Genomic DNA, 55935 nt, shown 5'->3' with positions numbered 1-55935 from the left:
CAGCCGCCAGAATTCCAGCCCCTCCACCTGGGCCGCGCCGATCTCCGTAAAGCCGCCTTCCCGCGCGATCAGCGCTTCCAAGGGCAATTGCGGCGCCTTGCCCAGCCGCACCTCCTTGCCCGTTGGTGGCTGGCCGGTCTTGTAATCCAGCAGCACCACGCCGCCCGTGGGCGTGCGGTCGATACGGTCGGCCTTGGCGGTCAGGATGAAATCCCCGCCCGGCGGGGTCAGGCGGATGCTGCCCGTCACCTCAATGGCCAGCGGGCGGATGGTTTTGCGGCGTTCCGCCTCCACGCCCAAAAACCAGTCGGCCACCCGTTCAAAGCGCGGCCACCAGAAGGCCTGCACCCCCGGCTGGTCCAGCAGGTCGCCAAACGCCTCCCGCCCGCAGGCCAGCAGTTCAGAGCGCGCATTGCCCGGCAGTTGCGCCGGATAGCGGCGGATGAAATTTTCCAGCGCCTTGTGCAGAATCTCCCCGCGTTCTGCCGCACCGGGGTCGGCATCAATCGGCTCCAGCGCCTCCAGCTCCAGGATTTTCCGGGCATAGATGGCATAGGGGTCGCGCATCCAGGTTTCGATCTGGGTGACGGACAGTTTGCGCGGGCGGGCATCCAGCGGCGGGCAGGGGGCCGGGGCCGGGCAGGGCTTCACCTGGGCGGGCCGGTCGAGCGCTTGATACAGCGCGCGGTAATGCTCCACCGCATGGCCGATGGAGCCGCGCAGCCCCGCCTTGCCCAGCACCGTATCCAGCCGCAACAGCCAGCGCGACGGCACGGTGGGCGTGCCGTCCACCCGTTCGGAACGGGAGAGATAAAGCGTGTGCGCACCGCAGGCATGGGCGAAATCATGCGCCGCCTGCCCCACCTGCCGTTCCGGCGACGGCAGGCCGAATCGGCTGCGCATGGGGCGCGACATCCAGGGGTCTGGCGCAGGCGCGGGGGGCCATGTCCCCTCATTCAAGCCGGCCAGGATCACCGTATCGAACTGCTGCAGGCGCGCTTCCATCAGGCCCAGGATATGCAGGCGCGGATGCAGGCCGAAGGCCGGACGCACCGGCCGCCCGGAAATCAGCACCTCCATCAAACCGGCATAATCGCGCCCGCCCATGCTGGGATAGCCGGTGGCGGCATCGCGCAGTTCGTCGATGAAGGCGGCTGCCGCCTCCCCGTCCTTGTCGCGCCACAGCCGCTCATTGCCGGGCTCGGCCTCCAAAGCCGCCATCGCCTCTGCTGCCCCCACATGCAGGTGCAGCCAGTCGGTCAGGGGGCGTTCCTCCCCATCGCGCACGGCATTGATGAAATCCCCCATCCGTTCTTCCAGCCGGTCCACCAGGGTCAGCAGATCGGCCTTCAGCGCCGGGTTGCCCAGCCGGCGGCGATCGGCCCCGTTCAGCGCCTGGCGCAGCCCGTCCAGCCCGCCCGGCGGGCGCGGGCCGCGCAGCACCGCCTTTTCCAACTGGCGGCCCAGCCGGCGCAAATCACCGGCTTCCATCCCGCCACCGGCCAGCGGGTGTTTCAGCAGCGACAGCAGCGGGATGGGCGCGCCCTGTACCGCCAGATCGGCAATCACGCGCAGGAAGCTGCCCACAGGCGTCTGGGCCAGGGGGCGACCGGCACTGTCATCCACCTTGATGCCCCAGCGGGCCAGTTCGGTGGCCACACGTCGGGCCAGATTGCGATCCGGCGTCACCAGGGCTGCCGTCTTTTCCGGCACTTCCAGCGCTTCCCGCAGGATCAGCGCGATGATGCCCGCCTCCTCCTGCGGGGTGGTCGCGTCGATTCGGTGCAGCCGTTCCAGGGCGCTGGGGGCGATATCGGGCAGGTCGCGCCAGGCCTCCGTCGTGCCGGCGGGGCGCATGGCCTCTGCGATCAGGCGGATACGGGCCGGCGGGCAGGCGGGGCGGACGCTTGCTGCTACCTGCCAATCCTGTACCTCCTCCCGCGCGATACCCAGCCGGTTGATCAGGTGTTTCAGGGCGAATTGCGGGTGCGCCTCGTCCAAGGCTGCCCAGGTATCGGCGTCGATATCCTGGTCCAGGCCGGGCAGCACCACTTCGCCTTGCGGCAGCCTTGCAATGGTGGCCAGCAGGTCCGCCGATGCAGGGATGGTGCCGGTGGAACCGGCGGCGATGATCGGATGGGGGGGCGGGTTCAGTTCCAGCGCGCGGGCGAAGGCCGCCAGCCGGTTATTGCGTTCCTGGCCGGGGTCCACCACGCCCAGATCGGCCAGGATCGCCGGCCATTGATCAATGATGATGGACAGGAAGGAGAGCGTGACCTGCCAATGTTCGGCATAATCATCGGGCACCAGATTGCGCAACTGGTCGAAACTGAGCTGTTCGGTCTGCACCTGATCCAGCAACTTGGCCAGTTCCCGGCCCAGGCGGGCGGCCTGCGCCTTGGTCTTGGCGAAACTGTCCCCGGCGGCCAGCACGGCGCGGGATAGCAGCAATTGCCGGCGCAACGGGGCGATGGCGGGGGCCAGATCCAGCCCGCCCGCCTTCATCCCGTCCAGCATCAGGGTGATTTCGTCGCTATCGACATCGCCCAGCGGGGCCATGCGCGGCAACAGAATGGGCCGCCCGCCCGACAGGCGCAAAAACGCCTCCCGCAGCGACCGCACAGCACGCGCGGTGGGCAACAGCACGGTGATCCGGCTCAACGCCAGCGCGTCCCCCCCCACCCGCGCCCACAGGCCGGCGGCCAGCGCGTCAACAAAGGGCAGGTTGGGGGCAAGGGTATAGACGTTGGGCATGGGGACCGGGGGGTGCTAAACGGGTGAAGGGGAAGGCTGGCTATTTCGGTCATTCAACGGCACTTCCCGCTTCAATAACCATCGTTATCGCCTTTCACCACCGTCATTCCCGCGAAGGCGGGAATCCAAGCAACGGTGCCTCCCGGCACCCGACTTCTGGTGGAAGCGTCGTATGGGTTCCCGCCTTCGCGGGAATGACGGTTGAAAGGGCAGGAATAACGGTTGAAGCGAGAAGAATGACGGCGCTGAAGCAGAAGCAACGTTTGAGATCGCGCGGAATGCCCTCCCCTTACGGCACCACCTCCCGCCCCAGCGGTTCGCGCAGATGCGCGTCTACCAGGGGAACGGCATCGGGGGTGCCGACATGGTACCAGTTGCCATCATGGCGCACACCGTACAGCCGGCCTGCCGCCTCCACCTCCCGCCAGATCAGGCTCTGGCTGAAGGCCCCATCGGGGCGGTCCGCGAACAGGTCTGGCTTCATGATGGCGATGCCGGCCATCACGAAGGGGCTGACCTCCCCCTCCACGCGGCTGGTCAGCACGCCATCCGGGTCCATGTGGTAATCGCCGCGCCCGTGATAGCCGACGGCGGTGGCCGTGGGTGTCACCAGCAGCAGGCAATCCATCTTGTCGGCGTCCCAGGCCTGGGCCAGCCGCTTCAGCGCGGGCACCGGCCCATCCAGCCAGACAATATCGGCATTGATGGTGAAAAACGGCTCGTCGCCCAGCAGAGGCAGGGCATGGCGCACACCGCCGCCGGTTTCCAGCACGTCGGCTTCCCGCGACAGGGTGATGCGGGGGGCGGGCTGGCGGCGGGCGGCCAGATGGTCGGCGATCTTATCGGCCAGCCAATGGGCATTCACCACCGCCTCTTCCACGCCAGCATCGGCCAGCCGGTCCAGCGCATGGTCCAGCATCGGCTTGCCACCGACCGCGACCAGCGGTTTCGGCGTGGTCAGGGTGATCGGCCGCATCCGCATTCCCAATCCGGCGGCCAGCACCATGGCCCGCTTCGGCATGAACTCCATGAAAGAAACTCCCTTTACGCGGCCTGATCCAGAATATGCCCGACCGCCCCGTCAGCGGGCAGGTGGCTGGCGACAAAATCCGCCACCGGAGCCAATAACGGGTGGCGGATGGCATGGGCGAACTGGCCCCAGACGCGGGCCAGAAAGGCCAGTTGTTTACGGCTGCCACCCTGGGCGCAAAGCTGGGCCACCCGGCCCAGAATGCGCGCATGGCGCATCGCCCCCATCACGGCATAGCTGGCGTTGAACGCATCGGATTCAACCCCCGACCGGGCATTCAGGTAACGGGCGCGCATGGCCGCCTGGATATCAGGGGCCACATCCCGCCTTGCATCTTCCAGCAGGGAGAGCAGGTCATAGCTGACCGGGCCGATGCCGGCATCCTGTACATCCAGCAAGCCGCAGGCCTGCACGCCCTCGCGGGCCGGCAGCAGCATCAGATTGCCGGGATGGTAATCGCGCAGCAGCAGACTGACCGGCAGCAGGCCCAGCACGCTTTCCAGCACCACCTGCCACGCCGCATCCAGGGCGGCACGCGCTACGTCCCCCAACGGCTGGCCGGCGGCCTGGAAATAGGCATCGCCGAACAGGCGAACCTGGGCGCTGAACAGGGCCAGATCATAGCGGGGCAGGCCCGCCGCCCCCGGCTGATCCAGGCGGAAACGATCATGCAAATGGATCAGCACATCGGTGGCCAGCCGGTAGAGCGGTCCGGGATCGGCCCCGCCTTCCAGCAGCCGGGCAAAACTGTCATCGCCATAATCTTCCAGCAGCAGCAGGCCCTGGTCGGCGGCGGCGGCATAGGGCTCCGGGGCGGACAGGCCGCATTCCCGCAGCAAGGCACAAACCTGCATGAAGGGCGGCACCTGTGCTGCCCCGACGCCTTCCGCATCCATCAGGATGGCGCTGGGCGGTGCCGCACCCTGCCGGGTCAGCCGTTCATAACGGCGGGTGGACCAGTCGGCCCCCATGGGAAGGCGTACCGCCCCGCCCCAGCCGGCGCCCGCCAGCAAGGTCTTGATCTGGCTTTCGCGCATCACGCCATCCCCGCCAGCCGGCCTTCCCAGCGGCCCCGCCCGGTCAGCACGGCCCGGCGGCTGGTCGGACCGGTGATATTGATGTCAATATCCAGCCGGTCGGCCGGCAGCAGACGGCCCAGCCGGTCCGGCCATTCCACCAGGGCACAATCCTGCACCGCCTCCTCCCAACCCAGTTCCACCACCTCCGCCGGGTCGGTCAGCCGGTACAGGTCAAAATGCCAGAGCGGGGGGGAAAGGTGATCGTACTGCTGTACCAGGGTGAAGGTGGGGCTGGGCACCTCCTCTTCCGGGTTATCGGCCAGATGGCGGATCAGCGCCCGGCAGAAGGCGGTTTTGCCGGCCCCCAGATCACCCCGCAGGGCCAGCACATCGCCGCCGCGCAGCCACCCGGCCACGGTTGCGGCCAGGGCCGCCGTGGCATCTTCATCGGCAAGATCGAAAACAAGGCTGGTCATGGGGCCTGCAAATGAACCAAACGGATTGCGTGTTGAATGGGAGTCTATCCCAACTTCATGACGCTTTGGAATGGCTGGTTCCGTTTGCCATCCAGACAATGCGGGGCTTGCCAAGCTGGGGGAAACGGGGCACCTAAACCGGCGATCATTCACCGGTTGCCGGAAAGTTTACGCCCATGTCCGATACCCAGAATCGCCATTCCACCGATGTCGTCATCATTGGCGCCGGGCCTGTCGGCCTGTTCGCCGTGTTTGAATGCGGCATGTTGAAGATGCGTACCCATGTGGTGGACGCGCTGGATATGCTGGGCGGGCAATGCACGGCTTTGTACCCGGAAAAGCCGATCTATGACATTCCGGCCCACCCCTCCATCGACGGGGCCGACCTGATCGACCGGTTGGCTGAACAGGCCGCCCCCTTCAACCCCACCTACCATCTGGGCCAGCAGGTCACCACCCTGACCCGTGAAGGCGAGGGCTGGCTGGTCGGCACCGACAAGGGCACGTTGATTGAAGCCAAGGCGGTGATCATCGCCGCCGGTGTGGGTGCCTTTGGCCCCAACAAGCCGCCGCTGGACGGGTTGGAACAGTATGAAGGTTCCGGTGTCTTCTACATGGTGAAGCGCCGGGCCGATTATGCCGGCAAGCGCGTGGTGATTGCCGGCGGCGGCGACAGCGCGGTGGACTGGGCCAATTCCCTGTCGGAAGTGGCAGAAAAGGTGATGGTGGTGCATCGCCGCCCGAAATTCCGCGCAGCACCTGAAAGTGTGTCGCGCATGGATGCGCTGATCGCGTCGGGCAAGATCGAACTGGTGGTGCCCTATCAGCTTTCCGGGCTGGAAGGGGTGGAGGGCAAGCTGACCGGCGTGAAGGTGGCCGACCTGGACGATAAGGAAAAGGTGCTGGACGCCGATGTGCTGCTGCCCTTCTTCGGGCTGGCGATGAATCTGGGCCCGATCGCCGATTGGGGCCTGGAGATGGAAAAGGGCCATATCGCCGTGGACCAGCGCACGCTGGCGACATCAGCCCCCGGCATCCATGCCGTCGGCGATATCGCCAACTATCCCGGCAAGCTGAAGCTGATCCTGTGCGGTTTCGCCGAAGCGGCGATGGCCGCCCATGCCATCCATCCGTTGGTTCACCCGGATGTGGCCCTGCATTTTGAATATTCCACCAGCAAGGGCAAGCCGGGGGCCTGACACTGTTTACTGCCCCTCAAATCGCCGGTGGGCGCCTCCGCGCCCTCGGGCACACGGCACGGGCCGCGCGGCGGCGGTCGCAGCATTACCAACGGTCATCAGTGATGGCCGTTGGTAAAAAAGCCCGCGCGGGGCATTCCCTGCGCGGGCTTTTGGTCTTTGGGATCGGGCCTTGAAACGCCGTACCTGTCCGGTTTTATTGCCTATGATCAGGCGGTGATGTTCACGAAGCTGCCACGGGTGCGGCCGGACTGCACAGCCTCCTGCCGTTCATTATCCGTGGGAGCGGTGTTCTGCACGCTCTCCCGGCTTTCTTCCGCCGGGTTGCTGCTATTGTCCTGCTGGACGGCACCCACAGCCTGCACCCGGCTGCCACCGTCCGTGGAACGGACGGTCGGGCTTTGGGATACCGCTTGGGACGCATATGTAGAAATGCCGCTGATCGCCATCACACACCTCACTGGGGCTGTGGATAAGATACGGCCAACCCGGCTTCCCGTCAATCGCGCCGATAGGATAGGCGACCCCGCGCCTGGCGCATTGCTGGGGAACGCAGGCGGTGGTCCTTTGCCGGGGCGTCGCATTGGCCGTTTCTTCAGCCCCGATATCAGGCATGATGGCCATGTCCCTGATCAAGCAAGGAAAGCGGTGATGATTAACCTGTTGCTGAACGTGCTGTGGGTGTTCCTGTTCGGCTTTGCCGCGGCACTGGGCTGGCTGACAGCGGCGCTGTTCATGGTCATCACCATTGTCGGCATCCCCTGGGCGCGGGCGGCGGTGAATATCGGTATCTTCATGCTCTGGCCCTTTGGCCGGGTTGCGGTGGACCGGGCCGACCTGACGGGGCGGGAGGATTTGGGCACAGGGGCGCTGGGCGCCATCGGCAATATCATCTGGTTCATCTTCGCCGGCATCTGGCTGGCATTGGGGCATCTGCTGCTGGGGTTGGGTTTCTGCCTGACCATCATCGGCATTCCCTTCGGCTTCCAGCATTTCAAATTTGCCGGGCTGGCGCTGGCCCCCGTCGGCAAGACCATTGTTGACCGCGAAGTGGCCGACGCCATGTATGGGCGGCGGTAAGGCTATCAGATCAAGGAGCCGGGCCGATACCCGGTGGCGGCCGGCGACCGCCGGCCCCGCACCCCGTCAACATCGTCGCCCGGTGGGTGGGGCCCGGCGATGCACGGCTGATGCACGGGATCGTACGCCCCCTTGCCAAGGGCACGCTTCTACGCCAAATGACGGCCATCACAGAGTGTCCATGAATCGGCCCACCCCCACCGCATGGCAGATATGACTACGCCTTTCGATCCGCCCGACGATATTTGCACGAAAATGACCGAACGCTGCTGTGCTGCCACGGCGACCCGTCTGGTGGGTGCCGGGCTGCGACCAACGCGTCAGCGCTTGGCCCTGGCCAAGCTGCTGTTTGATGCTGGTCACCGCCATGTCACGGCCGAGCAGCTGCACGGGGAGGCGCTGGAGGCGCAGATGCAGGTCTCCCTGGCCACGGTCTATAATACGCTGAACCAGTTCCGCGAGGCCGGTTTGCTGCGGGAGGTGGTGGTGGAGGCCGGACGCGCCTATTTCGATACGAATATCGACGACCACCACCATTTTTTTCATGAAGGCAGCGGCCAGTTGCGGGATATTTGCGGACGTCAGTTGCAGGTGGCCGGCATTCCCGATCTGCCCGCCGGTGCGCGTATCGCCCGGATCGATGTCATCATCCGGCTCACCGACGTTGATTGATCTGTTTTTGGCGCTGTAAGTGGCATTGCCCTGGCGTCGATGCCGCCTGCATCATTGCGGAGCGTTACCCCGAAACGTAGAGTGTGGTTCATCATTGAACCTCACCGGCGCCGGCCGGGGCGGGAGACTTCATGCGGAAAGTCCTGATGGGCGGCCTTGCCATGCTGGCGGGCGTTCAGCTTGCCGGAACGGCCGTCGATCTGCGGGCCGGCTGGCGGGACTATGCTGCCGCGCGGGAGATTGCGGGACTGAAACAGGTCAGTCAGCATTTGCTGGTGGCCGCCCGTGCCCATGCGATTGAAGCCGGGCTGGTTAATCTGTTGCTGGAATCGTCCCATGTGGTGGATGTACCCCAACCGGATCTGCGCCAGCAGATTGCCCGGCACCGCCACGAGTCGGATATGGCGGTGGAAGCGGCGCTGGATGAACTGCGTCGGGTACATGTGGAAGAATCCCTGGGGGAGGATGTGGCCTCCCTTCGGGTTGCCACTACCCGGCTGCGGGAGGTACGCCCCCGCATGGAGCGCCGCTTGTCCGGTGAGGGGGATGCGGCGGAACGGGACAATCCGCTGTCGCTGACGGAGTGGCAGGATGCAACACAGAGCCAGTCGGCGGCCCTGTTGACCTTGCTGCGGGAGATCAATCGCCCATCCCTGTCGGTGGGCGGTACGGCCGGTGCCGCGGAGATGCTGGCCCGTGAAGCCATCAAGCTGCGCCAGGCCGTCGGTGCCGATATGGGGATGCTCTATCGGTTGACCATGCTGGGGGTGGCGACCGATCCGGACCTGGCCACCAGTCTGCTTGCCGGGTTGGAGCTTTCCTGGCGCAATCTGCGGGAGGCGACCAACGGTGTTGTCCTGCCAGACCCGGTGCGTCTGACCGTCGGCCAGACGGAGACTGCCCTGTTCCAGCGTTATATTCCGCTGCGGCGTGCCATTCTCGACGCGGCGGCCAAAAAAGAGGGGGCGGCGGCAGAACGGGTGCGCCTGCCGGAACTGATGCGTACAGGCACCAGCGTGCTGAACGTATCCGGTGACCTGATCGCCGCTGCCATCAGTGCTGCGACGGAAGCCACGACTGCTGCGAAGGCCGCCGCCCGCCAGCGGCTTTGGCTGAACGGGGGCGAACTGGTGCTGGCTCTGCTGGCCCTGATCGTTGCCATGCATCTGATCCGCCGGCGTGTGCTGCTGCCCATTCAGAAGATGACCAGTGCCATGCGCGCGGTGGCGGGCGGCGACCTGTCGGCCCCGCTGCCGGAAAAGCTGTTCAGCCGCGAATTGCGCGCCATGGCGGCGGCGGTGGCCGTGTTCAAGGAAAATGCCCGCCAGCTGCAGACAGAAAACCGCGAACGCCGCCGCATGGAGCGGCAATTGACGGTGGAACGCGGCATTCTGGAGATGGCGGCCGCCAGCGCCCCGCTGGAGGAGATACTGGTGGCTCTGTGCCGGGGTATGGAACAGCAGCTGGATGATGCGCTCTGTTCAGTTTTGCTGCTGCGCGAAGACGGGCTGCATGTAACGGTGGCGGCCGCACCCAACATGCCGGCGGAGATCGCGGTTGCCTATGAGGGGGTCGCCATCGGTCCGGAGGTGGGTTCCTGCGGCACCGCCATCTATCGCCGCGTGCCCGTCATCGTTACTGATGTGGAAAACGATCCGCGCTGGGCCAGATTCAAGGATATCGTCCTGCCCCATGGGTTGTGCTCCTGCTGGTCGCTGCCGATTCTGACGGCGGAGGGGGAGGCGCTGGGCGCCTTCGCCATCTATGGCCGGCAGGTGCGGGAACCCAAGGACTGGGAGATGGAACGGGCGCGCCGGGCGGTGCAGCTGGCCTCCCTGACCATTTCCAGCCGGCGGGCGGCCGAACAGCTGGAACAGGCCAAGGCGCAGGCCGAACTGGGCAGCCGCACCAAGACGGAATTCCTGGCCAATATGAGCCATGAGCTGCGTACCCCGCTGAACGCCATTATCGGTTTCGCCGAGGTGCTGGAAAGTGAGCTGCAAAGTGCGGAGGCGGTGGGCAAGCCTATGGCCACATCCGCCTATGCCGGCGATATCATCGCGTCGGGCCGCCATCTGCTGACCCTGATCAATGATATCCTGGATGTCTCCAAGATGGAGGCGGGGCGGGTGGAACTGCGGGAGCGCATCTGCGGGGTGGAAGAACTGGTGCGTGGCTGTGAGCGCATTGTGCGCGCCCGCGCCATGGAACGCCGCCTTAATCTGGTGGTGCAGGTGGCCGACGGGATGCCGCCCATCCTGGTGGATGATGTGAAGTTCAAGCAGATTGTGCTGAACCTGCTCTCCAACGCCGTGAAATTCACCGCCCCCGGCGGTACGGTGAAACTGGTCGCCGGGGTGGACCCGGCGCGGGGCGTCAGTGTGGCAGTCAGCGACACAGGTATCGGCATCAAGCCCGACGATCTGGCCAAGGTCTTCGTGCCCTTCCATCAGGTCGATAATGTCTATGCCCGCTCCAACCCCGGCACCGGGCTGGGGCTGACCCTGTCCAAGGGGTTGACGGAGCTGCATGGGGGGCGGCTGACCATTGACAGCGTGTTTGGCGAAGGCACCACCGTCACCGTCAACCTGCCGCCCGCCCGGATCGTCTGGACAGAAGCCGGCACCGGCCTGCCGCTTCCCCTGCCGATGCGGTGACAGGCCGTAAGGGGTAGTCCCCCTGGCGGCTGGCATCAGGGAAACCGGGGCGGCAAGGTGCAGGGGCCGCTGTCCATTTCAGGTTTTGTACCATCGCAGGGAAAACAGCATGATCGATCATTGCCGCGCGCTTATCTACGCCATGGTTCTGGCCTCGGCCGCCGATGGTGACATGACGGATGCTGAACTGATGACCATCGGGGAGAATGTACGCTCCCTGCCCGCTTTCCGGGGGTTTGCAGCGGATCATCTGCCCACGGTAGCGCGCGAATGTACCGAGTTTCTGGCCGGTGCCGACGGGCTGGATCACACCATCGACGCTATCCGGCAGGCCCTGAGCAAGCCGCTGCGGGAAACGGCCTATATGCTGGCCTGCGAGGTGGTGGCGTCCGACCGCACAGCCAGCCAGGAGGAATTGCGGATGCTGGAAATGCTGCGCCATCGGCTGGAGGTGGACCGGCTGACCGCCGCCGCCCTTGAACGTGGTGCCCGCGCCCGCCATACGGCGGCACCGGGCGCTTAGAGCGGAATCGCTTTGGAGCGTGAATCCGCTCGCTGAACAAGGAGTTAGAGCCGGGTGCGTTTCCGGTTAAACGCACCCGGCTCTAGGGCGGGTGGCATTCGTCGCCTTGGCTTGCTGCTGCGCCCGTGTCCGCGGGCCAGCGGCCGCTCATTCCTCTTCCTTGTTTACTTCGCTTCGCTGAACCACCAGACGGCCGAAGACAGGTTGGGCAGCAGGGGAAAGCAGGCGGTGGCGTTCTTTCTGCTTGGCACGGGCGGCGCTGGCATAAATCTGCTTGGATGCCTCAATCATATGCACACCAGCAAAGGCGCGGAACCAGCGGCGCCCCAATTCTTCCACCGCGCCGGCGCTGGCGAGCAGGAAACGCGATTCGGTGGGGGGCAGGAACAGGGCGTAATCCTCCCGCTCCGGCACAAACATATTGGCTTGCAGGGTCCGCTTCAACTGCGAGGGGGAGAACGGGCTGCCCATGCCGAAGGGCGTGCGGTCAGAACGGGCCCAGATGCCGCGCCGGTTGGGTGCCACGGTGATCAACCGTCCGCCCCCGGCCAGGATACGCCAGAGCTCCCGCATCAAAGGCCGCAATTCCTCGGTACATTCCAGCCCGTGGATCAACAGCACCCGGTCAATGCTCATATCCGGGAAGGGGAGTTCGGCCTCATCCGCCAGGGTCACCCGGCCCGGTCCCGCCGGCGGCCAGCCGATGACGCCCTGGCTAGCTGGCATCACCGCCATCACCCGTTCAGCCTCTTCCTTGAACATGCCGAGATAGGGGGTAGCGTAGCCGATACCCAAAACCCGCAGGCCGTTAACATCAGGCCACAGGGCGCGGATACGGCGGCGGATCAACCGGCGCACCATCTGGCCGGTGCTGCCCTGGTAGAAATCACGCAGGTCGAGGACATCGCTATACATTCCCCGATCTTAGAGCGGATCGCCAAAAGGTGAAATCACCTTTTGGCGCGAATCCGCTCGCAGGCAAAGCAGGGCTTCACAAAAGCCGCCGCCAACAAAATAATACCAACCCGCCTCAAGGCTGACCTTGAGGCGGGTTGGAGGCCGGCGATCGCCGGCCCGCGCCATATGGTGCGCAAGCCAAGGGCGCAGACGCGCCCGCCCGGCGACTGCGGGGAACGCAAAATCTCCCTGGATCGGTCACGGTCAAGGGAGATTGGTATAATAGCGAAAAAGAAAAAGCCGGCTGTGCCTGGCACGCCGGCTTCAGATGATCATCCCCGGATCGGCGAGACACGCCCGGGGTTCCATCCTGTTGTGGCGTCGATCGCCCGCCACAAGGCAAAACGGACAATACGCGAAACGATGTACGCCGCCAGAGGCAACCGACAGCCCGCTGGTGCATTTGCCCCAGGCGTCACATTTGCGCAACATGATGCCCGACAAAGGTAACGGTTTGGTATGATACCGGTTAAGACAGCACGCCACATGGCAAGAAATGAATAAACGGTAACGCACACAGGCTTTCATTATTCGCCGGTTTGTCTAAACTATTAGTCAAATGTCGGACATTCACGCGCGTGGGACCGACCGGCCAATGGGGGGCTGACTCGTGCGGAAACTGCGCCTGCTGTCGCTTAATCTCCTGCTTCTCCTGGCCTATGGGGCGATGGGATGGCTGGGGCGGACGGTTTCGCCGCCGGCAGAGTTGGCATTGCTGATGATCTGGCTGCCCACCGGTTTTGCCCTGCTGATCCTCCGTTATGGGGGCTTGCGCTTGCTGCCTGGCATTCTGGCCGGGACTGGGCTGATGCTCTCTCTGCTCCATGCCGGACCGGGGCTGGCGCTGACCGCCCTGATGGGTGTCGGCCTGTCCGTATTGTTGGTCCGGATGATGGCCACTCTGCGCCAGGTGATGCAAGGGGAGCGGGAGGCGCGCCGACAGGTGGAAGAGGCGCTGGCCTGCCTGCGTGGCACCCAGGATGAACTGATCCAGGCGGAAAAGATGGCCTCGCTGGGGCGGCTGGTGGCTGGCATAGCGCATGAGGTGGCAACACCGGTGGGCAACGCCCTTTCTGTGTCCTCCCGGTTGGTACAGGAGACGCGGCGTATCCAGGAAGAACTGACCAAGGCCACCCTGCGGCGGGAACATATGCAGGATTATATCGAAGCCACGGCGCTGGTCGCGCGAATCCTGCAATCCAACATGGAGCGCGCCGCCCGCCTGATCGAAAGCTTCAAGCATGTGGCGGTTGACCGTACCCGGCAGGACCGGCGGCGCTTCGATCTTGTCAGCTATATCGAAGAGGTGATGATCAGCCTGCGACCGCAGACCCGCAAGGCACCGCACAAGATCAGCCTGACCGGGGCAACCCAGCTGACCGTCGATCTTTACCCCGATGCGGTGGCGCAACTGGTGACCAATCTGCTGGTCAATTCCATCACCCACGCCTTCCCGGAAGGGCGGTCGGGAGAGATCGTGATTTCCCTGGGCCAGGATAATGAGGGTTGGGTGGAATTACGGGTGGCGGATAACGGGCTGGGCATCCAGCCCGAAGCCATACCACATATTTTCGAACCCTTCTTCACCACAAGACGGGCCCAGGGCGGCAGCGGGCTGGGGCTTTATCTGGCTTATTGCCAGGTGACGCAGCGGCTGGGGGGCAGCCTGACCGTCAGCCGGCCGGCGGAGGGCGGAACCCTGTTCCTGGCCCGCTTCCCCAGCCAATCCCCGGACTATCAGCCATTGCCGGTGCCAGCCGCTGAAACAGTGTCGGTGCCGGTCAATCTGGTGGAAAAACGCCTGTCGGCCTGAATCCCGGCGCGGCTTTAGTGCCTGATGCCCAGGATCATGTCCCGGACCCTGGGACTGTTTTGAACCGCAACAAGGGTGACTCGGGGCTGAGGGGGCATCGGTCCGCTGCTGAGAATCAGGGACAGAACGCAAAAAAACGACCCGGTTGGCCCCAACATTTTTGCTGCCACCGTGGTGACACCAAAAATTCCAACAGCGCGCTAAGTCAGCAAAATCATTGGGGAAATTGGCGGACCCGAATGGATTCGAACCATCGGCCTCTGCCTTCGGAGGGCAGCGCTCTATCCAGCTGAGCTACGGGTCCATGCCGGCCATCGACCAGGCTTCCTGGGCGGGCGGCGCGGACCATAGCGCATTGAAACCGGCTTGCAAATATTTTTCTCACGCTTTCGGGGGGAAAGTGCGCTCACCGGCCTTTCCCCCCGAAAGATCAGCCCAACATCACCCGCAAGGCCTGACGCGACAGATCCTTCAGCGCGTCGCGCATCCGCTGAATCTCGCCAGCAGCGGCCTCGTAATCCGCGATCAGACCGCCCACCAGGGTCGTTGGATCATCGGCATCATCCGGATAGCGGTCGCGCGCCCGGGCGGCGCGGCGCCGCAACCGGTCAACAATATCCTCATCCGCGCTGTCCATCGGCCTGTAAACCCCGTTAAACGTCATTCTGCCACGTCTTTAAGCATGGGGGCGGACAACAACAAAGCGATTTCCGGGGGTGATGGCTTCCCACGCCGGGGCGTCCATGACCAGGGGGCATGGTCCCCCTTCTATTAATTAATGTGGCTTGGCGGGCGGCTGGCCTTGCCCGATCTCGCTCAGCACCTCGGCCAGCCGGTGGCTGGCGCTGCCGCGCTTGGCCGGCTGTTGCTGCACGCTGGCGTCGGGGGCCCAGCCAGCCAGGAAAATCACCTGGAAGGTGGCGGGTACGCTGCCATCCTCTTCGGCGAACAGCTCCACATAGCGTTCCATGGCGCGTGCCAGCAGGGCGCTGGGCATGGGGCGGCGCAGGCGGGCCAGACCGGCATTGGTTTCCCCCATGCCGCGCAGGTCCGACAACAGGCGGAACGGGTTGGCATAGGAGACGGTCAGCGTATCCATATCCGCCACCGGCAGGGCAAAGCCGGCCCGTTGCAACAGGCCGGCAGCATCGCGCAAGCCCGCCATCGGGCTGATGCGGGGGCTGACCCCACCCAGAACTTCGCTTTCCGCCTCCATCAGGGCGCGGCGCAGTTCAAACAGCGTGTCGCCGCCGAACATGGCGGCCAGGAACAGCCCATCGGGCCGCAGGGCCTGGCGCGCCTGGATCAGGCTGCCCGGCAGGTCATTCACCCAATGCAGCGACAGGTTGGATACCACCATGTCAAAGCTGCCGGGGGCGAAGGGCAATAGTTCTTCATCCGCTGCCAGCACAGCCGTTCCATTGGCGGCACCGGCCACGCCGGCCATGCGGGGGGACAGGTCGGCTTGAAAAATAGTCTGGATGCCGGACAGCCCCTGCAGCAGCCCGGCCATTTCCCCGCCATGGCACCCCAGATCCAGCACGCGCGGGAAGCTGCGGCGGATCAGTTCCAGCCGCTCGGCCAGGCGGCTGCCCACCTCCCGCAGCAGGAAATCATGGTCGGCGATGGTCGCCGCCGCGCGGTCGCGGTGACGGCGGACCAGCTGGCGGTCGAAGACCTGCATCGTGTCGGCGTCGCTCATGCCCCTTGCCATATCCCGATGCGCCGTCCTTGGCAACCGCGCGAATGTGTGCATGGCGATGTATCGTGCCCGATGCTACCATGGCGGGATGAACCAGATTGTTGAAACGCTTCAGGGTTGGCGGGGGCCGCTGCAGGCTTTTCTGCGGTCGGCCTTGGATTTGCTGTTGCCGCCGCGCTGTCTGGGCTGTGGGGACAGGGTGGGCACGCCCGGCACCTTGTGCCCCGCCTGCTGGACGGCGATGCATTTCATTGATGCGCCCTTCTGCGCCTGCTGCGGTCTGCCATTTGATTATGATGCCGGGGCTTCGGCCCTCTGCGGGGCCTGCATCGCCGCACCGCCGCAATTTGGCCGGGCCCGCGCCGTGCTCTCCTATGATGATGCCAGCCGGCCGCTGATCCTGGGCTTCAAGCATGGCGACCGTACCGATGCCGCCCCCGGCTTTGCCCGCTGGATGGCGCGGTCAGGCGCGGCCTTGCTGGCGGAGTGCGATGTGATTGCCGCCGTACCGCTGCATCGCTGGCGGCTGCTGCGCCGGCGTTACAACCAGTCGGCCCTGCTGGCGCTGCATCTGGGAAAGATAGCGGGGAAACCCGTCGTGCCCGACCTGCTGGTTCGCCGCCGCGCCACACCCAGCCAGGGTGGGCTGACGGCCAAGGGCCGTGCGCGCAATGTCGCAGGGGCCTTCGCCCCCCATCCACGCCATGCCGACCGCGTCAAGGGTGCCAGGATATTGCTGGTGGATGATGTGCTGACCACCGGGGCCACGGCGGGGGAATGTGCCCGCGTGCTGCACCGGGCGGGGGCGTGCGGCGTGGATGTACTGACCCTGGCGCGGGTGCCAAAGCCGGTTCGGCTGGACCCCATTGAAGACCCGTGATGTGCTGCCCAAATTGTCCTGGATCAAATCAACGCAGGGCATTTGTGGGCCAGTGTGAAAACACCGTCGCCCATGCTACATAGGGCCATCATGCATCGCTTCGCCAATCCTGCCCGCTTCCTGCGCCTGGCCACCATCATTCTGCCCTGGGCGGCCCTGCTGTCCGTGGGGCTGTTCATTGCCGGCCTCTGGCTGGCCTTGTTCAACAGCCCCGGCGATTATCAGCAGGGGGACACGGTGCGCATCATGTATATCCATGTGCCCGCCGCCTGGATGAGCATGTTCACCTATTCCAGCATGGCCGTGGCGGCCGCCTGTGCCCTGGTCTGGCGCCACCCGCTGGCGGAGGTTTATGCCCGCGCCGCCGCGCCCATCGGGGCTGGCTTCACCCTGCTGTGCCTTGTCACCGGCAGCCTGTGGGGGGAACCGATGTGGGGCACCTGGTGGGTGTGGGATGCGCGGTTGACCAGCGTGCTGATCCTGTTCTTCCTTTATCTGGGTTTCATGGCCCTGGTGAATGCCTTTGATGATCCCGTGCGCGCCAACCGGGCCGGCAGCATCCTGCTGCTGGTGGGGGCGGTGAATGTGCCGATTATCAAATTTTCCGTGGATTGGTGGAATACCTTGCACCAACCGGCCAGCGTGTTCCGCATGGGCGGGCCCACCATCCACCCGGACATGCTGTGGCCGCTGTTGCTGATGGCGCTGGCCTTCCAGACCTATTTCGTGGCCGTGGTCATCCTGCGGATGCGGGCGGAACTGGCCGATGCCAAGATACAGACGTTGCGCATGGCCCGCGCATCGGCCCAGGGGTGAGTGACGGCGGACCATGTCTCAGACGATGAAAGAGTTTCTGGCGATGGGGGGCTATGCCCCCTATGTGTGGAGCAGCTATGGGCTGGCCCTGCTGCTGCTGCTGGTGCTGCTGGTGGCCAGCGTGGCCGGCCTGCGGTCGCGCGAACGCACCCTGGCCGCACTGGAGGCGGCGAACCCGCGCCGTCGCCGCCGTAAGGCGGATGCGGCGGGGGGTGATGGCGGGGAAGGGGCTGCCATGCTGCCCATGACCGGTGGTCGCGGCAAGGGCGGCCAGAATGATGCTACCGACGCTGATGCTGGTGGAGGCGAATGATGATGACGCGCAAGAAGCGCCGGCTTTACCTGCTGGGCATCGCCATGCTGGGCCTGGGCACCGCCACCGCGCTGACCCTCTCGGCGTTTGAGGAGAATGTGGCCTATTTCTTCTCGCCGTCGGACCTGCAGGCCAAGCCGCCGGGCGACCGGCTGATCCGCGTTGGCGGGCTGGTGGAGGCGGGTTCCGTTTCCAAGCAAGGCGATGGCATCACCACGGATTTCGTCATTGCCGACCATGCCGCCACCGTGCGCGTCACCTTCAGCGGGGCCCTGCCGGACCTGTTCCGCGAAGGCCAGGGCGTGCTGGCCGAAGGGCGGATGCGTCCCGATGGCGTGTTCCAGGCCCGCGAAATCCTGGCCAAGCATGATGAAAATTACATGCCCAAGGAAGTGGCTGACGCCTTGAAGAAATCCGGCCAGTTCCGGCCGGAGGCACCGGGCAGCAAGCCTGCCGCCGGCAATGGTGGCGTTTGAGGTAATGTCGCCAATGGCGGCATTCCCGTTCTGAATCTTTCCATCGACGGGTCGGTCTGATGACAGACCGGCCCCGGTCAAAGCCCTTTCCAGAAGAGAGAAGCGTCCCATGATCCCCGAGATCGGTCATTATGCGCTGGTGCTGGCGCTGCTGCTGGCCATCATTCAGGGGACGCTGCCCTTTGCGGGGGCGGCCCGGCGCAATGTCGCCTGGATGGAGGCGGGGCGCATGGCCGCCTATGGCCAGTTGGGCCTGATCACGCTCGCCTTCCTGGCCTTGATGTGGGCCTATGTCGTCTCCGATTTCTCGGTGCTGAATGTGGTGGAGAACAGCCACAGTCAGAAACCGATGCTCTATAAGGTGGCCGGCGTCTGGGGCAATCATGAAGGCTCCATGCTGCTCTGGATCTTCATGCTGTCGCTGTTCGGGGCGGCGGTGGCGGCCTTTGGGCGCAATATCCCGCCGACCTTGAAGGCCCGGGTGCTGGGCGTGCAGGGGCTGATCGGCGTGGGTTTCCTGCTTTTCATTCTCGCCACCAGCAACCCGTTCATCCGCATCATGCCGGCCCCGCCGGATGGCAATGATCTGAACCCGCTGCTGCAGGATCCGGGTCTGGCCTTCCATCCGCCCTTCCTTTATCTGGGCTATGTCGGCTTTTCCGTCGCGTTCAGCTTCGCCGTGGGGGCCTTGATCGAAGGCCGGGTTGATCCCGCCTGGGGGCGCTGGGTGCGGCCCTGGACGCTGGTGGCCTGGTCGTCGCTGACGCTGGGCATCGCCATGGGTTCCTGGTGGGCCTATTACGAATTGGGCTGGGGTGGCTGGTGGTTCTGGGACCCGGTGGAAAACGCCTCCCTGATGCCCTGGCTGGCCGGTACGGCACTGCTGCATTCCGCCATTGTGGTGGAAAAGCGCGACTCGCTGAAAACCTGGACCATCCTGCTGGCAGTGCTCACCTTCTCGCTCTCCCTGATGGGTACGTTCCTGGTGCGCTCGGGCGTGCTGACCTCCGTCCATGCTTTCGCGGTTGATCCGCGTCGCGGTGTCGCCATCCTGGCCCTGCTGGGGTTGGCCACGGGCGGTGGCTTGCTGCTGTTCGCCCTGCGGGCGCACACGCTGAAGGTGGGCGGCCTGTTCGCGCCGATCAGCCGGGAAGGGGCCTTGGTGCTGAACAATCTGCTGCTGTCGGTTTCCACCGCTGTGGTGCTGATCGGCACGCTGATGCCGCTGGTGCTGGATGTGTTCGGCCACAAGATTTCCGTTGGCGCCCCCTATTTCAACACCATCGTGCCCTTCCTGGCCGTGCCGCTGGTGCTGGCCATGGCGGTGGGGCCGTTCCTGCCGTGGAAGCGGGCCGATCTGGCCGGCATCATGGGCCGGCTCTGGGTGGCGGGCATCGTCACCGTGGCGGCGGTGATGGTGGCCCTGTGGGCGCATGGGGTGAAGCCGGTGATGGCCCTGGTGGGCATCGGGTTGGCCGCCTGGGCCTTTGCCGGGGCGCTGTGGGAGATTGCCGACCGGGTGAAGCTGTTCCGCATCCCGCTTTCCGACAGCCTGTCGCGCGCCGGCGGCCTGCCGCGCGGGGCCTGGGGCACGTCGGTGGCCCATGCCGGGATGGGCATTGCCATTGCCGGCATGGTCGGCACCTCCTTCTGGCTGACGGAGGATGTGCGGGTGATGGCGCTGGGAGACAAGGCCACGGTCGCCGGGTACGAACTGACGCTGGATAAGGTGGCACCGGACAAGGGCCCGAACTACACCACCGAAATGGGTTTCTTCACCGTGCGGGTGGATGGCCGCGTGATCGCCACCCTGACGCCGGAACGCCGCTGGTACCCGGTGGCGCGGATGCAGACGACGGAAGCCGCCATCCACACCACCTTGGTGTCTGATCTCTATGCCGTGCTGGGCGAACCCAGCCCGGATGGCAAGGGCTGGGTGGTGCGCCTCTATCACCATCCGCTGGTGCCGTGGATCTGGCTGGGGTCGGTGGTGATGGTGCTGGGCGGGTTGTTGTCTTTGTCCGACCGGCGCTTGCGCGTCGGCGTGCCGCAGCGCCGCGCCAACCCGGTTCCCCCCACCATGCAACCCGCCGAATAAGGGCCTGGCCGCACCATGTCGCCTGTTACCAAGCATCGTCTGCTGCTGCTGCTGCCCTTCACCATCTTCCTGGTGCTGCTGGCCTATTTCGCCATCGGCTTGACGCATGACCCGTCCAAGCTGCCTTCCACCATGATCGACAAGCCGGTGCCGGTGTTCGATCTGGCTGGCATCGATGGCGGGCCGGGGCTGGCCAGCACTGACCTGACGGGCAAGGTGCAACTGGTCAATGTCTTTGCCAGTTGGTGCGCCCCCTGCCGGGTGGAACATCCGCTGCTGGTGCGGCTGGCGCGGGAGGAAGGGATTGTCATCCGGGGCCTGAACTACAAGGACAAGCCCGAGGCGGCGCAGGCCTTCCTCAATATGCTGGGCAACCCCTATACCAGCGTTGGCGCTGATAAGGATGGCCGGGTCGGCATCAATTTCGGCGTCTATGGCGTGCCGGAAACCTATGTGATCGACAAGGCCGGACGCATCCGGTACCGCCATGTCGGCCCGCTGATGCCCCAGGATGTGGAAAACGTGATCCTGCCGATGCTGCGGGAGCTGGCGAAATGAAGAAGTTTTTCTGTTCCCTTAGCTTTTTCTGTTCCCTCAAGCGCCGGGCGGGCGCATCCGCGCCCTTGGCTTACGCGCCACGTGGCGCGGGCCGCCGGTCGGCGGCCTGGCTCGCTGTGCTCGCCCTGATCTCCCTGCTCTCCGCCCCTGCCTTTGCGGTGTTGCCGGATGAAAAGCTGGCCGATCCGGCGATGGAGGCGCGCGCGCGGGAAATTTCCAAGGAACTGCGCTGTCTGGTCTGCCAGAACCAGTCCATCGATGACAGCAATGCCGATCTGGCGCGCGACCTGCGGGTGCTGGTGCGCGAACGGCTGGTGGCGGGCGACAGCAATGATCAGGTGCTGGCCTATGTCACCGACCGGTACGGGGATTTCGTGCTGCTGCGCCCGCCGCTGAAAAGCTACACGCTGGTTTTGTGGGCGGGGCCGTTTGCCGTGCTGCTGATCGCGGGGCTGGGCACCGCCCTCTATCTCCGCCGTCGCCGGCAGGAGGTGGAGGCATCGGCGGGCATCCCCTTGAGTGATGATGAGGAGGCACGGCTGCAGGCCCTGCTGGATGGGACAGCGGAAAAGCGGGGGCCTGGGGCATGATTGGTTTCTGGATTGTCGCGGCGGCGCTGACGGCGCTGGCGCTGTTGCCGCTTGTGCGCGCCCTGCTGCGCCCCAGCGGCGATGTGGGGGAGGCGGCCAGCTTCGCCCGCGGCGTCTATGCCCAGCAGGTGGCAGAGGTGGAGCGCGATCTGGCGCGCGGTGTGCTGACGCCCGATCAGGCCAAGCTGGCCCGCGCGGAGATCGGCCGCCGCCTGCTGTCCGCGGCGGCGGAGGCGGATAAGCTGGAAGCTGTTGCCACCCAGGCCATCAAGCCCAGCCGCAAGCTGGCGCTGGCCTTGACCCTGGCCATGCCCGTGGTGGCGCTGGGCATCTATCTGCCCACCGGCCATCCCAATATGCCGGCACAGATTTTCGCCGAACGGCCCAAGGGGCGGGCGGTGCCGGAAAAGGTGCTGGAAGCCGTGGCCAGCCTGGAAAAAACGCTGCAGGAAAACCCCAATGATCAGGCCGGCTGGACCCTGCTGGGCCAGACCTATGCCGCCATGGGCCGGATCGATGATGCTGCCCTGGCCTATCGCCGGGCGCTGGGCTTGTCACAGGGCGACCCGGAATTGATGAGTGCTTTGGCCGAGACCCTGACCAGTGCCGCCGACGGCATTGTCGGGGAGGAGGCGCATCGCCTGTTCGACGAAGTGGTGAAGGCCGATCCCAACAATCCGCGCGCCCGCTATTATCTGGGTGTGGCCCGCCAGCAGGCCGGCGACATCAAGGGCGCGCTGGACCGCTGGACGGCCCTGGTGGGCGACAGCCCGGCCGACGCCCCCTGGCTGCCGCTGCTGATGCAGCAGATTCAGCAGGCAGCGGTTTCCGTCGGCCTGGACCCGGCGACCATCACGCCCAAGCCCAAGCCACCGGCCAACCCGCAGGCCCCCCGCGGGCCGATGCAGGGGGGTGGCGCTGGTGCAGGGGGCGGTGCGGCCCCGGCCTTGTCGGCGGAGCAGATGCAGGCCATGGCCGGCCTGTCGGCGGAGGATCAGCAGGCCACCATCAATTCCATGGTCGATGGGCTGGAAGCCAAGCTGAAGGACAATCCCGGCGATGTGGATGGCTGGCTGCGGCTGGCCCGCGCGCGGGAGGTTCAGGGCAATCTGGATGCCGCCCGCGATGCCCTGCGCGGGGCGGTGAAGGCCGATCCCGGTCGGGTTCAGGCCTGGCTGGACCTGTCCCGCCTGCTGGCCCCGGACACGGCCGATGGAAAGGCCACGCCGGAATTCCTGGCGGCGATGGCAAAGGTGCTGGCGTTGCAGCCGCAGAACCCGCAGGCGCTCTATTATCTGGGCCAGCAGGCGGCCAACCAGGGTGATACGGCCAAGGCGCGCGATTACTGGCAGAAGCTGGTGAGCAGCCTGCCCGCCGATGCCCCGGAACGCCCGGAACTGCAGCGCCGGCTGGATGCGCTGGGCAAGTAGGGGATAGCGGGCACACGCCCAGCTTGCCTGTTCCCCTGCTTTTCACCCACACTGCCGCCGGTCTTGATCCTGAACAGGGGGCGATCTTGGGTGGCAGGCGTGGGGTGGCCCGGCGGCTGGGCCGGGTTCTGGGTTATGGGGTGGCGGGCATTGCCGGGATCGTGGCCGTGGCCGCCGCCGGTGTCGGCTGGACGCTCTATGCCTCCCGCCCGGCGCTGGATGGAACAAGGCCGGTCCCCGGCCTGGAAGGCCCCGTCTCCATCGCCCGCGACAGCCAGGGCGTGCCGCTGGTGGAAGCGCGCAGCCGGGCCGATCTGGCCCGCGCCCTGGGGTTCCTGCATGGGCAGGAACGGTTTTTCCAGATGGATCTGATCCGCCGCGCCTCGGCCGGGGAATTATCCGCCCTGCTGGGGCCGATCGGCCCGGTGGTGGAGATCGACAAGACCCGCCGCCTGCACCGGTTCCGTCACCGCGCCGGGCAGATCATCGCCACAATGGATGCCGGCGAACGCGCCCTGCTGGAAGCCTATGCGGAAGGGGTGAATGCCGGGCTGGACGCGCTGGGCGCCCGGCCCTTTGAATATGCCCTGTTGCTGGCCAGTCCAAAGCCCTGGACAGCAGAGGACAGCATCCTGGCCGCCTTTGCCATGTATCTGGATTTGCAGGATGGCGGCACCGCCGGGCAGGATCGCGCGCGGGCGGCCGCACAGGATCGGCTGGGGCCGGAACTGACGGAATTCCTGTTTCCGCGCGGTACCCCCCTGGATAGCGCCCTGGATGGCAGCCAATTGCCGGAACCGCCCATGCCGGCCACCCTGCCGGTCGGGCTGGCCTCGGCCCCGCCGGCCAAGGCGGCCCTGCTGGCCCCGCTGCTGAGCCCCGGATCGGCCTTTGGCAGCAATGGCTGGGCCGTGGGCGGCGGCTTGACGGGCACGGGTGCCGGGCTGCTGGCCAACGATATGCATCTCGGCCTGTCGATCCCCGGCACCTGGTACCGCGCCCGGCTGAAAATGGCCGGCGGCACGGAGCCGGATCTGGATGTCACCGGCGCCACCCTGCCGGGCACGCCGCTGGTGGTGGCCGGCAGCAATGGGCGCATCGCCTGGGGCTATACCAATTCCTATATCGATACGGCCGATCTGGTGGTGCTGGACCCGGTGGAGGGTGCCGCCGATCAGTACCAGACGCCCGACGGTCCCCGCGCCCTTACCCGGGTGACGGAACAGATTTGCCCCGCCTGGGCCGATTGCCAGACGCTGGAGGTGGAAGAGAGCATCTGGGGCCCGGTGGTGGGCCGGGATGGTCAGGGTCGGCGGCTTTCCGTGCGCTGGACGGCGCATGACCCCGACGCCATCAACCTGCATGGCTTGCTGGGGCTGGAACGGGCGCGCAGCGTGGCCGACGCGATCAATATCGCCCATATTGCCCGCCAGCCGCAGCAGAATCTGGTGGTGACGGATAGCGCCGGCAACGTGGCCTGGACGGTGATTGGCGCTGTGCCGCACCGGTTCGGCCAGGATGGGCGGCTGCCCACCAGTTGGGCCGATGGCCGGCGGGGCTGGGTCGGCATGGTGTCGCCCGATCAGATACCCACCATCCTGAACCCGGATGACCAGCGAATCTGGACGGCCAATGCCCGCATCGTCGGCGGGGCCGCCTATGCGCTGCTGGGCGATGGCGGCTATGATATGGGGGCCCGGCAGGGGCAAATCCGCGACGGGCTGCTGGCCCGCAACCAGTTCACGCCCAAGGACATGCTGGCCATCCAGTTGGATGACCGGGGCGGGGTGCTGGATTTCTGGCAGGGCCAGATGCTGGCGGCACTCGGCCGGCACCAGGATGATCCGGCCCTGGCCGCCCTGGTCGGCCCGGTGCAAAACTGGGGCGGGCGGGCCGTGCCGGACAGTGTGGGGTATCGGCTGGTGCGGGAGTTCCGCCAGGGCGTGGCACAGCGGCTTTACGGTGCCTATCTGGGACTGACGGAAAAGCCCAGCCGGCGGGAGATGGCCCGCCAGATGGAAGCCCCCCTGCGCCGCCTGCTGGAACAGCGCCCCGCTGCCCTGGTGCCGCCCGGCTATGCCGATTGGGATGGGCTGCTGGCCGCCGTGCTGACCGGCCTTGCCGGCGATGTCACCCAGGCCGGTGGCCTGGATGCCTATACATGGGGGGCCCGCAACAAGGCCGGCATTGGCCATCCGCTGGCCCGCATCCTGCCGCCGCTGGCCTGGCTGACCGATCCGCCGGATGTGCCGGTGCCGGGTGACGCGCTGCAGCCGCGCGCCCAGGCCCCCGGTTTCGGGGCCAGCGAGCGGTTCGGCGTGTCACCGGGACGGGAAAAGGAAGGCTATTTCCACATGCCGGGCAGCCAGAGCGGCAACCCGCTCTCCCCCTATTATCTGGCAGGGCACCAGGATTGGGTGATGGGCAACCCCACGCCCTTCCTGCCCGGTGCCGCCCGCTGGACCCTGACCCTGCGGCCGGAGAATTGATTGCGGTCGCATTCAATGTGAAACACCCCGGCGGAAGGGGCCGCCGGGGTGTTTCGTCTTCTTAATGGTGTTACTTGGGCGTGGCGGCCGGGGCGTCCGGCTTGGCAGTCTCGGTCTTGGGCTTTTCCGTCTTGTGCTTGCCCTTGTGGTGCTTGGCGCTTTCGGCGGTCTGATGGGTGTTGTGTTCCATCTTGCCGGCGGCTTCAGCCTTGGCTTCGGTCTTGGCGGTCGGGGCCGGGGTCGCCGCCGGGGTGGCGGTGCTGGTCACCGGGGCGCTGGGGCTGGCCGGGGTGGCAGCGGGGGCGGCGGTCTGGGCCTGGGCGGCACCGGCAAACAGGGCGGCGGTCAGACCAGCGATCAGCATCATGGAACGGGACATGTGATCTCTCCTGAAAATCGTCAGAATGAAGGGGGGTGGGTTACTTCGGCGTCGCGGTCTTGGCGTCGGTCTTGGCTTCCGCCTTCACCTCCGTCTTCACATCGGCCTTGACGGCCGGCGTGGCGGTGCTGGTGCTGGCGGTGGTGCCAACCGTCGCGGTCGCGGCCGGGGCAGCCGGGGTGGGCGTGACAGCGGCTTCGGTCTTCGCGGCGGCACCACTGGTCACGGCAGCCGCTTCCTTGGCCTCGGTCTTGGCCTTGTCCACGATGTGCTTGCCCTGGTGCTCGGCCTTTTCGCCGGCCTTCTCCACCTTGGCACCCGCCGTGTGGGCGGTGTGCTCGGTCTTCTTGGCAGCGCTGCCGACGGTTTCCGTAACCGGGCTGGTGACCTGTGCGCCGGTGCTGGCGCTGGCGGTCAGGCCCTGGGTGGTGGCACCCACGGCGCCGGTGGCATTTCCAACCAGCTGGGCCTGGGCGGTGCCGGCCAGCAGGGCGGCGGTCAAACCAGCCATCAGCAACATGGAGCTACGCATTTCATTCCTCCGAACTTCGTTCGTCTGTCGGCGTTGCGCGGGGTGCGCTCCGTTGTCCGACAGCTATATGAAGCCAGGGGAAGATGGTGGCGGATTGGCCGCTCCCGGGCAGCTTGCGGGAATTGCTGCGCTATTCCCGTGTCGGGATTGCAGCAGGATCGCCTTAATTGCCGCTGTCGATAACCCTGTCGGGCCAAACGGCCGGCGGTTCGACCTTGGGGGGCCTTGGTGCGGCGGCGGTCACGCCGGATGCAGCACGACCAGCCGATGGTCGGGTGCTGCATCCAGGGCAAAGGTCAGTTGCTGGAAAGTCAGCAACCCCTGGCTGGGGTGGTTGAAGCGGCGTTCGCCGCCTTCGCGGTCTAGGACCGTCTGGTCGCGCCAGCCATCGGCGAAGGCGGCACTGCCGGTGCGCAGTGCCGCAAGCAGATCGATCAGCGCCTGATCTTCCAGATGGCGGCTGTAATCGGCGCGCAGTTCGGCCAGTACCCGGTGGGTCCGGTGGCGCCAATCCACCACCAGGGTGCGGGCCGCCGGGTCCAGGAACAGGAAACGCAGCATATTGTGTGGACCCGGCTGGTCCAGCCAGCCGGCGAACAACCCTTCCGCCGCCTTGTTCCAGGTCAGATTGCATAGCGATGATCCATGGCATAGGCCGGAACGGAAAGGGCCTGGACCGTCTGGCGCAGCAGGGCCAGCATGGACAGTGCCGGGTCACTCCCCTGGCCGGCCTGCGGATCATGCCGCCCGGCCAATTGAAACAGATAGGCCCGTTCAGCCCGCGACAGGCGCAGGGCATCGGCCAGCCGTGCCAGGGCAGGGGGGGATGCCGCCACCTCCCGCCCCTGTTCCAGCCAGGTGAACCAGGTAGCGCTGATGCCGGCCAGCAGCGCCACCTCTTCCCGCCGCAGTCCGCGCGTGCGGCGACGCCCACCCGCCGGCAGACCCACTGCGGTGGGTTCCAGCCTGGTGCGGCAGTTGCGCAGGAAATCGCCCAGCATCCGGCGCTGTAGTTCGGGGCTCGTCACGGTCATGGGGGAAGATATACCAGGATAATTATGCTTATTGTACCTGGATAAAAGCGGCGTAGCCTGTCCCCATCACCCCCTAGCGCCGACGGAGTCCGCGATCATGTCCAACATCCCGCAACATCAATCCAGGGTGGCCGAAAGCTTCGGCAACCGGGCTGAGGCCTATGTGCAATCTGCCGTCCATGCCGGTGGGCCGGACCTTGCGGCCATGGTGGCGCAGTTACAGGCCAGGGCGGCGGGCAGCCTGCTGGACCTGGGTTGCGGCGGTGGCCATCTCAGCTTTCATGCCGCCCCGCTGGTGGGGCAGGTGGTGGCCTATGATCTGTCGGGTGCCATGCTGGCGGCTGTGGAGAAGGCTGCCGCCGCACGCAACCTGGGCAATATCAGCACCAGGCAGGGGCCGGCGGAGATGTTGCCCTTTGACAATGCCAGCTTTGATGTGGTGGCAACCCGCTACAGCGCCCATCACTGGCGTAATGTGCCGGCGGCGCTGGCGGAAATGCGGCGGGTGGTGCGGCCGGGCGGGCGGGCCATGGTGATGGATGTCTTCGCCCCGGCAAGCCCGTTATTGGATACGCACCTGCAAACGCTGGAAACGCTGCGCGACCCCAGCCATGTACGCGATTACAGCCTGATGGAATGGGACGCCATGTTACGCCGGGCTGGGTTCCAACCGCAGGTGCCCCAATCATTCCGCTTGCGGCTTGAATTCACCAGTTGGGTAGAGCGGATCGGCACGCCGGCCGCCCATATCCCCGCCCTGCGCTCCCTGCTGGGCCATGCATCGGCGGAGGTGAAGGAGCATTTCGCCATCGAACCGGATGGTAGCTTCACCATCGATACGATGTTTATCCTGGCTGACGCCGCCTGACGGCGGAATGCCGTTTCCATCAGGGCTTGACAGGTGGCGGAAAGCGGCGGCTGGATATTGTCATGATCATCCCGCCGCAACCACCGCCGGTTCACGCCACCCAGGCGCCGCCGACCTCGCCGCACCAGAATGCGGCGCTGGCCTCTGCGGCTGTCGCGGCGCAGAAGGTGGCGCGGCCAACGGAAACCCAAACCCGCCGCGCCGCCGCCGCCGTCGCGCAGGCGGACAAGGGGCGGGAAACGACCGACGGCACTTTCGTGGGCCGCGCCTTCGATGCAGAGGCGCAGACGGTGGAATCCCAAACCAATGCCAGCCGCCCCCAGGGGCGCGGCAATCGGCTGGATCTGTCCGTTTAATACCAACCCGCCGAGGGTTTGACCCTTGGCGGGTTGGAGGCCGGCGACTGCCGGCCCGCGGGCCCGTGCCCGCGTAAGCCAAGGGCGCGGAAGCGCCCGCCCGGCACCTGAGGGAACACAAAATCTCCCTGGATCGGTCACGATCCAGGGAGGTTAGTCTTATCGCGTGGCGGCGAATCGGGCTTCCATGGCGTCCCATAACACGGATTCCAGGGCCGATCCGTTCAGGTGGTTGATTTCCTGAATGCCGGTGGGGCTGGTAACGTTGATCTCCGTCAGATAGTCGCCGATCACGTCGATGCCGACAAAGATCAGCCCCTGGGCGCGCAGTGTTGGGCCGATGGCCTCGCAAATCTCCTGCTCGCGCTTGGTCAGTTCCGTCTTGCCGGCGCTGCCGCCGGCATGGAAATTGGCCCGCGCCTCCCCTTCCTGCGGGATGCGGGAGACGGCACCGGCCGGCTTGCCATCAATCAGGATGATGCGCTTATCGCCCTGGCGGATTTCCGGCAGATATTTCTGCACAATCACCGGTTCGCGGTAAAGCTGGGTGAAGGTCTCCAGCAGGGCGCCCAGATTCTCATCTTCCGGCTTCAGGTGGAAGACGCCGGCCCCGCCATTGCCGAACAGTGGCTTGACGATGATGTCCTTCCATTCCGCCCGCGCGGCCAGAACCTCTTCCTTGGAAGAGGTGATGACGGTGGGCGGCATCAGGTCGGGGAAATGGGTGACGAACAGCTTTTCCGGGGCGTTGCGCACAGCGGCCGGGTCGTTCACCACCAGCGTCTTGGGGTGGATATGTTCCAGCAGATGGGTGGCGGTGATATAGGCCATGTCGAATGGCGGGTCTTGGCGCATCAGCACCAGATCCATGGTCGACAGCTCGATGATTTCCGACGCGCCCAGGGTGAAATGGTCACCCTTCTGCCGGCGCACCTGCACCGGTGCCACGCGGGCAAACAGCTTGTTGCCACGCAGCGCCAGATCGCGCGGATGGTAATGCCACAGGGCGTGGCCGCGCCGCTGCGCTTCCAGTGCCATCATGAAGGTGCTGTCAGTATCAATGTTGATGGACTGGATCGGGTCCATCTGGATGGCGACCTTCAGGGTCATCGCTGTCACTCCGGCGGGCAGGCGGGAAAATCAGGGTCGATCAGGGCGGGATGGTAACGGCGCACAGGCGGTCTGCCCTGTGCGCCCGGTCACTTCCCCCTTCAGTTCAGGCGGCTGCGCAATTGCTGCAACAAGGTGGCGGTTTGCTGCATCAGCGCCTGGGAGGCACCGCGTTGCTGCGCCAGTTCCATGAAATGTTCAAAGGCGGCGATGGCGGCCGACAGCTTGCCGGCATGAGCATTCAGCAGGCCGGACTCCCGCCACAGCCCGATATGATCGGGCGCGAATAGCAGCATCACCTCCACCACCTCCAGCGCCTTGGCCGGCTGATCGGTGGAAAGATGGCGCAGCTTGAGATTATTTTGCAGCCGTAACAAAACCTCCCGGTTCGATACGGGGGCGTAATGTTCTGGCGAAAGCTCCGCTTCCAGCCCGGCCGTCTGTTTCAGCAACTCCCGCAGCGTGTGCGGCTCGCAGATGCTGCCGCCTTCGAACGGGTCCAGGATCAGGCGCTGGCCGTCCAGATCCATCCGGATCAGGAAATGGCCGGGGAAGGACAGGCCGCAGATTTCCCAGCCCTGCGAGCGGGCCAGATGCATCATCAGGATGCCCAGCGCCACGGGCAGGCCGCGCTTGCGGTCAATCACCCGGATCAGGTTGGCGTTCTGCAAATCCTCATAGGTTTCGCTGTCCCCGGCATAGCCATGCTGATCCACCAGCACGCGGCGGATGGCGGCGATGCGGTCAGTCAACTCCTCTACCCCGCCGGCATCGACGAGGCTGGCCAGATCGGCGCACATCCGGGCCAGATGGGCCTGATAGGGGGCAAGGTCGGGAACCGGATGGTCCAGCAGGGCCAGCGACAGGGCCGCCCCGGCAAGGTCGATGGCGTCATCCTCAGCGTCGCCGATACGACGCAGCAGGTCCAGTGCCTCTTGGCGCATGGTCACGGGCGCTTGCACTCCCTCACCGGGCTGCCCTGACGGGCGGGTAAGTCCGGGGCCGGAACGGCCGACAGGTTCCCCATAGCGCAGGCGGGGGCGGGGTGTCGAGACAGAACCGACCATCCCGCCCCCGCTTCGTCAACAAGGCGGTTCATCCTAGCGGATCGATATCGACCAATTGAAGATGGGATACGATATCCTTATACAGAAGACAGGAACCGGCGGTGGCGACCGGCATCAGTCAGCAGGAAGGCAATGAAAGAGATTAACGCCGATGTGGGCAAAGGCTCCATCCAAGGGGTGGCATCGCGCGTGCGCCAGACGCCCAAGAGTATTGCCACTCACCACAAGATCATTGATGCGGCGATCCGTTGTTTTCTTGATTTGGGCTATCATCGCACCACCACGTCTGAGATTGCCAAGCTGGCCGGGGTGACGCGCGGCGCGGTGCAATATTATTTCCCCACCACGCCAGCGGTGCTGCGGGCCACGGTGGACCATATCACCCAGCAATTCATGGAATATTTCCACGCCCTTGCCTCGGCCCGCCCGCATGAAGGCGGGGAGGGGCTGGACCAGGGGCTGGATGCCCTCTGGCAGGCGGGTCACCACCCGCTCTGGACCGCCTGGAAGGAGTTGGAGGCCGCTGCCCGCACCGATGCGGAACTGGCCGACGTGATGGGGCCGGCCAAGGCCGAATTCTATCGCCGCTGGGAAGCTTTGTCGGTGGAGCTGTATGGCAGCTATCAGCAGAAAGACCCGGTCAAGTTCGAGATGGGCCACCATCTGACCTGGCAGTTCCTGCAAGCCCTGGCTGGCCTGTCCCGCGGTGACGAGGCGGCGGACATCGCCCTGAAACAGCGCTTGCTGGCGGAGTTCAAGAATCTGATCCGGGGCTATTGGGATATGGGGTGAAAAGACGGGCGGGCGGGTGCCGCCCGCCTCCCCTCATTTGCCGGCTACCTGTTCCATGAAACGGGCCATGGTCAGATCCAGCTCGGTCACGCCGTCGGCGTCATGGGTGGCCAGCGTCACCGACACCTTATTGTAAACATTGAACCATTCCGGATGGTGGTCCAGCTTTTCCGCCAGCAGGGCCACGCGCGCCATGAAGCCGAAGGCTTGGTTGAAATCCTGGAACCGGTATTCCTTGGCAATGGCCCGCCGTCCCTCCACCGGGGTCCAGCCAGGCAAGCCCGCCAGGGCCTCCGTCACGGCCTGATCCGTCAGCCGTGCCGGCCGTTGTTGCTGTGCCATTCTATCCACCCTTCCCATCGCCTATGTTTGGGGGGATAGGTGTGCTGTTGGTTCCCCCGCGTCAAGCCTGATCGTTGCAAATACAACAAATGATCCTACCCATGTCGTCGCTGCGCCGCTTCACCACCGCCCCCACGCTGACCGAGTTGGAGGCCATTGCCGAGAAGGCCGCCGCCGGCATCCCCGCCGAATTGCGCCAGCATGTGCGCAATGTGCTGATCCGGGTGGAGGATTTCCCCGATGAGGAGACGGCGCAGGAGATGGAGCTGGAAAGCCCGTTCGATCTGCTGGGCCTCTATCGCGGCGTGGGGATGCCCTGGCAGAGCGTCACCCAACCCCGGCTGGAACCGGACCTGATCTTCCTCTATCGCCGGCCGATTCTGGATTACTGGTGCGAGACGGGGGAGGATCTGACCCATCTGGTCCGCCATGTGCTGATCCATGAGATCGGGCACCATTTCGGCTTCTCCGACGCGGATATGGAAGCCTTGGAAGCCGCCGCTGATCCTGACCAGCATGGTTAAGGCCGGCTGATTTTCGCCTCCCCTTCACTGATTTGGTGGCCCCGCAACCGGTTGGGTTGCGGGAGAGCGGCATTTTTCTTCTTACTTACATATTAATTCAATTGAACAGGTCATATGCCCTGGCATAATGGTTTATGCAGTTACGGGGTGCCGGCCCGGTGCCCTCATTCATCGTTTCCAGCCAGGGAGGATCGCCTTGCCCCCCCGTTCCAAACGTTTTTCCCGGGAAGAGTCCGACGATACCGCCAGCACGCTGGTCATTCGCAATGTCGTGGTGCTGAACAAGCGTACCAGCCTGCGGATGGAGCCGGAAATGTGGGATGCGCTGAACGATGTCGCCAAACGGGAACAGAAAACCCTGCACGATATCTGCACCCAGATTGTCGAACGCAAACCCGGCGGTGCCTCCCTGACGGCGGCGATCCGGGTGTTTCTGGTCAATTATTACCGCATGTCCTCCACGGAGGATGGGCATCGCGGGGCCGGTCACGGCCAGGGCGACCCGGATATCATCACCGCAGCCCTGGCCCCGCTGCGCAGTGATGAAGAGGTAGTTTGATTATCAGAAGTTGAATATCGAATAGATATAGACTCAGGGGGCCGGCGGCTTGGCAAATTCGGGCCACAGGGTGCGCACCAGCGGCCCGTCGGCCGCGAAACTGTGGCAACTGTCCAGCACCGGGGGCCGCCGACGCGGTGGCGGTTGCTCCCCCCTGGCCAGCATCGCCTCGCGCTCCTGCATCTCTGCCGCCTGACGTTGGGGGCTGATGGTCTGGAAAGCGGTGGTGGCCACCGGACCCAAAAGCTCCACCAGATGGGTGCAGCCCTGCACGCCGCCCAACCGTTCCTTCACTGCTGCCGTCCAGCCGCTGGCGATCGACAGCCCCACCAGCCTTTGATAGGCAGGGGCGATGGCGGGGCAGAGGGTGAAGGGTGTGGTATCGGCCGCCACCTCCACCGCCTGCACAGTCAAGCTGTCGTCCACCGTCAGCCGGATCCACAGATCGTGGATGAAATCGCCCGGCTGCTTGCTCTCCCCCGCCAGACTGCGGAGGGCATAGGTTCTTTGATCCGTCAGGTGCCCTTCCACATCCCACAGCCCATCGGCCCGGCGGAAGCCCTGGCAGGTTATTTTACGGGTGTGAAGCAGGGTACGGTCGGCGGGGGGCAGCAGCGGCATGGCAAGCAATCAGCGATTCGGCAGGGCCTTGAACTTGGGGCGCCAGGCACAACGGGTCAAGCTACCCTTTACATTTTAGGAATATGCTTTCCCAGCCCTGCAGCGAGCGGGTGGCCGCCGCCAAACATGGGCGGTTCGCCACCGCGCCATTTCGCGCTACATGAAGGCTGCACTTTGTTGATCTTTATCGCAGCCTTTTCAGGAAAGAACCATGCGCCCCACCGACCGTATCTTTGTTGCCCTGGACATGCCGGACATTGCCGGGGCGCGGGCCATGGCGGCCGATCTGACCGGTCTGGTCGGGGGTGTGAAGCTGGGGCTGGAATTCTTCATGGCCCAGGGGCCGGATGGTATCCGCACTGTGGTGGCCGATGCGGGTCTGCCGCTGTTCCTGGACCTGAAGCTGCATGACATTCCCAACACGGTGGCCGGTGCCGTGCGCTCTGTCGCGCCGCTGGCGCCCTTGTTCCTGACCGTTCATGCCAGCGGCGGCCCGGCCATGCTGCGCGCCGCCGCCGATGCCGCAGCGGAAGAGGCGGCGAAGCTGGGGGTGCCGCGGATGAAAATCCTGGCCGTCACCGTGCTGACCAGCCTGGGCGAGGATGATCTGGCCGCTGTGGGGCAGCAGGGCCCGGCCCAGGATCAGGTGCGCCGGCTGGCAGCCTTGTCCCAGGCCAGCGGCGTGGATGGTGTCGTCTGTTCCCCGGCGGAGGTGGCGGCGCTGCGTGCCGATCTGCCGGCAGATTTCACCCTGATGGTGCCGGGCATCCGCCCCAGCTGGGCCGCTGTGGGCGACCAGAAACGGGTGATGGGTCCGGCCCAGGCCGTGGCCGCCGGTGCCGACCGGCTGGTGATCGGCCGCCCCATCACCGCCGCTGCCGATCCGCGCGCCGCTGCCCGCCGCATCGCCGAAGAGCTGGGGGCCTGATCCGATGGCCGGTCCGCTGAAAATTCAGGCGAAGATTTGCGGCATCAACCACCCGGATGCGCTGCGTGCCGCCCTGGATGGCGGGGCGCGCTATATCGGGCTGGTCTTCTTTCCCCGCTCCCCACGCCATGTGGAACTGGCCATTGCGGCCGACCTGGCGCGCATGGTGGGCACCGGCACCCGCACCGTGGGCCTGTTCGTCGACCCGGCAGATGCGCTGCTGGATGAAACCATCGCCCGCGTGCCGCTGGACATGATCCAGTTGCATGGGGAGGAAAATCCGGCCCGCGTGGCGGAAATCCGCAGCCGTTATGGCCTGCCGGTGATGAAGGCGCTGAAGGTGGCCGACGAAGCCGATCTGGAAGCGGCTTCAGCCTATGTGCCGGTGGTGGACCGGCTGCTGTTTGATGCCAAGCCCCCGAAGAATGTGGCGGGTATGCTGCCGGGCGGCAATGGCCTGTCGTTTGACTGGCGCCTGCTGGCCGGCCGGCGCTGGGACAAGCCCTGGATGCTGTCCGGCGGGCTGGACCCGGAGAATGTGGCGGCGGCCATCGCCATCACCGGGGCCGATGCGGTGGATGTGTCGTCTGGCGTGGAGGAACGGCCGGGCGTGAAAAGCGTCACCCGCATCCGGGAGTTTCTGACTGCCGTTGCGGCGGCGGGGCAGGGGGCGTGACCACCCCGCCGCCGCCCGGATGCAGCCCCGCCCGCCATGGCCCGCCGGGCCTGTGGCTGCGGGCCCGGCGTGTCAGCGATGCTGATGAACTGGCGGCCATGACCAGCCTGCCCCTGTTGCGCCATGGCACCCTGCGTCCACCTTTTCCCAACCCCGATGCTGTGCGGTCCTGGCTGGAACGGCAAAACCCGGACGATCTGGCGCTGGTGGCGCTGCTGGATGGCGCGCTGGTCGGTTCCGCCGATCTGCTGCGGCAGATGGGAAGGCGGCGGCATTGCGCCATTCTGGGCATGGGCGTGCATGATGCGCATCACGCTAAGGGCATCGGGGCGGCCCTGCTGGACGCGCTGTTGGAGGCGGCCGACCGTTGGCTGGATATCGGCCGGGTGGAACTGACCGTCTTTGCCGATAATGAGCCGGCGTTGCGGCTTTATCGCCGTTTCGGCTTTGTGGAGGAAGGGCGGCATCGTGCCCATGCCTTCCGTGATGGCACCTATGTTGACACCATCGCCATGGCCCGCCTGCGCCCCGGCTGGCCGGGTGGATGCTGAGACGGAAGGCGTCCTTTGCCTTATCATTTCCCCGGTGGGGAACGGCGCTGGGCCTTGGCGTAGAGCAGGGACCAGATGAAAATGGTGATCAGGTTGATGGTCCCCTGCAAAACCGGACGATCGGCGATATCCGGGATCAGGGCGCGGCTGCCCAGCATCACGCCGATGGCAATGCCTGCGAACAACAGCAGTTCCAGAACGATCACCGGCACGCGGGTGCCGGGGCTGAATTGCTTGCCCGTGGCCCATTCGGTCAGGGTGACAAGGGATTTCTTCGGTGCGGTCACAACAAGGGTCCGTTGGCTCTGTGGCAAGGGGTGGCGCCATGCCTGCCTTGCCTTTGTTGCGGTAACTGGTCGCTTGCGCGCAATTTTCTGCCAGAGTATGGATAGCCGCCCCCAGCGGCTTGCCTGTCGGATATAGCCGATGGCGACCGTCATGGGCGACCCTATTCGACCCTATCCCCTATGGAATGGCGTTATGGCGCGGCTTGTCCTGAAATTCGGTGGCACTTCGGTTGGCGATATCGAACGCATCAAGAATGTCGCCAAGAAGGTCAAACAGGAGGTCGATGCCGGCCACGAGGTGGCGGTGGTCGTCTCCGCCATGTCCGGCGTGACCAATCAACTGGTGGATTATTGCCGCCAGATCGCCAAGGTGCATGACCAGGCCGAATATGATGCCGTGGTCGCCTCGGGCGAACAGGTGACATCGGGCCTGCTGGCGATTGCCCTGCAGGAAATCGGCATCCCCGCCCGCTCGTGGCAGGGCTGGCAGATCCCGCTGATCGCCGATGAGGTGCATGGCAAGGCTCGCATCGAACGCATCGATACCACGCCGCTGTCGGCAGCCATGTCCAGCGGCGTGGTCGGCGTCGTCGCCGGCTTCCAGGGCGTGACGGAGGCGGGGCGTATCGCCACGCTGGGCCGTGGTGGCTCCGACACCTCCGCCGTGGCGCTGGCGGCCGCCTTGAAGGCGGATCGCTGCGATATCTATACCGACGTGGATGGCGTCTATACGACCGATCCGCGCATCGTGAAGACGGCGCGCAAGCTGCACCGCGTCACGTATGAAGAAATGCTGGAAATGGCGTCGCTGGGCGCCAAGGTTCTGCAGACCCGCTCGGTCGAAATGGCCATGAAGCACCATGTTCGGGTGCAGGTATTGTCAACCTTTGAACAGGCGCCGGGCTCTGATCTTCCCGGCACCCTGGTCGTGGACGAGGATGAAATCGTGGAACAGGAACTGGTCAGCGGCATCGCCTATAGCCGGGACGAAGCGAAGATCACCCTGGTGGGCGTGGAAGACCAACCCGGCGTCGCCGCCGCGATCTTCGGCCCGCTGACGGATGCCGCCATCAATGTCGACATGATCGTGCAGAACGTGTCGGAAGATGGCCGCACCACCGACATGACCTTCACCGTGGGCAAGGCCGATCTGGATCGTGCCGTGCAGGTGCTGGAAAAGTCCAAGGACACGCTGAAATATCGCCGTCTGGTTTCCGACGCCAATGTGGTGAAGGTGTCGGTGATCGGCGTCGGGATGCGCTCCCATGCCGGTGTCGCCCAGCGCATGTTCAAGGCGCTGGCCGATCGCGGCATCAACATCCAGGTCATCAGCACCAGCGAGATCAAGGTCTCCGTGCTGATCGCCGAGGAATATACCGAACTGGCGCTGCGCTCCCTGCACACCGCCTACGGGCTGGACAAGGCCTGAGTTTTTGCAGTCGCCCCCGCCGCTATGAGCGGAAGGGACGGCTGCTTTACCTTTGGACGATGGCAATAGTCGTCATCGCTTGCTAGTTACCGCCGCCAATTCCCGCTAAACATCGGGAATTGGCGGTATTGTTTTGTGGAAGGACCAATGGTTATGGGCGTCATGGCGGCACGGGAACGGCTGGATCAACTCTGGGCACGCGGCCGCGACTATCTGGGCACGGAACTGGCCATCATGGGCGGGGCCATGACCTGGGTGTCCGATCGCAATCTGGTGGCGGCCATTTCCAATGCCGGCGGGTTCGGCGTGATCGCGTCCGGTTCCATGTCGCCTGATCTGTTGCGGGCGGAAATTCAGGCCACCCAGGCGCTGACCACCAAGCCCTTCGGCGTCAATTTGATCACCCTGCATCCGCAGTTGGACCCGTTGGTCCAGGTCTGCCTGGAAGAGAAGGTGGGGCATATCGTGCTGGCCGGCGGGTTGCCGCCCGCCACCGCCATCAAGGCGGCGCGCGATGGGGGCGCGCGGGTGATGTGCTTCGCCCCCGCCCTGGTGATCGCCAAGAAGCTGATCCGCAGCGGCGCCGATGCCATCGTCATCGAAGGGTCGGAGGCTGGCGGCCATATCGGCCCCGTCTCCACCTCTGTGCTGGCGCAGGAGATTTTGCCGGAAATCCGCGATGTGCCGGTCTTTGTGGCCGGCGGCATCGGGCGCGGTGACGCCGTCGTCTCCTATCTGGAAATGGGGGCGGCCGGGGTGCAGTTGGGCACCCGCTTCGTCTGCGCCAGCGAATGCCGGGCGCATCCCAAATTCAAGCAGGCTTTCATCCGGGGCAGTGCCCGCGATGCGCTGGCCTCGGTGGCGCTGGATGCCCGCTTCCCCGTCATCCCCGTGCGCGCGCTGCAAAATGAAGGCACCAAGCGCTTCATGGAAAAGCAGCGGGAAGTGATCGCCCGCTTTGATGCAGGCGAACTGGACCAGAAGGAAGCCCAGCTGGAGATCGAACATTACTGGGCAGGTGCGTTGCGCCGCGCGGTGATTGAGGGCGACGTGGAAAACGGTTCCCTGATGGCGGGCCAGTCGGTCGGCATGGTGACGAAGGAACAACCGGTGGCAGAGATTCTGGCCGAACTGGTGGAACAGGCGGAAGCGGCGCTGACGCGGCGCCGGTGATAGCAGGGGAGTGTTTTGAGATAAAGTATCTATAATGTTGTATTATTTCTCGTAAGAGGGTGAATTTCGCCACCACATGCTGTAAGCTCCGTCATAAAATAACGGTGTGCAGTTGTGAGGCGAAATGGATATCTACGGTACGGCTGCGGCCGATAATCTCCGCGCATCAGCGAGTGACCAGCGATTGCTGGGCGGGGATGGCAACGATACGCTGGAGGCCAGTAGCTCATATTTTGGTAGTGTGCTGATCGGTGGCCGTGGCTCCGATACCTATAAGGCGAATTCTGGTCATATTGAAACTGTTCTGATTTTAGAAAATGGCAATGATCCCGATGATCGGTGGATGGATGACGGGTTTCTTTATTTTTCCAATGCGGCGGCGACGGTGGATAATCGCCATTTGCTGATTTTAAATACCAAAACAGATCAAGCAATCTTGATACTGGATTGGCTTCGCCCTGAAAACATTATCGAGAATTGGCGAATTGGTACATTTCTTACTGGCTTTGAATGGATGAGTTTTAACGAATTTAAAGAAACGATCCTGGATAGTGGCAGCTATATCGGAAATGTTTCGGCTGAGTTCCTGGGGGCTTCGGGTGCGACCCAACTGCGTCAAGAGATTGAGCAGCACTATCGTGCGGCTGGGACGGTCGTCGATTCCAACAGCTTCGATCCTTCCCGCCAGATGATGGCTAACGATAAGATTGCTACCCCCCGTCCGACGGATGGCAGTTTCGGTCTGCAATGGAGCTTCGCTGGATCAACCGGCAACGATGTCATCCGGGGCACCACCGGCAATGACCTGATCAATGCCCTTGAAGGCAATGATGCGGTGGATTCTGGTTTGGGGGATGACATTATTGATGGTGGGCGCGGGTCCAATTTTCTGACCGGCGGTGCCGGGTCCGACAAGTTTTTCGTCGATGGCCGCGGTGTAAATGGTGCCAACGGCACGACCGTGTGGAGCACCGTCACCGATTTCACCGCCGGGGAGAATGTGACCATCTGGGGCTGGCGGGACGGTGTCAGCCGGGTGGTGGAGACGGTTCGCACCGGCACCGCCGGCTTTGAAGGGGCCACCTGGCATATTGATCTGACCGGGGATGGCCGGATTGATGCCAGCGTGACCCTGACCGGGCTGGGCCTGGGACAGGTCAATAGCACCACCGGCATGGTGGAGGGCAATGGCTATCTGCTGCTGGGGTAACGGTTACGGAACCCCCTTAAGAAGCCTGACGAATCCGTTCCAACCTGCTATCCATCCATCAGGCGGCGGTGACGCCGCTGCCCCGCAGGGTGGGTCAGAGGAACATGGTTGAGATGACGATATCGGCGGGTGCCCTGGTGCAGGGCCGCAACCCCGGTGCCGGTGCCCGCCGGCTGCTGGCCCGGTTGCGCGATATCATGGCCGGCAACGGGTCCGCCCAGGACCGGTTGGACAAGATCGTCAAGACCATCGCCCATGAAATGGCCGCCGATGTCTGCTCCTGTTACATCATGCGCGCCGGTGAGGTGTTGGAGCTGTTCGCCACCATCGGTCTGAACCCCGATGCCGTGCACCAGACCCGGATGCGGGTGGGTGAAGGCCTGATCGGCGATGTCGCCGCCCATGCCCGCCCCGTGGCGCTGGCCAATGCGCAGAGCCATCCCAATTTCGCCTATCGACCGGAAACGGGGGAAGACCCGTTCAACGGTTTCCTGGCTGTGCCCATTCTGCGCGGCGGCCGGGTGCGCGGCGTGCTGGCCATCCAGCACAAGGACCGGCGTGATTACGATGAACAGGATGTGGAGACGCTGCAGACCATCGCCATGATCGTGGCCGAACTGGTGGCCGGTGGCGAGTTGGTGGACGGTCGGGAAATCTCCCAGGCCAGTGATCTGGTGCTGCTGCCGTCCCGCCTGGAAGGGATCAGCCTGAACCGGGGCGTGGCCATGGGGCTGGCCGTGCTGCACCGCCCGCAGCTGACCATCCGCCAGATGGTGGCCGATGACCCGGAAGCCGAACTGGCGCGGCTGAAGGGGGCGGTGGAAAATATGCATTCCGCCATCGACCAGATGCTGATCGCCGTCGGCGAGTCGGACAGCGAACATGCGGAAATCATGCAGACCTACCGCATGGTGGCGGCCGATCGCGGCTGGCTGAACCGCATCCGGGAGGCGATCCGGTCCGGCCTGACGGCGGAAGCGGCGGTGCAGCGGGTGCAGAATGACAATTCCGCCCGCATGGCCCAGGTGGCCGACCCCTATATCCGCGACCGGCTGCTGGACCTGAACGATATCACCAACCGGCTGTTACAGCATCTGGCCGGCAAGCCGGTGGATGCTGTCGGCGGCACCTTGCCCGATGAATTCATCCTGGTGGCCCGCAATCTGGGGCCGGCGGAATTGCTGGATTATGATCGCAGCCGCCTGCGCGGGCTGGTGATGGAGGAAGGCTCCGCCTATTCCCACGTCGCCATCGTCGCCCGCGCCCTGGATATCCCGGTAGTGGGACAGGCGGCCGATGTGCTGCGCCGCGTGGAACCCTTGGATTTTTTGATTGTCGATGGCGACCATGGGCAGGTCTTTGTCCGCCCGGCCGACGATATCCAGGAAGCCTTCCTGACCAGCCTGGCCGTGCGCAAGCAGCGCGCCGCCGAATCCGTCCGCCTGCGCGATGTGCCCTCCGTCACCAAGGATGGGGTGCCGGTGCAGCTGATGCTGAATTGCGGGCTGCTGATCGACCTGCCGCATCTGGAAGCGACGGGTGCTGAAGGGGTGGGGCTCTATCGCACCGAAATTCCCTTCATGGTGCGCCCGTCATATCCCGATGTTCTCACTCAGCTGGAAACCTACAGCCGGGTGATGGATGAGGCCAAGGGCAAGCCGGTGGTCTTCCGCACCCTGGATGTCGGCGGCGACAAGACGCTGCCCTATTTCCCGGAGCTGGGGGAGGAAAACCCGGCCTTGGGCTGGCGCGCCATCCGCATCGGGCTGGACCGGCCGTCGATGTTGCGCAAGCAGTTGCGCGCCATGCTGCGTGCGGCGGGCGGGCGCGAATTGCGGGTGATGTTTCCCATGGTGGCACAGGTGGCCGAGTTCGTGCAGGCCCGCCACATGCTGGATATGGAAATCCGCCGCCTGACGGAAAATGGCGAGCCGGCCCCCAGCCTGCTGAAAGTGGGCGTGATGATGGAGGTGCCGGCGCTGCTGTTCCAGCTGGACGCGCTGCTGCCGCTGATCGATTTCATGTCCATCGGCTCCAACGACCTGTTGCAGTATCTGTACGCCTCGGATCGGGGCAACCCGATGATGAATAACCGCTATGACCTGCTGTCGCCCGCCCTGCTGCGGGTGCTGCGCATGTTGGTGGTGAAGTGCCACGCGGCCAATGTGTCGCTGTCGCTGTGCGGGGAAATGGCCAGTCGCCCGCTGGATGCCATGGCTCTGCTGGGGGTGGGCCTGCGCCGCCTGTCCATGTCGGCCCCGGCCTTCTTTGAGGTGAAGGCGATGGTGCGCTCGCTGCAGGTAGGGGCTTTGCAGGGCTATATGGAAACGCTCTACAACCTGCCCGACCGCTCCGTCCGCGCGCGGCTGCGGGCTTATGCGCGTGACCATGGGGTGCGGATTGGGTAAGGGTACAATCTCACGCCCTTGCCCTATGCTCGCAGGGTTGTTATTCTCCCGCCTGGTCGGCAGTTCACCCAGGCGTCGCCATCCCTGTTGTCAACAGGGGCGCTAGACCTGCCATCGGCGTTTTTCAACCGATTCTTCCGCAACGACTCCCGACACCGATCCTGATGGATCTCCTGTGTCCGCGCGTCGGCAAGTTGGCGACCACCGGCTTTCAGCCCTTTTGGGCGGAAATTATGCGGCACGGGTGATATCTGTTGAGGATGTTGTCATGTCGAAGAATGCCATGCCGTTCCAGGTGGCGGATATTTCCAACCTGGCCCGCTCACTCAAACAACAATTGTCCGATCAGCCCGGTCCCTTTGGTCATGTCAGCCTGCTGAACATGCTGGCGCGCGGGGCAGGCTATCGCAATTTCCAGCATTTCCGCGCCCAGATGGCGGCGCATGAAAAACTGGAAAACCCTGCGCCACCCGCACCGGTGGTGGAGGTGGATTATGCCCGCGTCCGCCGCATCGCCCGGCATTTTGATGCAAAGGGGCTGCTGGTCCGCTGGCCGCCGAAATTCAATGAACAGCAGGTGGTGCTGTGGGTGCTGTGGTCACGCATCCCGGCGCGGCAGAGTTTCACCGAGCGGCAGATCAGCGATCTGCTGCGCGCTGAACATCATTTCGGCGATCCGGCGCTCTTGCGGCGGGAAATGGTGGAACAGGATCTGATGTCCCGCACGCTGGATTGCCGGGATTACCGCCGCCTGGAACGCCAGCCGCCGCCCGATGCGCTGGCCCTGATGCGGTATCTTACAAAGCGACCGGTGACGCCGGATTCCGCGCCGGTTGGGCGGCGCGCCGGTTGAATAGCGACGCCTGCGACCGTGTTGACCCCATTCTGAAATGGGGCCAGCACGGCGATCAAGGCAAGTCTGTATCATACCAACCCGCCGAGGGATTGCGCCTTGGCAGATTGAAGGCTGGCGACCGCCAGCCCGGCACCACGTGGTGCCGTAAGCCAAGGCGGCGAATGCCGCCGCCCGGCGCATGAGGGAACGCGAAATCCCCCTTGATCGGTCACGATCAAGGGGGATTGTTATTACTTGGTCGCCTGTTCCAGATAGGCGATCAGGTCGGCGCGGTCTTCCGGGTTGGGCACGCCGGGGAAGGCCATCTTGTTGCCGGGCAGGAAGGCCTGCGGCTTGGTCAGCCACTGGTCCAGCTTGTCCTGGCTCCAGACGAAATCGGCCTTCTTCAGTGCTTCGGAATAGGCGAAGCCTTCGATGCTGGCGGTGTGACGGCCGAACAGCCCGTGCAGCGGCGGGCCAACCTTCTTGGGCGCATTGGCTTCCACCGCGTGGCAGACCTTGCAGCGGGTGAAGACCTTTTCACCCTTGGCCGGGTCGCCAGCGGCCTGGGCGGCGGAGATGCCGGCGGTCAGGGCCAGGGCTGTGGTAAAGGCAGCGATCATCATGCGGGCGGGGGTACGCATAGGGATTAGGCTCCATTCTTATTGAAGCGCTATTTTATCCCCCGTTCCCACCCGTCGGTCAATGCGACCAAGAGCGCGTATCATCTTATCGGCTAAGTACCTATACCGGCTGGCTACAGAATGGTTCTGCAACCAGCCAGTATATCCCGCACCTTTTAGTGGCCGCTATCAGACGTTGAAACGGAAATGGAAGATGTCGCCATCCTGGACCAGGTATTCCTTACCTTCCATGCGCATCTTGCCGGCTTCCTTACAACCGACTTCGCCGCCCAGGGTGACATAGGAATTATAGTCGATGGTTTCCGCCTTGATGAAGCCACGCTCGAAATCCGTGTGGATGACGCCGGCGGCTTCCGGGGCCTTGGCGCCCTTGCGCACGGTCCAGGCGCGGGCCTCCTTCGGGCCGACGGTGAAGAAGGTCAGCAAGCCCAGCAGGCTGTAACCGGCGCGGATCAGGCGGTTCAGGCCCGGCTCCTCCAGCCCCAGTGAGGCCAGATAGTCGAGCTTGTCCGCCTCGGCCAACTGCGACAGCTCCGCCTCGATGGCGGCGGAGATCACCACGCTGCCAGCACCCTGGCGGGCGGCCATTTCGGCCACCTTGGCGGACAGGGAATTGCCGCTGCCGGCGGATTCTTCTTCCACATTGCAGACATAGAGCACCGGCTTGCCGGTCAGCAGCGCCATCTGCTTGAAGGCCTCGCGCTCTTCGTTGGAGACCTCCACCGTGCGGGCGGGCTTGCCTTCCCGCAGCACGGCCAGCACCCGCTCCATCAGGTCGGACAGGGCCTTGGCGTCCTTGTCGCCGCCCTTGGCCTTTTTCTGCAGCGGCGGCAGGCGCTTTTCCAGGCTTTCCATGTCGGACAGCATCAGCTCCGTCTCCACCGTCTCCGCATCGCGGACGGGATCGATGGAACCTTCGACATGGGTGATGTCGCCATCTTCAAAGCAGCGCAGCACATGGACGATGGCGTCCACTTCGCGGATATTGGCCAGGAACTGGTTGCCCAGCCCTTCGCCCTTGGACGCACCGCGCACCAGACCGGCAATATCCACGAATTCCAGTTGGGTGGGCACGGTCTTTTGCGACTTGGCGATGACCACCAGCTTGTCCAGCCGCGGGTCGGGCACACCGACGCGGCCGACATTCGGCTCAATCGTGCAGAACGGGTAATTCGCGGCCTCGGCCGCGGCCGTGCTGGTCAGCGCGTTGAACAGGGTGGACTTGCCGACATTGGGCAGGCCGACGATGCCGCAATTAAATCCCATGGGTGGTACTTCGCTGCTTTGGGTGGTTCCAAGATTGGCACCGGTTATGGGCGATTGCGGCGCCGAATGCAAATGACAGGGCTGCAAGGCGGGGCAGTGCGGGCGCGCCGTCAGCCCATCGCTGCCATGATCGTCCCCGGTGTCAATGCCAGCGACAGGATCACCAGCCCCAACGCTGCATAGGCCCAGACCCCCATGCCCCGCCAGGCCCGGACCCAGCCATTGGCGGGCACCGCCGGGGCAGGGCGGCTATGATGCAGGCGCAGGCTGTAGATCATCACGCCGGTGACCGACAGGCTGGTCAGCGCCAGGCCAGCCAAGAACCAGATAATCTTGGTGGCAAAGCCACCCAGCGTGCCGAAATGCAGCGGATCGGCCATTTCGGAAATACGCTGGTGGAGGGACAGGTCTTCGCCGCGCGTCACCAGCCGTACCGCCCCGCTGACTGGGTCCAGCCAGACAGCGTTGGCCCGGTCGCGCACCAGCCAGGCCTCCGCCTGCCCCATAACCATCAGCCCCCGGTCACCCTTGGGCGAGGGGAAGCGGATTTCCCGGATCTCCAGCCCTGGATAGGCGGCCAGTCCCGCCGCCACCAACCGGTCAAGTGCTGCACCGTCAAGGGTGGCGGAGGGGGCGGCCAGCACCGGCGGGTGGGGCTGGTCGGGCGCATCGCCACCCAGCGATTCCACCATGTACCAAAGCCCAGTCACGGCGATCAGGGCGGTGAACCACAGGCTCCACAAGCCCGCCAGTCGGTGCAGGTCACCGGCCAACCGCCGCCCATCGACGCCGCGCGGGCGTTTGAAGAAGCCACGCCACCATTTTTTATAGGTGACGATGCCGCTGATCAGGGAGGCCACCAGCAACAGGGCAAGCGTACAGACGATGGGCACGCCGATCTTCACCGGCAGCATCAGGTGACGGTGCGTTTCCCGCAGAAAGCGGTGGATATTATACCAGGGGGCCGTGCCGGTGGCGGCCCCGGTATAGGGGTCCAGATGGACCCGCACCATGCGGGCACCACCCGCATCCATCCAGGCTTCGGCAGCAAAGCCCGGATGGGTGGGGGCATAGAGACTGTTCAGCCGGGCACCGGGCACGGCGGCGTGCGCTCCATCGGCCAACTGCCCCCAACTGGCCGGGGCCGCTTCGCGCGGCATTACCCGCATCGATGGCGTTACCAGCCAGTCCAGTTCATGGGCGAACACCGCCAGCGTGCCGGTGGCCAGGATGAAGCCCATGAACAGGCTGAGCTTCAATCCTGCCCAGGCATGGACAGACCACCAGAGGGATCGGCCCCTGCGCGCCATCAGAACTGCTTGCGTAGTTCGATGAACCAGGTGCGCGGCTCGCCGGGGAAGTGGCCATTATGCACGGTGAAGCCAGAGGCGGCATATTCCTTGTCGAAGATATTCTTCACCCGGAACATGGCCTCGGCAAAGCCCAGATCGGTGATGATGGAGGCATCGAAGATCGTATAGGGCTTCACGGTCTGGCCGGACAGGCTGACGCGCTGGGAGACATATTCCCCGCCAAAGGCAAAGGCGGTGTTGATTTCCTGCACCTGATAGCGGGTCCAGAAACCGACCTTGTTGCGCGGGGCATTGGCAAAGCGGTTGCCGACCGCGTTGGTCAGGCTCTGGCCTGGCACGGTGCCGGTGATCTTGGTGTCATTATAGCCGTAATTGGCGGTGAACACCCAATCCGGCGTAATGTCGGTGGACAGGTCCAGCTCGAAGCCCTTGGACGTCACCTCCCCGATGGGGGAAAGCGGGTTGACGCCATTGACCGGCGGCTTGGTCGTGTCGGTCTGCAGCATGTTTTCCCGCACGATGCGGTAGACAGCGCCATTGGCCTGGATACGGCCACCCAGCAGGGCCGTCTTCACGCCGGCTTCCACCTGCTTGCCGGTGATCGGGTCGAACGGGCCGCCGGCATTGCTGTCCTGGTTGGCCACGGATTGCGGCTCAAAGCTGGTGGACCAGCTGGCATAGACCGACATGTCATCCACCGGCTTGTAGATCAGGCCGGTGCGCCAGGAATAATCCCCATCGGAATAGTCGGTGCCATTCACCCGGTTGGTGTCGGTGAAATGGTCATAACGCAGGCCGGCAATCACATCCCATTGCTCGGTCAGGCTGATCTGGTCCTGCAGGTAGATGCCTTCACGCTCCGCCCTGGTATCGGTCGGGGTATAGGGGCGGTTGGCGAAATAGGCGGCATAGCTGGCGCCGGAGGTCAGGCCATAGACACGGTTGGTCAGGCTGGCATCGGGCACCGGACCCCGGGACGCCTGGGTGGGGGCGATGCGGCTCAGCAGCAGCGAATCCTCCCGGTACCAGTCGGCGCCGAACAGGATCTTGTGGTGGATGCTGCCGGTTTCCGCATCGGCGATCAGGTTGGCAGCCAGCGCCAGCCCATCGCCATTACGCCGCTGGTCGCGGAACTCCCGCCGTACCATGTCGGGGATGCCATCGCGGTTGCTGTCATAGGTGCCGCGCGGTTCATGGTAATTCTGCAGCTCTTCCGCCTTGAACCAGCGGATACCGGCATCCAGGCGGATATTGTCGGTGATCCGCGCATCCAGCTTGGCCTGCAGCACGTTGGAGGTCAGCTTGGAATAATCGGTCGGCTCATTATGGTTCCAGCTGATCGGCCCCAGATAGACACCGGCATCGCTGACCGGGATACCGCGCAGCCGGTTGGCCGGCAGGGCCTGATCGAAATGGATGGCCTGCAGGGTCAGCTTAATATCGTCCGTCACTTTGATGCCCAGGCTGGCATCACCGATCTTGCTGTCGCTGCCGGCGCCGATGCGGAAACTGTCCATCTTCTCGTAGAAGGCACCCACGCGGTAGGTGAAGCGCCCCGCCGCATCCGCCGGGCCGGACAGTTCTGCCGACCCGCCGATGCGGCCATAATTGCCGGCCGTCAGGCGCACATCGCCCCGGAATTCCTCGGTCGGTCCCTTGGTGACATAGTTGATGGTGCCGCCGGGCGAGGCCGGGCCATAGAGCATCCCGGCCGGACCCTTCAGCACTTCCACCCGTTCGATATTGAACAGTTGCGGCACGGCGAAGCCGATGAACGGGTCGCCCCGCATCCCGTCATAATAATTCTGTTCCTGGCGGAAGCCGCGGAAGGTGACGCCGCCATAGGTGAAATAGCTGACGCCGGAGATATTGCGATAAAGGTCGATGACGTTGCGGGCACCCAGATCGCGGATCATCTCGTCATTGATGACCTGCACGGCCTGGGGAATGTCCAGGATATTGGCTGGCATCTTGCCGATGCTGGTTTCTTCCACCCGGTACAGCCGCTGCACACGGCCGGTGACGATGATTTCCTCTACCGGGCTGGCATCGGCCACCTGTTGCGCCTGGGCCGGGGCCAGAAACGTTAAGGCCGGCACCAGGGCGGCGCCGGCCATCAGCAAGGCTGCTCGCATGTCACTCTTCCCACTGTCTTTTACGCGAAATCTCTTCGCCAGTGGTTTAATGAGCGACAGGAATGCGAGTCAATATTAATTGCATACGAGCGTGGGTGCCATGCGCGGGCAGAGGCGGGGGCGGTCAACTTCCCGCCAGCCGCCGGGCGATGACCGCGGCCCCCAAACCCAGCAGCCCGCCCAGGGCCGCCGGCAGGGCGGCGACGGCGGCGGTGATCAGGCTGCGGTCAATTTCCCGCAGTTGGCTGCCGGGGGGTGGCCAACCGGCCAGATTGGCCACTAGCACACCCCCAGCCAGCCCCAATATCACCATCCAGGTCCAGCGCGGCCCCAGCATGGACAGCGCGAAGGCAGAGATGGTCAGGATGGCCAGGGTGCCCGCCAGGGTGCCGTCCGTCATGTCCCACAGGCCGGCGCAGGCACCCAGCAGGGCGGCAAGTCCAGCAAGCAGAAGGGGTTTCGTATTGACCGACATGGCACAAACTCCGGTTCAAGTATGAACCGTAATCTGGGCCCTGATTGCGGCAAAAGCCGGTCAAGGACCGGGCCCTGGCTGGGCAGTGCCGGGGTGTTGCCATGGCCGGGCGGGTTTTACTCCGCCGCCACCACCCGCCGGGGCGGGTTGTAGAGGGTAACCTTTTGGGGCCGGACGGGGGGTGGGGGCGAATCCTCGCCGCCTGTGCGCAGTCCCTGCTGGCTCAGTTCCGCATGTTCGTTGACCAGATTGCGCAGCACCGCCCAATGGCGCCGAATGGCATCCTCTACCTCCCGCAGACGGGTGGAAGCAGGCGGCTCGGCAGTTTGTGCCGAGAGGGCGGCAAGAATTTCCCCCAGCGCCACATCATGGCGGGCATCGTCCAGCAGGCGAAGCCCGGCCGGCAGTCCGTCCTTGGGGCGGTTGGGCTGGGTTTGCGTGGTACGCGGTGTCAGCGCGGTTGTCTTGGGGGGGGCAGGGCGGGTAAGGCGGTCATACATGGCGGGCATCTCCCCTTGAAAGCCTACCGCAGCAGGTGCAAGGGGTATGCCGTTTCGTCGGGCAGCCGGGCGATGGCCACCTGGTTGCCACCAGCCCGCTTGGCATCGGCCAGCGCCTGCCGCGCCTGGGCCAGCAGCAGGTCCAACTTTCCATTGGCATTGTTGGAGGCGATGCCAATGCTGATGGTGATGCCGGGTCCGGTTGTCGTATCGGCGCTGGCTGCCTCTGTCCTTATCCGCTCCGCCAGCGCCTCGGCTGCTGGCAATGGGGTGCCGGGCAGCAGCATGGCGAATTCATCCCCGCCCATGCGCGCCAGCAGTGCCCCACCATCCAGATGGTCATAGAGGGACTTGGCCAGGCTGGTCAGACGGTCATCGCCCGCCAGTTGGCCATAGCGGTCATTGATCTGATGGAACTGGTCGATATCAATCCGTAGCAGACAGAGCGGTTGTTGCCGCCCCATGCAACTGGCCAGGGCGGCGGCGGCCTGATCCAGGAAATTATGCCGGTTCGGCAGCCCGGTCAGCCCGTCCAGGGCCATCAGGGCCCGAAAATGGCGTTCCAGGGCTTGATGCGCCTGGACTTCCCGTTGCAGGCGCAGTTGCATCACCGCAAGGCGCAAGAGGGCGACGGCGCTGGTCATGCCCAACAGGATGATGGTCACCATGCTGGCCGGCGGCCAACCGGTATGGGTGTCTGCAGCCAACAGCACAGTTGTTTCCGCACAGGCCTGACCGCTTGGTCCGATGGTCGCCAGCAGCCCCGGCAGCAACCAGGCCACCTGTGATGGCATCCTGGTGCGACGTTGCTGTCTGATGGGTGATGGCGGATAGGACATGAAAAACCTTGTCGTGTAAACACGACAAGTATTGCCAGATATGATTGCAGTTTAAAGTGCGGAAATCTGTTAAGCGCGTTTTTCGTCGCTTTCGTCCAGATTATCCATCAATCCCGCCGGTTCGGCCTTGTCCGGATCGGGGCGGGCCATGATCTCCGTGCCCCAGTCGGCAATCAGCAGGGCGCGGCGTTCTTCCAGTTCCTTGATCTTGGATTGGGCGCTCAGGCTGGCCACCGCCACCACGATCTGGGGAATGAAGAAATACATCAGCCAGCCCAGTGCAGCCGCCCCGAACATCACCAGCCAGGTATGGGGCGTGGTCAGCATCCGCATGGCCAGGGCAACCGTGTGCCCCTGTTGCCAGAGCTGGACAATGAAGGGCGCCACCCCGCAGAGATTCATCGCCCCCACCGTCAGGGCGGCCGATTTTTCCGTATCCCGATCCACGATGATGGCGACGATGGTGGGGATCAGCCCGGCCAGCAGCAACATGCTGGTTGGCAGGATGATCAGGGCCGCCGGCAGCAGCAGGATCAGCAGCGTCATCAGACCGCGCCCGCCCTGGCGTTTGCGCCGCTGGTAGCTGTAGGGCATGTCGCTTACCCTTTCAGCATGAAGATGATGGTGCCGATCAGGGTCAGTCCGGCAATGACGGACGTGACGATGGCCGCCACCTGCTTGCCCGCATGATCGGCGGCATCGGAACGGACATAGGCACCGGATTTCAGCTGTTCGATCTGCCGGGTCAGGTTCTCATATTGCCGCATCGCGGTCAGGAACCCTTTATCATCGGCGCGAATCGCCTCGATATTGTCGACGATGCGAACCAGGGCTTCCAGCACACCCTCGCGGGCGGCCTGCGCCACCTCTGCCTTCATCCGCTCCCGCCTTTCGCGGTTCTTGAAGCGTTTGAACACCGGATCCATCAGGCTGACCAGCCAGCCGCAGAGATTGGGCAGCCGTGCCGGGCCGAACCGGTCCTGCACATCGGCCAGGATGCTGATGATGGCGATCATCCGCCGGGCCGGATCCTGCTGGCCGGCCAGCGGGTTCAACAGCCGGTCATTCAGCTTTTTGTGATGGGTGGTGATGAAGCCGATAATGTGGCGATCCACCGGATCGCGGCCCCGCGACGGCTTGGTGGCCAGATGGTCCAGCGCGCTCAACAGCTCCGCCGGCGTCAGCGCATAATAATCGCGGATGGAAGGCGACAGACAGGGGCAGGCCGGGCACAGCTCATACAGGATGCGTTCGATCCCGAACCCCATGCCGACATGTTCCAGCAGGGCCCGGAAACCGTCGAAGGACTGGATCAGCGGCACATATTCAGGGCGGAAATCGCTCTGGCAATTAACCCAGAACATGGGCAACTGCGACAGCACCAGCTCGGCATAGGGCTGAACGCTGGCATTCTGCCAGACCGCCTCCGCCAGGGCGGGGCCCAGCCCGTCCGGCATCACCGATATGCCGCGATAACGGATGGGGGAGGCGGGGTCTAATGCCGTGGTGACACGGGCGACCAGCTTGTCTTCCTGGGTGGCGCTGCGGCCACCGACACTGGCCGACGTGATGGCCGTCTGCACCAGCTCTGCCCGCGTCTCATCCCCCACGGCGCGGCGCACCCATTTTTCCACATCGCCCCGTTCGATCAGCGGGGCGGCGGCGGCACTGTTGCGGGCCAGTGCATTGGCCAGGGAGCGGCAATGCATCAGCTGCTCCCCCTGAAATTCAAAAGGCCGTGCGCCTCGGCGTGGCACCTGGGGCTGTTTGGGCGACAGGCGGCGCCCCTGCAGCCACAGGTCCAGGTCTGACAGGCTCCAGCGCTGCTTGGGGTCATCCGTCATCAGGCCGCGCAACGGCTCCAGCAGCCCCTGCGGCAGGCGCAGATGCCCGGTCAGCGCCGGATAGGTGCCCTTGTCCATCTTCAGGCGCAGGATGGCGTCATCATCCATATCGGGCAGTGGTGTGCGGCCCAGATGCAGCACCAGCAGGGTGACGCCCAGCGCATAGAGATCATCGCCAATCGTCCCAGGTCCGCGACCGGATGGCTGGGCCAGGGAGCGTTCGATGGTTTCCAGCAGGACCGGCTGACCGTAACCGGCGGGGGTGGAAAGGCAGTCGCCCAGCATCACCACACCCGAACTCGGCTCTTTGAAGAACAGATTGGTCGGGCGGATGGCACCGCAGGTCATGCCCCGGGCATTCATCTCCCGCAGGGCATAGAGCAGCGTAGGCATCAGTCCGCGCACGATCTGATCGTCGCTGAACGGTTCCCGCATGTCTGACAGGGCATTCATTACCCGACGCCCGCCTGGCCGCTCATAGACCAGCACGAAGCGGCGCTGTCCCTCCGGCGTCCATTCCACCGTGCCCCAATCCAGCAGGCGCAGCACCACCGGATTATCGATGGAGCGAAAGCCGCTCATCATATCAATGCGCGCTGGCACCGGCCGGTCGGTGACGATGGCAAAATATTCAGTCTTGCGGTCGCGGTTGATCCGGCAGGCATAGGCGGTGCCCCCAGGCGAATCCAGTCCCGGCAGGGGGGATGCGGGCATGATCTCGCAACGACCGCCCAGATCGACGGGCGGGGGGGCGTTTTCCGCACGTCCCCCAGGGTTGGCGCGCGGGGGCAGGTCTTCGATCTCGGCGCTGGCAGCCATGCTTGTCTGCGGATTCCGGCAAGGGGACGGCGAACATCCCCGCCCCGGCGCGGATCATGGCAAACCGTTCGCCTTTGCACAATGGCGGCGCTCTAAGTCCACCCCTAAAGGTCGCTATTGCCGGTGCCGCAGGGTCGGAATCTGTTCTGCCGCCAGCGGGCGGTAGTAGAAATAGCCCTGGCAGTAATCGCAGCCGGCATCGGCCAGTGTCACCAACTGGTGGATATTCTCCACCCCTTCCACCACGGTGGACATGCCCAGCCGCTGGGCCAGTTGCACGATGAAACGGATGACCGCCATCTGGCGTTCATTGCCCAGCACGCCGATGACGAAGCTGCGATCGATCTTCAGCGTGCGGGCGGGGCTCTCCACCAGCAATGAAAGGGCGGAATGGTCGCGGCCGAAATCATCGATGGCGATGCCGAACCCGGCGCGGGCGACCGACTGGATGGCCCGCATGGCATGGGCGTCGGTCAACACGCCCTCGGTGATCTCCACCTCCACCTGCTGCCGGTCCAGCCCCAGCCGATCTGCCTCGTCGCATAAGATCTCCAGCAGGGGCAGGCTGTGCGGGTCGCCTTCCAGCGGGAGGGCCAGCTGCTGGGGAGAGGCATTGATGGCCATGGTGATGTCCAGCCCCTGGTCGCGCCAGCGGCGGGCCTGGCCCAAGGCCTCCCGCGTCAGCCATTCACCGATCAGGCCGATGGTGCGGGTGCGTTCGGCGATGGGGATGAACTCACAGGGTGACAGCCGCCCCAGCTCCGGATGGTTCCAGCGCATCAGCGCCTCCACCCCCACCAGATGACCTTGCCGGATACGGATCTTTGGCTGATAGACGACGGAGAGTCCCGCCCCCTCGCGGCAGGCCCAGAGCGCATCCTCGATGGCGCGGCGTCGGGCCAGCCGCTGGCGCAGATCCTGGGCGAAAAAGCCGACGGTGCGGCCAGCGTCCACCGCTTCCTGGCGGGCGCTGCGGGCGGCGATCACCAGCATGTCCATGTTGTCGGCACTGTCGGGATAGCCCGCCACGCCCAAGGTCGCATCCAGGCGCAGCGACAGGCCGCCGATCCGCACCGGGGTTTCCAGCGCCGCCATCAATCCGGTCAAGTCGGGGTCGCGGTAATCCACCAGGGCGGCAAAACGCTCACTGTCGAAACGGGCCAGCAGGGCCTCCGTGCCGAACACGAATTCCATGCGCTCACGCACGGCGTTCAGCAGCTCAACCACTTGCGGGTAATCCAGCCGGGACAGCAGCCCTTCGTAATTCCGCAGTTCCATATAGATGACGCGGGGCCTTTCCCCGCAAGCCAACATGCCCGGCAGGCGCTGGTTTCCCAGCGCCACGAAACCGTGCTTGTTATGCATCCCGGTCAGCGGGTCGCGTAGCAGGCTCGGCACAATCTGCGCCGCACCGCCCAAGGGATCCACATAGTTTTCCGCGTTGAACATGGCGCGCTCCGTTGCATCGAATTTATTATAAACGCAACAGAGCGGCTGTATCATGTGAACAAAAGGATATGTAATCCTTCAGTCAAGATCAAGAAATTGGGATGGTTAACAAATGATTACTCTGCTACTACCCGCAAATTGACACCATCGATCCCCACCACCTTTACCCGTGTCCCGGCCGGCAGTTCGCCATCGCCCAGCACTGGCCAGCTGCTGTCGCCCAGCCGGGCCCGGCCATGGCCGTTGCTCAGCGGTGTTTCCAGCATCAGCCACTGGCCGATATATTGTTCACCCCGTCGGTTCAACGTGTTGTTTCCTTCGTCCAGTGCATCCGGCCTGGCGAAGCGGCGGGAGGTCAGGAAGGCCACCACCGCCAGGGCACCGAACAGCATCAACTGCACGCTTTCCCCCAGACCGGGAGCCACAAACATGACCAGCCCGGTCAGGGCAGCGGCCCCGCCGACCCAGAGGAAGGCGGCACCGGGTAGGAACATTTCCAGCCCGCCCAGCAGCAGCGCGAGCGCCCACCAGTGCCAGAAATGCAGATAGGGCTGTTCCATGGTGTTTTCTCCCCCGATCAGGTGGCGCTGCCGCCATTATTGTCGCCCCAGGGAGAGGGCGGCGGGTTGGGGCGGACAACTGGGCGGCTGGGCGGGACCGGCGGCTTGGGCGTGGCGGGACCGTCCTTGGGCCCAAAGGCTTCGCGGGCCAGTTCCGACAGGCCACCCAGGGTGCTGATGATGCCCGTCGCCTCCACTGGCATCATCAATATTTTCTGATTGGGGCTGTGGGCAAATTCCTTGAAGGTGGTCAAATATTGCTGGGCCACGAAGTAATTGATCGCCTGCACATTGCCCGCAGAGATGGCGTCGGAGACCATGCGGGTGGCCTCCGCTTCCGCCTGGGCCTCGCGCTCCCGCGCTTCGGCATCGCGGAAGGCAGCCTCCCGCCGGCCCTCGGCTTCCAGGATGGCGGCCTGCTTCTGGCCCTCAGCCTTCAGGATGGCGGACTGGCGGGCCCCTTCGGCTTCCAGGATCAGGGCGCGGCGCTCGCGTTCGGCCTTCATCTGGCGGGCCATGCTGTCCACCAGATCGCGCGGCGGCTGGATGTCGCGGATTTCGATCCGCGTCACCTTCACCCCCCAGGGCTGGGTGGCTTCATCGACCACGTGCAGCAATTGGCCATTGATGCGGTCGCGCTGGGACAGCAGCTCATCCAGGTCCATGGAGCCCATGACGGTACGGATATTGGTCATGGTCAGGTTCAGGATGGCCAGCTGCAGCTGGTTCACCTCGTAAGAGGCGCGGGCCGCGTCCAGCACCTGGAAGAAGACGACGCCATCGACCTTCACCATGGCATTGTCCTTGGTGATGATCTCCTGGCTGGGCACGTCCAGCACGGTTTCCATCATGTTCATCTTCGCCCCGATACGGTCGAT

57 protein-coding genes and 1 tRNA gene (2 of these 58 only partly in view) are annotated in these 55935 nt (G+C 64.7%); 28 read left to right on the top strand and 30 right to left on the bottom strand.

What is annotated here, in order from left to right:
• The 4 genes from addB to tsaE all read right to left on the bottom strand — a co-directional run.
• A protein-coding gene (gene addB / locus GE253_RS02410) for a double-strand break repair protein AddB (RefSeq protein ID WP_153202508.1) crosses the window boundary here: on the bottom strand, window positions 1-2754 show its 5' portion. It extends 222 nt beyond the left edge of the window; the window shows 2754 of its 2976 coding nt (coding positions 1-2754); its start codon is at window positions 2752-2754; the stop codon falls past the left edge of the window.
• Between the two features lie 289 nt (window positions 2755-3043).
• The gene (locus GE253_RS02405; protein ID WP_153202507.1) at window positions 3044-3784 is read right to left on the bottom strand and encodes a nucleotidyltransferase family protein; all 741 of its coding nucleotides are present in this window, start codon (window positions 3782-3784) and stop codon (window positions 3044-3046) included.
• Window positions 3785-3798: 14 nt separating this feature from the next.
• On the bottom strand, window positions 3799-4821 hold the full coding sequence (locus tag GE253_RS02400; protein WP_153202506.1) for a phosphotransferase: 1023 nt from the start codon (window positions 4819-4821) through the stop codon (window positions 3799-3801).
• The gene (tsaE, locus tag GE253_RS02395; RefSeq protein WP_153202505.1) at window positions 4821-5279 is read right to left on the bottom strand and encodes a tRNA (adenosine(37)-N6)-threonylcarbamoyltransferase complex ATPase subunit type 1 TsaE; all 459 of its coding nucleotides are present in this window, start codon (window positions 5277-5279) and stop codon (window positions 4821-4823) included. The genes GE253_RS02400 and tsaE overlap by 1 nt, the downstream gene beginning before the upstream one ends.
• A 176-nt stretch (window positions 5280-5455) precedes the next feature.
• Between tsaE and GE253_RS02390 the strand changes: the two genes are divergently transcribed.
• A complete protein-coding gene (locus GE253_RS02390; RefSeq protein WP_153202504.1) occupies window positions 5456-6478 on the top strand; it encodes an NAD(P)/FAD-dependent oxidoreductase in 1023 nt (340 codons plus the stop codon).
• A gap of 209 nt (window positions 6479-6687) precedes the next feature.
• On the opposite strand, the gene GE253_RS02385 is transcribed toward GE253_RS02390, so the two are convergent.
• Window positions 6688-6927, bottom strand: a complete 240-nt coding sequence (locus tag GE253_RS02385; RefSeq protein WP_153202503.1) for a hypothetical protein — start codon at window positions 6925-6927, stop codon at window positions 6688-6690.
• Between the two features lie 202 nt (window positions 6928-7129).
• Between GE253_RS02385 and GE253_RS02380 the strand changes: the two genes are divergently transcribed.
• From GE253_RS02380 to GE253_RS02365, 4 genes are all read left to right on the top strand, one after another.
• The gene (locus GE253_RS02380; RefSeq protein WP_153202502.1) at window positions 7130-7558 is read left to right on the top strand and encodes a YccF domain-containing protein; all 429 of its coding nucleotides are present in this window, start codon (window positions 7130-7132) and stop codon (window positions 7556-7558) included.
• 255 nt (window positions 7559-7813) lie between these two features.
• Complete coding sequence (gene irrA, locus GE253_RS02375) at window positions 7814-8230, top strand: iron response transcriptional regulator IrrA (protein ID WP_153202837.1); 417 nt, start codon at window positions 7814-7816, stop codon at window positions 8228-8230.
• Window positions 8231-8361: 131 nt separating this feature from the next.
• Window positions 8362-10887, top strand: a complete 2526-nt coding sequence (locus GE253_RS02370) for an ATP-binding protein (RefSeq protein WP_153202501.1) — start codon at window positions 8362-8364, stop codon at window positions 10885-10887.
• 109 nt (window positions 10888-10996) lie between these two features.
• Window positions 10997-11410 (top strand): tellurite resistance TerB family protein, encoded by a 414-nt coding sequence (locus GE253_RS02365; protein ID WP_153202500.1) that lies wholly within the window; start codon window positions 10997-10999, stop codon window positions 11408-11410.
• Between the two features lie 147 nt (window positions 11411-11557).
• Here the strand turns inward: GE253_RS02365 and GE253_RS02360 are convergent, their stop codons facing one another.
• Window positions 11558-12325 carry a methyltransferase domain-containing protein gene (locus GE253_RS02360; RefSeq protein ID WP_153202499.1) on the bottom strand — a complete coding sequence of 256 codons (768 nt, stop codon included), beginning with the start codon at window positions 12323-12325 and terminating at the stop codon, window positions 11558-11560.
• A 652-nt stretch (window positions 12326-12977) separates the two neighbouring features.
• Here GE253_RS02360 and GE253_RS02355 point away from each other — a divergent pair.
• The gene (locus tag GE253_RS02355) at window positions 12978-14180 is read left to right on the top strand and encodes a HAMP domain-containing sensor histidine kinase (RefSeq protein ID WP_153202498.1); all 1203 of its coding nucleotides are present in this window, start codon (window positions 12978-12980) and stop codon (window positions 14178-14180) included.
• Window positions 14181-14407: 227 nt separating this feature from the next.
• Here GE253_RS02355 and GE253_RS02350 read toward each other — a convergent pair.
• The 3 genes from GE253_RS02350 to GE253_RS02340 form a co-directional block, all read right to left on the bottom strand.
• Window positions 14408-14484, bottom strand: a tRNA-Arg gene (locus tag GE253_RS02350).
• Window positions 14485-14610: 126 nt separating this feature from the next.
• Window positions 14611-14817 (bottom strand): hypothetical protein, encoded by a 207-nt coding sequence (locus tag GE253_RS02345; protein ID WP_153202497.1) that lies wholly within the window; start codon window positions 14815-14817, stop codon window positions 14611-14613.
• 138 nt (window positions 14818-14955) lie between these two features.
• Window positions 14956-15882 carry a methyltransferase domain-containing protein gene (locus GE253_RS02340; protein ID WP_153202496.1) on the bottom strand — a complete coding sequence of 309 codons (927 nt, stop codon included), beginning with the start codon at window positions 15880-15882 and terminating at the stop codon, window positions 14956-14958.
• Between the two features lie 52 nt (window positions 15883-15934).
• Between GE253_RS02340 and GE253_RS02335 the strand changes: the two genes are divergently transcribed.
• The 9 genes from GE253_RS02335 (at window position 15935) to GE253_RS02295 (ending at window position 25532) form a co-directional block, all read left to right on the top strand.
• Window positions 15935-16762 carry a ComF family protein gene (locus tag GE253_RS02335; RefSeq protein WP_247878435.1) on the top strand — a complete coding sequence of 276 codons (828 nt, stop codon included), beginning with the start codon at window positions 15935-15937 and terminating at the stop codon, window positions 16760-16762.
• A 90-nt stretch (window positions 16763-16852) separates the two neighbouring features.
• On the top strand, window positions 16853-17578 hold the full coding sequence (locus tag GE253_RS02330; protein ID WP_153202835.1) for a heme ABC transporter permease: 726 nt from the start codon (window positions 16853-16855) through the stop codon (window positions 17576-17578).
• Between the two features lie 13 nt (window positions 17579-17591).
• Complete coding sequence (gene ccmD / locus GE253_RS02325) at window positions 17592-17891, top strand: heme exporter protein CcmD (RefSeq protein ID WP_247878434.1); 300 nt, start codon at window positions 17592-17594, stop codon at window positions 17889-17891.
• 2 nt (window positions 17892-17893) lie between these two features.
• Window positions 17894-18367, top strand: coding sequence for a cytochrome c maturation protein CcmE (gene ccmE / locus GE253_RS02320; RefSeq protein ID WP_153202833.1), 474 nt, complete (start codon window positions 17894-17896; stop codon window positions 18365-18367).
• Window positions 18368-18476: 109 nt separating this feature from the next.
• The gene (locus GE253_RS02315; RefSeq protein WP_153202495.1) at window positions 18477-20465 is read left to right on the top strand and encodes a heme lyase CcmF/NrfE family subunit; all 1989 of its coding nucleotides are present in this window, start codon (window positions 18477-18479) and stop codon (window positions 20463-20465) included.
• A 15-nt stretch (window positions 20466-20480) separates the two neighbouring features.
• A complete protein-coding gene (locus GE253_RS02310; RefSeq protein ID WP_153202494.1) occupies window positions 20481-21023 on the top strand; it encodes a DsbE family thiol:disulfide interchange protein in 543 nt (180 codons plus the stop codon).
• Window positions 21024-21088: 65 nt separating this feature from the next.
• Window positions 21089-21613, top strand: coding sequence for a cytochrome c-type biogenesis protein (locus tag GE253_RS02305; protein WP_247878433.1), 525 nt, complete (start codon window positions 21089-21091; stop codon window positions 21611-21613).
• Entirely contained in the window at window positions 21610-23043 is a 1434-nt protein-coding gene (gene ccmI, locus GE253_RS02300) for a c-type cytochrome biogenesis protein CcmI (RefSeq protein ID WP_153202492.1), read from the top strand. The genes GE253_RS02305 and ccmI overlap by 4 nt, the downstream gene beginning before the upstream one ends.
• A gap of 86 nt (window positions 23044-23129) precedes the next feature.
• Complete coding sequence (locus GE253_RS02295; protein ID WP_173012454.1) at window positions 23130-25532, top strand: penicillin acylase family protein; 2403 nt, start codon at window positions 23130-23132, stop codon at window positions 25530-25532.
• Window positions 25533-25602: 70 nt separating this feature from the next.
• Here GE253_RS02295 and GE253_RS26445 read toward each other — a convergent pair whose 3' ends face one another.
• The 4 genes from GE253_RS26445 to GE253_RS26005 form a co-directional block, all read right to left on the bottom strand.
• On the bottom strand, window positions 25603-25911 hold the full coding sequence (locus tag GE253_RS26445) for a hypothetical protein (protein ID WP_153202490.1): 309 nt from the start codon (window positions 25909-25911) through the stop codon (window positions 25603-25605).
• A gap of 40 nt (window positions 25912-25951) precedes the next feature.
• The gene (locus GE253_RS02285) at window positions 25952-26443 is read right to left on the bottom strand and encodes a hypothetical protein (RefSeq protein ID WP_153202489.1); all 492 of its coding nucleotides are present in this window, start codon (window positions 26441-26443) and stop codon (window positions 25952-25954) included.
• A 240-nt stretch (window positions 26444-26683) separates the two neighbouring features.
• A complete protein-coding gene (locus tag GE253_RS26010) occupies window positions 26684-27043 on the bottom strand; it encodes a hypothetical protein (RefSeq protein WP_211101320.1) in 360 nt (119 codons plus the stop codon).
• A gap of 23 nt (window positions 27044-27066) precedes the next feature.
• Window positions 27067-27477: a helix-turn-helix transcriptional regulator gene (locus tag GE253_RS26005; protein ID WP_211101319.1), complete on the bottom strand. Its 411-nt coding sequence runs from the start codon at window positions 27475-27477 to the stop codon at window positions 27067-27069.
• Between the two features lie 97 nt (window positions 27478-27574).
• Here GE253_RS26005 and GE253_RS02275 point away from each other — a divergent pair, with 97 nt between their 5' ends.
• Window positions 27575-28345, top strand: coding sequence for a methyltransferase domain-containing protein (locus GE253_RS02275; protein WP_153202488.1), 771 nt, complete (start codon window positions 27575-27577; stop codon window positions 28343-28345).
• A 62-nt stretch (window positions 28346-28407) separates the two neighbouring features.
• Window positions 28408-28701 carry a hypothetical protein gene (locus GE253_RS02270; protein WP_153202487.1) on the top strand — a complete coding sequence of 98 codons (294 nt, stop codon included), beginning with the start codon at window positions 28408-28410 and terminating at the stop codon, window positions 28699-28701.
• 159 nt (window positions 28702-28860) lie between these two features.
• Here GE253_RS02270 and gshB read toward each other — a convergent pair whose 3' ends face one another.
• Both gshB and GE253_RS02260 read right to left on the bottom strand, forming a co-directional pair.
• The gene (gene gshB, locus GE253_RS02265; protein WP_153202486.1) at window positions 28861-29811 is read right to left on the bottom strand and encodes a glutathione synthase; all 951 of its coding nucleotides are present in this window, start codon (window positions 29809-29811) and stop codon (window positions 28861-28863) included.
• A gap of 101 nt (window positions 29812-29912) precedes the next feature.
• Window positions 29913-30755, bottom strand: a complete 843-nt coding sequence (locus tag GE253_RS02260) for a transglutaminase-like domain-containing protein (RefSeq protein ID WP_153202832.1) — start codon at window positions 30753-30755, stop codon at window positions 29913-29915.
• Window positions 30756-31010: 255 nt separating this feature from the next.
• On the opposite strand from GE253_RS02260, the gene GE253_RS02255 reads away from it, so the two are divergent.
• Complete coding sequence (locus tag GE253_RS02255; RefSeq protein WP_153202485.1) at window positions 31011-31670, top strand: TetR/AcrR family transcriptional regulator; 660 nt, start codon at window positions 31011-31013, stop codon at window positions 31668-31670.
• Between the two features lie 33 nt (window positions 31671-31703).
• Here the strand turns inward: GE253_RS02255 and GE253_RS02250 are convergent, their stop codons facing one another.
• The gene (locus GE253_RS02250) at window positions 31704-32012 is read right to left on the bottom strand and encodes a 4a-hydroxytetrahydrobiopterin dehydratase (RefSeq protein WP_153202484.1); all 309 of its coding nucleotides are present in this window, start codon (window positions 32010-32012) and stop codon (window positions 31704-31706) included.
• A 101-nt stretch (window positions 32013-32113) separates the two neighbouring features.
• Between GE253_RS02250 and GE253_RS02245 the strand changes: the two genes are divergently transcribed.
• Window positions 32114-32536, top strand: coding sequence for a metallopeptidase family protein (locus GE253_RS02245; protein WP_153202483.1), 423 nt, complete (start codon window positions 32114-32116; stop codon window positions 32534-32536).
• A gap of 196 nt (window positions 32537-32732) precedes the next feature.
• Window positions 32733-33095, top strand: coding sequence for a ribbon-helix-helix domain-containing protein (locus GE253_RS02240; RefSeq protein ID WP_211101318.1), 363 nt, complete (start codon window positions 32733-32735; stop codon window positions 33093-33095).
• A gap of 33 nt (window positions 33096-33128) precedes the next feature.
• On the opposite strand, the gene GE253_RS02235 is transcribed toward GE253_RS02240, so the two are convergent.
• Window positions 33129-33716 carry a DUF2889 domain-containing protein gene (locus GE253_RS02235; protein ID WP_153202481.1) on the bottom strand — a complete coding sequence of 196 codons (588 nt, stop codon included), beginning with the start codon at window positions 33714-33716 and terminating at the stop codon, window positions 33129-33131.
• Between the two features lie 211 nt (window positions 33717-33927).
• Here GE253_RS02235 and pyrF point away from each other — a divergent pair, with 211 nt between their 5' ends.
• The 3 genes from pyrF to GE253_RS02220 are packed head-to-tail and all read left to right on the top strand — an operon-like array spanning window position 33928 to window position 35871.
• Complete coding sequence (gene pyrF, locus GE253_RS02230; RefSeq protein ID WP_153202480.1) at window positions 33928-34644, top strand: orotidine-5'-phosphate decarboxylase; 717 nt, start codon at window positions 33928-33930, stop codon at window positions 34642-34644.
• 16 nt (window positions 34645-34660) lie between these two features.
• Window positions 34661-35320: a phosphoribosylanthranilate isomerase gene (locus tag GE253_RS02225; RefSeq protein ID WP_211101338.1), complete on the top strand. Its 660-nt coding sequence runs from the start codon at window positions 34661-34663 to the stop codon at window positions 35318-35320.
• Complete coding sequence (locus tag GE253_RS02220; RefSeq protein ID WP_211101317.1) at window positions 35317-35871, top strand: GNAT family N-acetyltransferase; 555 nt, start codon at window positions 35317-35319, stop codon at window positions 35869-35871. Before GE253_RS02225 ends, GE253_RS02220 begins: the two co-directional genes overlap by 4 nt.
• A gap of 23 nt (window positions 35872-35894) precedes the next feature.
• On the opposite strand, the gene GE253_RS02215 is transcribed toward GE253_RS02220, so the two are convergent.
• Window positions 35895-36158, bottom strand: a complete 264-nt coding sequence (locus GE253_RS02215; RefSeq protein ID WP_153202478.1) for a hypothetical protein — start codon at window positions 36156-36158, stop codon at window positions 35895-35897.
• A 193-nt stretch (window positions 36159-36351) separates the two neighbouring features.
• On the opposite strand from GE253_RS02215, the gene GE253_RS02210 reads away from it, so the two are divergent.
• The 5 genes from GE253_RS02210 (at window position 36352) to GE253_RS02190 (ending at window position 43231) form a co-directional block, all read left to right on the top strand.
• The gene (locus GE253_RS02210) at window positions 36352-37587 is read left to right on the top strand and encodes an aspartate kinase (protein WP_153202477.1); all 1236 of its coding nucleotides are present in this window, start codon (window positions 36352-36354) and stop codon (window positions 37585-37587) included.
• Between the two features lie 153 nt (window positions 37588-37740).
• Window positions 37741-38760 carry a nitronate monooxygenase gene (locus tag GE253_RS02205; protein WP_247878475.1) on the top strand — a complete coding sequence of 340 codons (1020 nt, stop codon included), beginning with the start codon at window positions 37741-37743 and terminating at the stop codon, window positions 38758-38760.
• 124 nt (window positions 38761-38884) lie between these two features.
• Window positions 38885-39970 (top strand): hypothetical protein, encoded by a 1086-nt coding sequence (locus GE253_RS02200; RefSeq protein WP_153202476.1) that lies wholly within the window; start codon window positions 38885-38887, stop codon window positions 39968-39970.
• 113 nt (window positions 39971-40083) lie between these two features.
• The gene (gene ptsP, locus GE253_RS02195) at window positions 40084-42378 is read left to right on the top strand and encodes a phosphoenolpyruvate--protein phosphotransferase (RefSeq protein ID WP_247878432.1); all 2295 of its coding nucleotides are present in this window, start codon (window positions 40084-40086) and stop codon (window positions 42376-42378) included.
• A 268-nt stretch (window positions 42379-42646) separates the two neighbouring features.
• Window positions 42647-43231: a DUF2087 domain-containing protein gene (locus GE253_RS02190; protein ID WP_153202475.1), complete on the top strand. Its 585-nt coding sequence runs from the start codon at window positions 42647-42649 to the stop codon at window positions 43229-43231.
• 233 nt (window positions 43232-43464) lie between these two features.
• Here GE253_RS02190 and GE253_RS02185 read toward each other — a convergent pair whose 3' ends face one another.
• The 12 genes from GE253_RS02185 to GE253_RS02130 all read right to left on the bottom strand — a co-directional run.
• Window positions 43465-43857: a cytochrome c family protein gene (locus GE253_RS02185; protein WP_247878431.1), complete on the bottom strand. Its 393-nt coding sequence runs from the start codon at window positions 43855-43857 to the stop codon at window positions 43465-43467.
• 168 nt (window positions 43858-44025) lie between these two features.
• A complete protein-coding gene (gene ychF, locus GE253_RS02180; RefSeq protein WP_153202474.1) occupies window positions 44026-45123 on the bottom strand; it encodes a redox-regulated ATPase YchF in 1098 nt (365 codons plus the stop codon).
• 110 nt (window positions 45124-45233) lie between these two features.
• Window positions 45234-46433, bottom strand: coding sequence for a PepSY-associated TM helix domain-containing protein (locus tag GE253_RS02175; protein ID WP_153202473.1), 1200 nt, complete (start codon window positions 46431-46433; stop codon window positions 45234-45236).
• Window positions 46433-48571: a TonB-dependent siderophore receptor gene (locus tag GE253_RS02170; RefSeq protein ID WP_153202472.1), complete on the bottom strand. Its 2139-nt coding sequence runs from the start codon at window positions 48569-48571 to the stop codon at window positions 46433-46435. The genes GE253_RS02175 and GE253_RS02170 overlap by 1 nt, the downstream gene beginning before the upstream one ends.
• Window positions 48572-48695: 124 nt before the next feature.
• Window positions 48696-49046: a hypothetical protein gene (locus tag GE253_RS02165; protein ID WP_153202471.1), complete on the bottom strand. Its 351-nt coding sequence runs from the start codon at window positions 49044-49046 to the stop codon at window positions 48696-48698.
• A gap of 116 nt (window positions 49047-49162) precedes the next feature.
• On the bottom strand, window positions 49163-49546 hold the full coding sequence (locus tag GE253_RS02160; protein WP_153202470.1) for a hypothetical protein: 384 nt from the start codon (window positions 49544-49546) through the stop codon (window positions 49163-49165).
• A 23-nt stretch (window positions 49547-49569) separates the two neighbouring features.
• Window positions 49570-50328 (bottom strand): GGDEF domain-containing protein, encoded by a 759-nt coding sequence (locus tag GE253_RS02155; protein WP_173012453.1) that lies wholly within the window; start codon window positions 50326-50328, stop codon window positions 49570-49572.
• A gap of 126 nt (window positions 50329-50454) precedes the next feature.
• Window positions 50455-50979, bottom strand: coding sequence for a hypothetical protein (locus GE253_RS02150; RefSeq protein ID WP_153202468.1), 525 nt, complete (start codon window positions 50977-50979; stop codon window positions 50455-50457).
• Window positions 50980-50984: 5 nt separating this feature from the next.
• Entirely contained in the window at window positions 50985-53048 is a 2064-nt protein-coding gene (locus GE253_RS02145; RefSeq protein ID WP_247878430.1) for a serine/threonine protein kinase, read from the bottom strand.
• 114 nt (window positions 53049-53162) lie between these two features.
• Window positions 53163-54497, bottom strand: coding sequence for a GGDEF domain-containing phosphodiesterase (locus GE253_RS02140; RefSeq protein ID WP_173012452.1), 1335 nt, complete (start codon window positions 54495-54497; stop codon window positions 53163-53165).
• 116 nt (window positions 54498-54613) lie between these two features.
• A complete protein-coding gene (locus tag GE253_RS02135; RefSeq protein WP_153202466.1) occupies window positions 54614-55057 on the bottom strand; it encodes an NfeD family protein in 444 nt (147 codons plus the stop codon).
• 17 nt (window positions 55058-55074) lie between these two features.
• Window positions 55075-55935, bottom strand: the 3' portion of a protein-coding gene (locus GE253_RS02130; RefSeq protein ID WP_153202465.1) for an SPFH domain-containing protein. 159 nt of this gene lie beyond the right edge of the window; the window shows 861 of its 1020 coding nt (coding positions 160-1020); its start codon lies off the right edge, out of view; its stop codon occupies window positions 55075-55077.

This window comes from Niveispirillum sp. SYP-B3756 (genome assembly GCF_009495745.1).
In the GTDB taxonomy this organism is placed as follows: Bacteria; Pseudomonadota; Alphaproteobacteria; order Azospirillales; family Azospirillaceae; genus Niveispirillum.
The sequence above is the reverse complement of the archived record's forward strand: the minus strand, read 5'-3'. Positions and strand labels throughout refer to the sequence as shown.

Bases quoted from the DNA above. Each gene is read 5' to 3' on its own strand.
- GE253_RS02270 (WP_153202487.1), top strand. From the start codon at position 28,408: ATGATCATCCCGCCGCAACCACCGCCGGTTCACGCCACCCAGGCGCCG.
- tsaE (WP_153202505.1), bottom strand. From the start codon at position 5,279: ATGACCAGCCTTGTTTTCGATCTTGCCGATGAAGATGCCACGGCGGCC.
- GE253_RS26005 (WP_211101319.1), bottom strand. From the start codon at position 27,477: ATGACCGTGACGAGCCCCGAACTACAGCGCCGGATGCTGGGCGATTTC.
- GE253_RS02310 (WP_153202494.1), top strand. From the start codon at position 20,481: ATGTCGCCTGTTACCAAGCATCGTCTGCTGCTGCTGCTGCCCTTCACC.
- GE253_RS02360 (WP_153202499.1), bottom strand. From the start codon at position 12,325: ATGTATAGCGATGTCCTCGACCTGCGTGATTTCTACCAGGGCAGCACC.
- GE253_RS02165 (WP_153202471.1), bottom strand. From the start codon at position 49,046: ATGTCGGTCAATACGAAACCCCTTCTGCTTGCTGGACTTGCCGCCCTG.
- GE253_RS02255 (WP_153202485.1), top strand. From the start codon at position 31,011: ATGAAAGAGATTAACGCCGATGTGGGCAAAGGCTCCATCCAAGGGGTG.
- GE253_RS02175 (WP_153202473.1), bottom strand. From the start codon at position 46,433: ATGGCGCGCAGGGGCCGATCCCTCTGGTGGTCTGTCCATGCCTGGGCA.
- GE253_RS02330 (WP_153202835.1), top strand. From the start codon at position 16,853: ATGCATCGCTTCGCCAATCCTGCCCGCTTCCTGCGCCTGGCCACCATC.
- ychF (WP_153202474.1), bottom strand. From the start codon at position 45,123: ATGGGATTTAATTGCGGCATCGTCGGCCTGCCCAATGTCGGCAAGTCC.
- GE253_RS02345 (WP_153202497.1), bottom strand. From the start codon at position 14,817: ATGGACAGCGCGGATGAGGATATTGTTGACCGGTTGCGGCGCCGCGCC.
- GE253_RS02335 (WP_247878435.1), top strand. From the start codon at position 15,935: ATGGCGATGTATCGTGCCCGATGCTACCATGGCGGGATGAACCAGATT.
- GE253_RS02260 (WP_153202832.1), bottom strand. From the start codon at position 30,755: ATGCGCCAAGAGGCACTGGACCTGCTGCGTCGTATCGGCGACGCTGAG.
- ccmE (WP_153202833.1), top strand. From the start codon at position 17,894: ATGACGCGCAAGAAGCGCCGGCTTTACCTGCTGGGCATCGCCATGCTG.
- GE253_RS26445 (WP_153202490.1), bottom strand. From the start codon at position 25,911: ATGTCCCGTTCCATGATGCTGATCGCTGGTCTGACCGCCGCCCTGTTT.
- GE253_RS02160 (WP_153202470.1), bottom strand. From the start codon at position 49,546: ATGTATGACCGCCTTACCCGCCCTGCCCCCCCCAAGACAACCGCGCTG.
- GE253_RS02385 (WP_153202503.1), bottom strand. From the start codon at position 6,927: ATGGCGATCAGCGGCATTTCTACATATGCGTCCCAAGCGGTATCCCAA.
- GE253_RS02140 (WP_173012452.1), bottom strand. From the start codon at position 54,497: ATGTTCAACGCGGAAAACTATGTGGATCCCTTGGGCGGTGCGGCGCAG.
- GE253_RS02365 (WP_153202500.1), top strand. From the start codon at position 10,997: ATGATCGATCATTGCCGCGCGCTTATCTACGCCATGGTTCTGGCCTCG.
- GE253_RS02235 (WP_153202481.1), bottom strand. From the start codon at position 33,716: ATGCCGCTGCTGCCCCCCGCCGACCGTACCCTGCTTCACACCCGTAAA.
- pyrF (WP_153202480.1), top strand. From the start codon at position 33,928: ATGCGCCCCACCGACCGTATCTTTGTTGCCCTGGACATGCCGGACATT.
- GE253_RS02250 (WP_153202484.1), bottom strand. From the start codon at position 32,012: ATGGCACAGCAACAACGGCCGGCACGGCTGACGGATCAGGCCGTGACG.
- GE253_RS02210 (WP_153202477.1), top strand. From the start codon at position 36,352: ATGGCGCGGCTTGTCCTGAAATTCGGTGGCACTTCGGTTGGCGATATC.
- GE253_RS02145 (WP_247878430.1), bottom strand. From the start codon at position 53,048: ATGGCTGCCAGCGCCGAGATCGAAGACCTGCCCCCGCGCGCCAACCCT.
- gshB (WP_153202486.1), bottom strand. From the start codon at position 29,811: ATGACCCTGAAGGTCGCCATCCAGATGGACCCGATCCAGTCCATCAAC.
- ccmD (WP_247878434.1), top strand. From the start codon at position 17,592: ATGTCTCAGACGATGAAAGAGTTTCTGGCGATGGGGGGCTATGCCCCC.
- ptsP (WP_247878432.1), top strand. From the start codon at position 40,084: ATGACGATATCGGCGGGTGCCCTGGTGCAGGGCCGCAACCCCGGTGCC.
- GE253_RS02185 (WP_247878431.1), bottom strand. From the start codon at position 43,857: ATGCGTACCCCCGCCCGCATGATGATCGCTGCCTTTACCACAGCCCTG.
- GE253_RS02200 (WP_153202476.1), top strand. From the start codon at position 38,885: ATGGATATCTACGGTACGGCTGCGGCCGATAATCTCCGCGCATCAGCG.
- GE253_RS02170 (WP_153202472.1), bottom strand. From the start codon at position 48,571: ATGCGAGCAGCCTTGCTGATGGCCGGCGCCGCCCTGGTGCCGGCCTTA.
- ccmI (WP_153202492.1), top strand. From the start codon at position 21,610: ATGATTGGTTTCTGGATTGTCGCGGCGGCGCTGACGGCGCTGGCGCTG.
- GE253_RS02245 (WP_153202483.1), top strand. From the start codon at position 32,114: ATGTCGTCGCTGCGCCGCTTCACCACCGCCCCCACGCTGACCGAGTTG.
- GE253_RS02380 (WP_153202502.1), top strand. From the start codon at position 7,130: ATGATTAACCTGTTGCTGAACGTGCTGTGGGTGTTCCTGTTCGGCTTT.
- GE253_RS02390 (WP_153202504.1), top strand. From the start codon at position 5,456: ATGTCCGATACCCAGAATCGCCATTCCACCGATGTCGTCATCATTGGC.
- GE253_RS02370 (WP_153202501.1), top strand. From the start codon at position 8,362: ATGCGGAAAGTCCTGATGGGCGGCCTTGCCATGCTGGCGGGCGTTCAG.
- GE253_RS02285 (WP_153202489.1), bottom strand. From the start codon at position 26,443: ATGCGTAGCTCCATGTTGCTGATGGCTGGTTTGACCGCCGCCCTGCTG.
- GE253_RS02190 (WP_153202475.1), top strand. From the start codon at position 42,647: ATGTCGAAGAATGCCATGCCGTTCCAGGTGGCGGATATTTCCAACCTG.
- GE253_RS02315 (WP_153202495.1), top strand. From the start codon at position 18,477: ATGATCCCCGAGATCGGTCATTATGCGCTGGTGCTGGCGCTGCTGCTG.
- GE253_RS02400 (WP_153202506.1), bottom strand. From the start codon at position 4,821: ATGCGCGAAAGCCAGATCAAGACCTTGCTGGCGGGCGCCGGCTGGGGC.
- irrA (WP_153202837.1), top strand. From the start codon at position 7,814: ATGACCGAACGCTGCTGTGCTGCCACGGCGACCCGTCTGGTGGGTGCC.
- GE253_RS02405 (WP_153202507.1), bottom strand. From the start codon at position 3,784: ATGGAGTTCATGCCGAAGCGGGCCATGGTGCTGGCCGCCGGATTGGGA.
- GE253_RS02275 (WP_153202488.1), top strand. From the start codon at position 27,575: ATGTCCAACATCCCGCAACATCAATCCAGGGTGGCCGAAAGCTTCGGC.
- GE253_RS02340 (WP_153202496.1), bottom strand. From the start codon at position 15,882: ATGAGCGACGCCGACACGATGCAGGTCTTCGACCGCCAGCTGGTCCGC.
- GE253_RS02135 (WP_153202466.1), bottom strand. From the start codon at position 55,057: ATGGAACAGCCCTATCTGCATTTCTGGCACTGGTGGGCGCTCGCGCTG.
- GE253_RS02150 (WP_153202468.1), bottom strand. From the start codon at position 50,979: ATGCCCTACAGCTACCAGCGGCGCAAACGCCAGGGCGGGCGCGGTCTG.
- GE253_RS02205 (WP_247878475.1), top strand. From the start codon at position 37,741: ATGGGCGTCATGGCGGCACGGGAACGGCTGGATCAACTCTGGGCACGC.